48 protein-coding genes and 4 pseudogenes (1 of these 52 cut by a window edge) are annotated in these 57421 nt (G+C 70.7%); 19 read left to right on the top strand and 33 right to left on the bottom strand.

The genetic code is table 11. The features are described 5' to 3' along the window. Positions 1-383: the start of an AfsR/SARP family transcriptional regulator gene (locus EEJ42_RS05305; protein ID WP_246096076.1), read on the bottom strand. Its footprint begins 415 nt before the window's first position; the window shows 383 of its 798 coding nt (coding positions 1-383); the start codon lies at positions 381-383; its stop codon lies off the left edge, out of view. Between the two features lie 645 nt (positions 384-1028). On the opposite strand from EEJ42_RS05305, the gene EEJ42_RS05300 reads away from it, so the two are divergent. After that, the gene (locus tag EEJ42_RS05300) at positions 1029-4055 is read left to right on the top strand and encodes a BTAD domain-containing putative transcriptional regulator (protein WP_246096074.1); all 3027 of its coding nucleotides are present in this window, start codon (positions 1029-1031) and stop codon (positions 4053-4055) included. 70 nt (positions 4056-4125) lie between these two features. On the opposite strand, the gene EEJ42_RS05295 is transcribed toward EEJ42_RS05300, so the two are convergent. Next, positions 4126-4773, bottom strand: a complete 648-nt coding sequence (locus tag EEJ42_RS05295; RefSeq protein ID WP_184502946.1) for a DUF4097 family beta strand repeat-containing protein — start codon at positions 4771-4773, stop codon at positions 4126-4128. 298 nt (positions 4774-5071) lie between these two features. Between EEJ42_RS05295 and EEJ42_RS05285 the strand changes: the two genes are divergently transcribed. Beyond that, on the top strand, positions 5072-5608 hold the full coding sequence (locus EEJ42_RS05285; protein WP_342778245.1) for a GNAT family N-acetyltransferase: 537 nt from the start codon (positions 5072-5074) through the stop codon (positions 5606-5608). 29 nt (positions 5609-5637) lie between these two features. On the opposite strand, the gene EEJ42_RS05280 is transcribed toward EEJ42_RS05285, so the two are convergent. Continuing rightward, a complete protein-coding gene (locus tag EEJ42_RS05280; RefSeq protein ID WP_123098830.1) occupies positions 5638-6465 on the bottom strand; it encodes a class I SAM-dependent methyltransferase in 828 nt (275 codons plus the stop codon). Positions 6466-6520: 55 nt separating this feature from the next. On the opposite strand from EEJ42_RS05280, the gene EEJ42_RS05275 reads away from it, so the two are divergent. Then, positions 6521-7105, top strand: coding sequence for a TetR/AcrR family transcriptional regulator (locus EEJ42_RS05275; protein ID WP_123098829.1), 585 nt, complete (start codon positions 6521-6523; stop codon positions 7103-7105). A gap of 330 nt (positions 7106-7435) precedes the next feature. On the opposite strand, the gene uriT is transcribed toward EEJ42_RS05275, so the two are convergent. The 3 genes from uriT to EEJ42_RS05260 form a co-directional block, all read right to left on the bottom strand. Continuing rightward, complete coding sequence (gene uriT, locus EEJ42_RS05270; RefSeq protein ID WP_123098828.1) at positions 7436-8914, bottom strand: uridine transporter UriT; 1479 nt, start codon at positions 8912-8914, stop codon at positions 7436-7438. Beyond that, positions 8911-9855, bottom strand: a complete 945-nt coding sequence (gene uriH, locus EEJ42_RS05265) for a uridine-preferring nucleoside hydrolase UriH (protein WP_123098827.1) — start codon at positions 9853-9855, stop codon at positions 8911-8913. The genes uriT and uriH overlap by 4 nt, the downstream gene beginning before the upstream one ends. 249 nt (positions 9856-10104) lie before the next feature. After that, a complete protein-coding gene (locus EEJ42_RS05260; RefSeq protein ID WP_123098826.1) occupies positions 10105-10947 on the bottom strand; it encodes an NAD(P)H-binding protein in 843 nt (280 codons plus the stop codon). Positions 10948-11043: 96 nt separating this feature from the next. On the opposite strand from EEJ42_RS05260, the gene EEJ42_RS05255 reads away from it, so the two are divergent. Next, positions 11044-11997: an AraC family transcriptional regulator gene (locus tag EEJ42_RS05255; RefSeq protein WP_123098825.1), complete on the top strand. Its 954-nt coding sequence runs from the start codon at positions 11044-11046 to the stop codon at positions 11995-11997. Between the two features lie 119 nt (positions 11998-12116). Here EEJ42_RS05255 and EEJ42_RS05250 read toward each other — a convergent pair whose 3' ends face one another. Together EEJ42_RS05250 and EEJ42_RS05245 are read right to left on the bottom strand one after the other, a co-directional pair. Next, positions 12117-13040, bottom strand: a complete 924-nt coding sequence (locus EEJ42_RS05250; RefSeq protein ID WP_184502945.1) for a CPBP family glutamic-type intramembrane protease — start codon at positions 13038-13040, stop codon at positions 12117-12119. Positions 13041-13182: 142 nt separating this feature from the next. Beyond that, on the bottom strand, positions 13183-13749 hold the full coding sequence (locus tag EEJ42_RS05245) for a TetR/AcrR family transcriptional regulator (RefSeq protein WP_123098824.1): 567 nt from the start codon (positions 13747-13749) through the stop codon (positions 13183-13185). A 371-nt stretch (positions 13750-14120) separates the two neighbouring features. Between EEJ42_RS05245 and EEJ42_RS05240 the strand changes: the two genes are divergently transcribed. Beyond that, positions 14121-16091, top strand: a complete 1971-nt coding sequence (locus tag EEJ42_RS05240) for an APC family permease (protein WP_123098823.1) — start codon at positions 14121-14123, stop codon at positions 16089-16091. Between the two features lie 24 nt (positions 16092-16115). Here EEJ42_RS05240 and EEJ42_RS05235 read toward each other — a convergent pair whose 3' ends face one another. The 4 genes from EEJ42_RS05235 to EEJ42_RS05220 all read right to left on the bottom strand — a co-directional run bounded on the left by EEJ42_RS05235 (position 16116) and on the right by EEJ42_RS05220 (position 21964). Beyond that, a complete protein-coding gene (locus tag EEJ42_RS05235) occupies positions 16116-16754 on the bottom strand; it encodes a TetR/AcrR family transcriptional regulator (protein ID WP_123098822.1) in 639 nt (212 codons plus the stop codon). Between the two features lie 103 nt (positions 16755-16857). Beyond that, positions 16858-19335: a beta-glucosidase family protein gene (locus EEJ42_RS05230; protein ID WP_123098850.1), complete on the bottom strand. Its 2478-nt coding sequence runs from the start codon at positions 19333-19335 to the stop codon at positions 16858-16860. A gap of 32 nt (positions 19336-19367) precedes the next feature. Next, entirely contained in the window at positions 19368-20645 is a 1278-nt protein-coding gene (locus tag EEJ42_RS05225) for an MFS transporter (RefSeq protein ID WP_123098821.1), read from the bottom strand. A gap of 98 nt (positions 20646-20743) precedes the next feature. Then, positions 20744-21964: an MFS transporter gene (locus EEJ42_RS05220; protein ID WP_184502944.1), complete on the bottom strand. Its 1221-nt coding sequence runs from the start codon at positions 21962-21964 to the stop codon at positions 20744-20746. 98 nt (positions 21965-22062) lie between these two features. Between EEJ42_RS05220 and EEJ42_RS05215 the strand changes: the two genes are divergently transcribed. Beyond that, the gene (locus EEJ42_RS05215; RefSeq protein ID WP_123098820.1) at positions 22063-22515 is read left to right on the top strand and encodes a winged helix-turn-helix transcriptional regulator; all 453 of its coding nucleotides are present in this window, start codon (positions 22063-22065) and stop codon (positions 22513-22515) included. A 28-nt stretch (positions 22516-22543) separates the two neighbouring features. On the opposite strand, the gene EEJ42_RS50645 is transcribed toward EEJ42_RS05215, so the two are convergent. After that, positions 22544-22705, bottom strand: a complete 162-nt coding sequence (locus tag EEJ42_RS50645) for a hypothetical protein (RefSeq protein WP_184502943.1) — start codon at positions 22703-22705, stop codon at positions 22544-22546. 134 nt (positions 22706-22839) lie between these two features. Between EEJ42_RS50645 and EEJ42_RS05210 the strand changes: the two genes are divergently transcribed. Continuing rightward, positions 22840-23457: a LysE family translocator gene (locus tag EEJ42_RS05210; protein ID WP_123098819.1), complete on the top strand. Its 618-nt coding sequence runs from the start codon at positions 22840-22842 to the stop codon at positions 23455-23457. A 10-nt stretch (positions 23458-23467) separates the two neighbouring features. Here EEJ42_RS05210 and dctA read toward each other — a convergent pair whose 3' ends face one another. Both dctA and EEJ42_RS05200 read right to left on the bottom strand, forming a co-directional pair. After that, complete coding sequence (gene dctA / locus EEJ42_RS05205) at positions 23468-24877, bottom strand: C4-dicarboxylate transporter DctA (RefSeq protein ID WP_123098818.1); 1410 nt, start codon at positions 24875-24877, stop codon at positions 23468-23470. Then, positions 24874-25992 (bottom strand): PrpF domain-containing protein, encoded by a 1119-nt coding sequence (locus EEJ42_RS05200; protein WP_123098817.1) that lies wholly within the window; start codon positions 25990-25992, stop codon positions 24874-24876. The genes dctA and EEJ42_RS05200 overlap by 4 nt, the downstream gene beginning before the upstream one ends. Before the next feature lie 133 nt (positions 25993-26125). On the opposite strand from EEJ42_RS05200, the gene EEJ42_RS05195 reads away from it, so the two are divergent. Then, on the top strand, positions 26126-27043 hold the full coding sequence (locus EEJ42_RS05195) for a LysR family transcriptional regulator (protein ID WP_123098848.1): 918 nt from the start codon (positions 26126-26128) through the stop codon (positions 27041-27043). Positions 27044-27077: 34 nt separating this feature from the next. Here EEJ42_RS05195 and EEJ42_RS05190 read toward each other — a convergent pair whose 3' ends face one another. Next, positions 27078-27932: an NAD(P)H-binding protein gene (locus EEJ42_RS05190; protein ID WP_246096072.1), complete on the bottom strand. Its 855-nt coding sequence runs from the start codon at positions 27930-27932 to the stop codon at positions 27078-27080. Positions 27933-28012: 80 nt separating this feature from the next. Here EEJ42_RS05190 and EEJ42_RS05185 point away from each other — a divergent pair, with 80 nt between their 5' ends. Beyond that, positions 28013-28930, top strand: a complete 918-nt coding sequence (locus tag EEJ42_RS05185; RefSeq protein WP_123098815.1) for an AraC family transcriptional regulator — start codon at positions 28013-28015, stop codon at positions 28928-28930. Here EEJ42_RS05185 and EEJ42_RS52525 read toward each other — a convergent pair. From EEJ42_RS52525 to EEJ42_RS05175, 4 genes and pseudogenes are all read right to left on the bottom strand, one after another. Then, positions 28878-29258, bottom strand: a complete 381-nt coding sequence (locus EEJ42_RS52525) for an MFS transporter (protein WP_246096070.1) — start codon at positions 29256-29258, stop codon at positions 28878-28880. The two genes, EEJ42_RS05185 and EEJ42_RS52525, sit on opposite strands and share 53 nt — an antisense overlap. Further along, positions 29255-29836 (bottom strand): efflux MFS transporter permease, encoded by a 582-nt coding sequence (locus tag EEJ42_RS52520; RefSeq protein ID WP_246096068.1) that lies wholly within the window; start codon positions 29834-29836, stop codon positions 29255-29257. Before EEJ42_RS52520 ends, EEJ42_RS52525 begins: the two co-directional genes overlap by 4 nt. Further along, positions 29835-30131: pseudogene (locus EEJ42_RS54510) on the bottom strand (MFS transporter); the annotation flags it as partial. The pseudogene EEJ42_RS54510 and the gene EEJ42_RS52520, both read right to left, overlap by 2 nt. A gap of 75 nt (positions 30132-30206) precedes the next feature. Continuing rightward, on the bottom strand, positions 30207-31142 hold the full coding sequence (locus tag EEJ42_RS05175; RefSeq protein WP_123098813.1) for an oxidoreductase: 936 nt from the start codon (positions 31140-31142) through the stop codon (positions 30207-30209). A gap of 83 nt (positions 31143-31225) precedes the next feature. Here EEJ42_RS05175 and EEJ42_RS05170 point away from each other — a divergent pair, with 83 nt between their 5' ends. From EEJ42_RS05170 to EEJ42_RS53735, 4 genes are all read left to right on the top strand, one after another. Further along, the gene (locus EEJ42_RS05170) at positions 31226-31834 is read left to right on the top strand and encodes an acyl-CoA-like ligand-binding transcription factor (protein ID WP_123098812.1); all 609 of its coding nucleotides are present in this window, start codon (positions 31226-31228) and stop codon (positions 31832-31834) included. 217 nt (positions 31835-32051) lie between these two features. Further along, complete coding sequence (locus EEJ42_RS53740; protein WP_148081854.1) at positions 32052-36674, top strand: hypothetical protein; 4623 nt, start codon at positions 32052-32054, stop codon at positions 36672-36674. 10 nt (positions 36675-36684) lie between these two features. Beyond that, positions 36685-37332 carry a hypothetical protein gene (locus EEJ42_RS05160; RefSeq protein WP_123098810.1) on the top strand — a complete coding sequence of 216 codons (648 nt, stop codon included), beginning with the start codon at positions 36685-36687 and terminating at the stop codon, positions 37330-37332. A 696-nt stretch (positions 37333-38028) separates the two neighbouring features. Further along, positions 38029-38157, top strand: coding sequence for a hypothetical protein (locus EEJ42_RS53735; protein ID WP_281291400.1), 129 nt, complete (start codon positions 38029-38031; stop codon positions 38155-38157). 38 nt (positions 38158-38195) lie between these two features. On the opposite strand, the gene EEJ42_RS05155 is transcribed toward EEJ42_RS53735, so the two are convergent. From EEJ42_RS05155 to EEJ42_RS05130, 6 genes are all read right to left on the bottom strand, one after another. Beyond that, the gene (locus EEJ42_RS05155) at positions 38196-38588 is read right to left on the bottom strand and encodes a hypothetical protein (protein WP_184502942.1); all 393 of its coding nucleotides are present in this window, start codon (positions 38586-38588) and stop codon (positions 38196-38198) included. Positions 38589-38626: 38 nt separating this feature from the next. Next, entirely contained in the window at positions 38627-39094 is a 468-nt protein-coding gene (locus EEJ42_RS05150) for a DUF3592 domain-containing protein (RefSeq protein ID WP_246096066.1), read from the bottom strand. A 186-nt stretch (positions 39095-39280) separates the two neighbouring features. After that, positions 39281-40150, bottom strand: a complete 870-nt coding sequence (locus EEJ42_RS05145) for a carbohydrate ABC transporter permease (protein ID WP_123098809.1) — start codon at positions 40148-40150, stop codon at positions 39281-39283. Between the two features lie 6 nt (positions 40151-40156). Continuing rightward, positions 40157-41146 (bottom strand): carbohydrate ABC transporter permease, encoded by a 990-nt coding sequence (locus EEJ42_RS05140; protein WP_123098808.1) that lies wholly within the window; start codon positions 41144-41146, stop codon positions 40157-40159. Positions 41147-41247: 101 nt separating this feature from the next. After that, complete coding sequence (locus tag EEJ42_RS05135) at positions 41248-42591, bottom strand: ABC transporter substrate-binding protein (RefSeq protein ID WP_123098807.1); 1344 nt, start codon at positions 42589-42591, stop codon at positions 41248-41250. Positions 42592-42694: 103 nt separating this feature from the next. Then, positions 42695-43714, bottom strand: coding sequence for a LacI family DNA-binding transcriptional regulator (locus EEJ42_RS05130; protein WP_123098806.1), 1020 nt, complete (start codon positions 43712-43714; stop codon positions 42695-42697). Positions 43715-43894: 180 nt separating this feature from the next. Between EEJ42_RS05130 and EEJ42_RS05125 the strand changes: the two genes are divergently transcribed. From EEJ42_RS05125 to EEJ42_RS05110, 4 genes are all read left to right on the top strand, one after another. Continuing rightward, positions 43895-45235, top strand: a complete 1341-nt coding sequence (locus tag EEJ42_RS05125) for a glycoside hydrolase family protein (protein WP_123098805.1) — start codon at positions 43895-43897, stop codon at positions 45233-45235. 67 nt (positions 45236-45302) lie between these two features. After that, positions 45303-45875 carry an XRE family transcriptional regulator gene (locus EEJ42_RS05120; RefSeq protein WP_123098804.1) on the top strand — a complete coding sequence of 191 codons (573 nt, stop codon included), beginning with the start codon at positions 45303-45305 and terminating at the stop codon, positions 45873-45875. Positions 45876-45924: 49 nt separating this feature from the next. Then, complete coding sequence (locus EEJ42_RS05115) at positions 45925-47376, top strand: NAD(P)/FAD-dependent oxidoreductase (RefSeq protein WP_123098803.1); 1452 nt, start codon at positions 45925-45927, stop codon at positions 47374-47376. Next, entirely contained in the window at positions 47373-48878 is a 1506-nt protein-coding gene (locus EEJ42_RS05110; RefSeq protein WP_123098802.1) for a peptide MFS transporter, read from the top strand. Before EEJ42_RS05115 ends, EEJ42_RS05110 begins: the two co-directional genes overlap by 4 nt. Positions 48879-48946: 68 nt before the next feature. Here EEJ42_RS05110 and EEJ42_RS05105 read toward each other — a convergent pair. Next, positions 48947-49882: pseudogene (locus EEJ42_RS05105) on the bottom strand (nuclear transport factor 2 family protein); the annotation flags it as partial. A gap of 1 nt (position 49883) precedes the next feature. On the opposite strand from EEJ42_RS05105, the pseudogene EEJ42_RS05100 reads away from it, so the two are divergent. Further along, positions 49884-50453 (top strand): annotated as a pseudogene (locus EEJ42_RS05100) (LysR substrate-binding domain-containing protein); the annotation flags it as partial. 27 nt (positions 50454-50480) lie between these two features. On the opposite strand, the gene EEJ42_RS05095 reads toward EEJ42_RS05100, so the two are convergent. The 6 genes from EEJ42_RS05095 to EEJ42_RS05070 all read right to left on the bottom strand — a co-directional run bounded on the left by EEJ42_RS05095 (position 50481) and on the right by EEJ42_RS05070 (position 56850). Beyond that, positions 50481-51425 carry an NADP-dependent oxidoreductase gene (locus tag EEJ42_RS05095; protein ID WP_123098801.1) on the bottom strand — a complete coding sequence of 315 codons (945 nt, stop codon included), beginning with the start codon at positions 51423-51425 and terminating at the stop codon, positions 50481-50483. 270 nt (positions 51426-51695) lie between these two features. Next, positions 51696-52337, bottom strand: coding sequence for a hypothetical protein (locus EEJ42_RS50175; RefSeq protein ID WP_148081853.1), 642 nt, complete (start codon positions 52335-52337; stop codon positions 51696-51698). 228 nt (positions 52338-52565) lie between these two features. Then, a complete protein-coding gene (locus EEJ42_RS05085) occupies positions 52566-53993 on the bottom strand; it encodes an Nramp family divalent metal transporter (protein ID WP_123098799.1) in 1428 nt (475 codons plus the stop codon). A gap of 84 nt (positions 53994-54077) precedes the next feature. Continuing rightward, positions 54078-55031, bottom strand: a complete 954-nt coding sequence (locus EEJ42_RS05080) for a phosphoglycerate dehydrogenase (protein WP_123098798.1) — start codon at positions 55029-55031, stop codon at positions 54078-54080. Further along, positions 55031-55816 (bottom strand): HpcH/HpaI aldolase family protein, encoded by a 786-nt coding sequence (locus EEJ42_RS05075; protein WP_123098797.1) that lies wholly within the window; start codon positions 55814-55816, stop codon positions 55031-55033. Before EEJ42_RS05075 ends, EEJ42_RS05080 begins: the two co-directional genes overlap by 1 nt. 44 nt (positions 55817-55860) lie before the next feature. Next, on the bottom strand, positions 55861-56850 hold the full coding sequence (locus tag EEJ42_RS05070; RefSeq protein ID WP_123098796.1) for an aldo/keto reductase: 990 nt from the start codon (positions 56848-56850) through the stop codon (positions 55861-55863). A gap of 352 nt (positions 56851-57202) precedes the next feature. Between EEJ42_RS05070 and EEJ42_RS05065 the strand changes: the two are divergent. Beyond that, a pseudogene (locus tag EEJ42_RS05065) lies at positions 57203-57421 on the top strand (four-carbon acid sugar kinase family protein); the annotation flags it as partial.

Below are 57421 nucleotides of genomic sequence, written 5' to 3'. Positions count from 1 at the left end.
AACGCTTTGCGCCCCGAGTCGACAAGCCCTTGATAAATCCGGTAGTCGAGTCGGGCGAACGACTCACTGAACATGTAGCCACCGGCATGCGTCGTGAGGGCTTCCTCGATGATGACCTTGATGGGGAGCCGGGTGGCCTGACTGAGAGCCTTCCGTGCCTGGAGGATGTAGGTCTGGACGACCCTGAGGGCACTGGCCGGAGGGCGATCACCCCATAATTCACGAACGAGCGACGGAAGCGACACAACCTGATCGGGGTGAGCCACCAACATCGCCAGCACGGTGCGAGGCTTGTGGGCCAACGCCAGGCTCTCCACCTCGCCGTCGTCGGCGAAACGCAGCATGCCGAGAACCTGCACACTCTTTCCCTTGGAATTCCCCATCCAGCTCCCCCTGCCGTTGCATATAGTGCAATGCTTTATCAGAGGCCTGCATGGGCAGGCATTCACTTCATATCCCTTGGCAAGGGACGGTACGACCGCCAAGTGCATGTGTCAACTAACGTGGCCGATCATGACCACCGGAACGCATTTTAAGATAAAAAACACGCGAATCGGTTTCCGGCCACACAACCCCTCCCACCAGGCTCAATAGCCGGGGCGAAGCCGCTTAGGGGAGCACGGAATCCATAGATGAACTCTTGGATGCCGCGAGGTGAATCGAGTCAATAGCGAAAATTCAGCCAAGCCCGCTGCCCGATATTACCTCCCGGAGAGCCAGCAAATACAAAGCACATAGCTTACCTCTCCCAGAAGTAGGGGAACACTTAGTTAACCCCCGCGGCACGCCTCGCGGCACGGCCTTCTGAGGGATCTTGCGGACGCCGATAAATCATCCGCGCAGCGTCCGCGAAGAACGCCGGGATACCGATACCGCGACCGGCGCCGCCGGGTCACCGGCCCGGCCGTCTCGAGCACGTGGTGCACCTCACGTTCGCGGGAGCGTGGCGGGCGGCCATGGGAAAATCAGCGGGTGCAGATCGGGATGCTGGGTCCACTCGAGGTGCGTACCACGGTGGCTCGGCCGAGGTGCCGGGGGCGCGGCTGCGCGGACTGCTGGTCGCCCTCGCGCTCAAGCCGGGTCATGTGGTCCCGAAGGCGTCGCTCATCGACTGGATCTGGGGTGAGCACCCGCCCGCCGATGCGACGAACGCCCTCCAGCGCCTGGTGTCCCGGCTGCGGAAGGCGCTGCCGGGCGGAGTGGTCGAGGGGCGGGCGGACGGCTACCGGCTGGCGGTGGAGCCCGACGCGGTCGACGCGGTGCGGTTCGAACGCCTCGTCACCGCGGGCCGGGCCCGCACCGACGAGTGTTCCCGGCGCGCACGGCTGCTGCGCGAGGCCCTCGGGCTGTGGCGCGGTGCGGCCATGCAGGACGTGGGGCTGCGGGACAGCGCCGCGTTCGACGCCGCGATCGCCCGGCTCCAGGAGCTGCGCCTGACGGCCACGGAGGAGCGGGCCGACGCGGAAGTCGCCCTCGGGCGCGGGGCGGAGATGGTCACGGAGCTGACCGACCTGGCGGCCGCGCATCCGCTGCGGGAACGGCTCGTCGCCGCGCTGATGCGCGCCCTGGCCGCGGCCGGTCGCGCCAGCGAGGCGCTGCTGGTGTACCAGCGCGCGAAGGAGGCCCTGGCCGACGCGCTGGGCGTCGATCCCTCGCCGGAGCTGGCGGCGTTGCACATCGCGCTGCTGCGGGGCGAGTTGGCGCAGGAACCGCGGCAGAGGGAAGCGAGCCGCAAGACCAACCTGCGCGCCGAGCTGACCAGCTTCGTCGGCAGGGGCGCCGATGTCGCCGCCGTCCGCGGGCTCATCGCCGAGCACCGGCTCACCACCGTGATCGGGCCGGGCGGCTCGGGCAAGACCCGGCTGGCCACGGAGACCGCGCGCACGCTGCTCGGCGACCTGCCGGACGGGGCGTGGCTGGTGGAACTCGCCGCCGTCGGCGCGGGCGGCGACGTGGCGCAGGCGACGCTCACCGGGCTGGACCTGCGGGACGCCCTGCTGGGCGGGGCCCCGAAGGCGGAGCTGACGGACCGGCTCATCGCCGCGATCCGCGAGCGGGAGGCGCTGCTGATCCTCGACAACTGCGAGCATGTGATCGAGGCCGCGGCGGAGTTCGCCCACCGGGTCCTCGGGGAGTGCCGACGGCTGAGGATCCTGGCCACGAGCCGGGAACCGCTCGGCATCACCGGGGAGGCGCTGTGGCTGATCGAGCCGCTGGCCCTGCCGGAGGAGAACGCGGGCCCGGACGGGATCGAGTCCTCCCCCGCCGTCCAGTTGCTGCGGGACCGGGCCGGGGCGGTGCGCCGGGACCCCGCGCTTGACGACCGTACGACGATGGCGCGCGTCTGCCGGGCGCTGGACGGGATGCCCCTGGCGATCGAACTGGCCGCGGCACGGCTGCGCACGATGTCCCTCGATCAGCTCGCAGGCCGCCTCGACGACCGGTTCCGCCTGCTGACCAGCGGCAGCCGCACCGCGTTGCCGCGGCACAAGACGCTGCGCGCGGTGGTCGACTGGAGCTGGGAGCTGCTCACCGACGCCGAGCGGAGGGTCCTGCGCAGGCTCTCGGTGTTCTCGGGCGGGGCGAGTTTGGAGGCGGCCGAGCGGATCTGCGTCGGCGACGGGGTCGAGCCGGAGCAGGTACCCGAACTGCTCACCGCGCTGACCGAGAAGTTTCTGCTGCTCGCCGAGGGCGGCAGCACCCCGCGCTACCGCCTGATCGGCATGATCCAGGAGTACGCCGGGCACCGGCTCGCGGAGGCGGGGGAAGCGGACCTGGTGCGCCACGCGCATCTCGCCCACTTCACCGAACTGGCCGAGACCGCGGAGCCGCATCTGCGCCGCGCCGAGCAACTGGAGTGGCTGGCCAGGGTCGAGGCCGAGCACGACAACATCGGTGCGGCGATGCGTGGCGCGCTCGCGGCGGGCGAGGCGCAGGCGGCGATGCGGCTCGCGGTGGGCGCGGGCTGGTACTGGTGGCTGGGCGGGCGCAGGACCGAGGGCATCGAGCTGCTCACCGCGGCCGCCAGGACGCCCGGCGAGGTGGCCGACGAGGTCCGGGCCACGGCGTACGCGCTGATCGCGGGTTTCGTGACCTCCGGGCTGAGCGACGAGCGCCGGGCCGCGGAGTGGATCCACGAGGCGCACCGGCTCGGTCGGCGCAGCCGGCGCGGCCACCCGGCGCTGAGGCTCGTCGCCGTGCTGGACGGCATGCTCCGGGCGCCCGGCACGTCGCTGTCCGCGTTCGAACCGCTGCTGGACGACGAGGACCCCTGGGTGCGCGCGCTGGCCCGGTGGCAGCTGGGCAAGATGCGGATCGTGCTCGGCCGGGACGGGCAGGACGGCCAGGAGGCGGGCGCGCACCTGGAGAAGGCGCTCGCCGAGTTCCGGGCGCTCGGCGAGCGGTACGGGATCTCGCTCGCCCTGGGCGAGCTGGCGAACCTGCTCGCCCTGCGCGGCGAGTTCGCCGGTGCGTGCGAGCACTACGAGCGGGCGATCGCGATCGTCACCGAGGTCGGTGCCGCCGAGGACGTCATCCGGATGCGGTCGTGGCAGGTACAGCTCTACTGGCCGATGGGCGACGAGGCCGCGAGCACGGCCGCCATGGTCGAGGCACAGCGGTGCGCGGAGCGGGTCACCTGGCCGGACGCGCTGGCCGAGCTGGCCCTGTCCAAGGCGGGACTCGCCCGGTGGGGTGGCGACGCCGACGAGGTGCACCGGCAACTCGGGATCGTGACAGCCCTGTTGGGCGACGAAGCGCGACAGGCGGACATCCGCGCGGTGACGCATGACCCGCTCGGCTACCTCGCCGACGACCTCGGCGAGGCCCGGGCGCACCGCGCGGCGGCCTGCGAGGCGGCGTCCGAGGCGGGACACGCGCCGCTGATCGCGCACGTGCTCATCGGGGTCGCGGACCTGGCGCTGCGCCGCGACGAACACGAGCAGGCCGCGCGGCTGCTCGCGGCGAGCACGGGCGTACGCGGGCTCCTGACGCGCTCCCACCCGGACGTGACGCGAATCATGCGCAGACCTTCGACGTCCAGCACGACCTTTTGATGGGTTATCACCATATTTCCCTCGTTCGTCTGCGGGTTTCCCCGGGGCGGGCCTGCGGGGGCGATGCGGCTCAGGAACGGTGGATCACGATGTCACCGCTGTAGGTACGGACCTTGACGTGGACGATCTCGTCGGTCTCCCCCGGGCCGTCGACCACCTTGAGCGCGTTGCGGACGCCGCCGGTCAGGGTGGACACATCGAGCTTGGCCGCGGTGCCCTGCCGGATGCCGATCTCGATTTCGGCGCCGGCCGCCGTGACCACGACCGAGCCCCGCACGACCTCGCCGAGCCGGATGCCGCCGTGGGCGGTCTTGGCCACGACGTTGCCGTGCGCCCGCTCCACGTGGAAGTCGCCGTTCATCCCGGTCAGGCGCAGTTCGCCGGTGGCGTCACCGATCCAGGTCTCGCCGTGGTCGTTGCCGACCGGCGCGGACCCGTCGACCTCGTCGACACGTACGCCCCCGGAGCCGTTGGCGATCCTGGCGTGGCCCACCGCGCGCGGCACGGCGATCTCACCCCGGGACGTGGACAGCCGCAGCGGACCGCCCTCGTCGATCCGGAAGTCGCCGTGCGCCGCCTCGAAGCGGCACTCGCCCAGCCGCCCTTCGCCGCGCAGTACGACGGAGGACGAACTGCCGCGCAGATCGGAGCCCTCGGGAAGCTCGATCAGCACGTCGACCGAACCGGTGCGGCGCGACGCGCTGGGCCAGTTCAACATCTGCGGGGAAGCCTTGACCTGGAGCTTGCCCTCCGCGAAGTCGACGCGCGCCGTGGCTGGGCTCGACCGCGAGGACCGTCTGCGGCGGTTCGTACGAGCCGGTGCCCGCGCCGACGTTGATCACGTCTGTGACGTCCCCGAGTGCGGCGTGGATCTGCGCGGCGATCCGGCGATCGGGTTGTCGTGTCCGGGCGTATGCCGCGCCGAGCGTGTCATAGGTCGCCATGCCGGTAAGTCTGCCCAGCGGGCCGCGCCCCTCGCCCGGAAAGGAACGTCGAGCCCGTCGGGGTCGGCTGGGATGATGTGCCGGGTGACCTCCAACCCTGCTGTGCAGGCACCTCCTTGGTGGCCCGCCCGTCTGGAAACCGCGCGCCTGACAATGCGGCCGGTGGCGGCAGACGATCTGCCGTCCATCGAGCGCCTGTGGCGCGACGAGCGGGTTCGCCAGTTCCTCGGTGGCCCGGTGCCCGAGGAGAAGATCGCTCTCCGGCGCCACCATCTGCCCGGGGTGCCCGGGGCGTTCGCCACCGAGGACCACGCCACGGGGGCGTGCATCGGGCTGGTCACCGTCGAGCCGGGCTCGCCCCGGGGCGGCCCTGAGGTCTCGTACACCTTCCTCCCGGAGTGGTGGGGGCGCGGCCTGGCCCGGGAGGCGGTTGCCGCCGCGGTCCAGTGGGCTCGGGAACTGCCGGGCGGAAACCCGGTGGTGGCGGTGACGCAGAGCGCGAACACGAGCTCTCGGCGCCTGCTGGAGGCGATCGGTCTGTCTGCGGACTACGAGATGGTCGAATACGGGGAGCCGCAGACGGTCTATGTGACGGAGCACCGTAGCTGACGGAGCAGCCGCTCGGTACTGGAGCTGGGTCAGGCGGTATCGGTGCGCGTCGCGGCGACTGCCACGGTGGCGTAGTGCATCGTGAAGCCGCCTCCCGCTGCGTCGATGACCGTGGCGACCCCCGCCAGCACCTCGTCCAGCTTGGCCTGCGGGAGCCGGGTGAAGGCGCCCTGGGTGGGGAGTTGGTCCAGCCACTCGTCCCGCGTGTAGGACTGTTCCCAGTCGAACCGCCACTGCTCGGGGTCGGTGAACGCGCCCACCTCCCGTAGCCGGTCGGCCGTCCGGGCGCACAGTGCCGTGTACCCCTCCGCGGCGGGCACCGCCCATTGGCGGACGGCGATCGAGTCGGGGATCACCCGGCGGTAGACATCGGTGAAGGCTTCCGTCAGTTCGGGCGAGGGCTGGCCCGCGTTCCAGAACAGGGCCAGCAAGCCCTGGGGGCGCAGCGCCTGCGCCGCCTTGGCGGGTCCGGCGAGCGGGTCCACCCAGTGCCAGGTCTGTCCGGAGACGACGGCGTCGAAGCTCCGGCCCGCTGGGTCCCAGTCTTCGAACGCCGCCACCTCGACGTCCAGTCCGCGCCGGCGCGCCAGGTCGGCCATCCGGGCGTCGACCTCGACGCCCAGCACCCGGGAACCGGCCGCGGCGAACTGCCGGGCCACGATGCCGGTGCCGCAGCCGACGTCGAGGACCTCCGGGCCGGGGCCGGCGGCGACGATCCGGTCCACCAGGGCCTGGGGGTAGCGGGGCCGAGCCCGGTCGTAGCGTTCGGCGTCCGAGCCGAACGACTCCGCCACCTGCCGGTGTTGATGGGTCGCGTGTTCGGAGCGAGGGGCTCGCTCCGGCGGTAAAGTGGGCATGCGCCCACTATGAGTGGGCGCATGCCCACTCGTCAAGGGAAGAAGGAGTTGCGCGGTGCCCACGGGAGTAGCCATCCGCGATGTGCGCGACCAACTGTTCAATGCCGCCGAGCGCATCCTGCTCCGGGACGGGCCGAGCGCCCTGACCAGTCGGGCGGTCACCACGGAGGCGGGCTGCGCCAAGGGCGTCCTGCACCGGCACTTCGCCGACTTCGACGCCTTCCTCGCCGAACTCGTGCTGGATCGCATCGCCCGGATCGACGACCGGGCCGCCGCCCTGCGTACGTCCGCCGGAACCGGCACCGTCGCCGACAACCTCACCCAGACGCTGATGGACGTGTTCGGGCCGGTCGCGGTGTCCATCGTCAGCCTCGTCACCTCCCGGGACGAGCTGCGCGCCCGGCTGCGCGGGGCCCGGCCCACCGGCATCCCGATCCTGACCGACGCCGCGACCGCGATCGCCTCCTACCTCACCGCCGAACGTGAACGCGGCCGCGTCACCGCGGATGCCGACGTCGACACGCTCGCCCCCACCCTGATCGGGGCCGCGCACATGCTCTTCGCCGACCGCCACGGCACCCCGCCGGAGGCCGGAGCCGTCCGCAAGGTCGTGACCACGGTCATCGCCGGGGTCGAGTAAGAGACGCTGCGACGAATTGACCTGTTCAGGGACGCGGGGCTCTCTCGCCGTGCACGGCGGTGTACTCGACCGCGAACCGCCGCCACCCGACGGCGGGCAGAGGGGCGCGGGCCCACGAATCCTGCCGCCCCTGCCGGACACACTCGCCGCGGTCACCGTGAGACGCCCGACAGCACCATCGCCGCCACCACTACGGTGGGCAGCCCGACGTACGCGGTGGGCGCCGCCGCGGCACGCCGATGACCGGCAGGGCTCCGGCGAGCGGCCTTCACCCGCGCCGTCGGCGTGCCCCGTCCCGCTTCACCACGAGCTGATGGCGCGTCGTGAGGGTCACGGCGTGGCTTCCGCCTCCACCGGCTTGGGGATGAGGAAGGACGTCGCGAAGGCGGCGGCGATGAGTGCGGCTCCCGTGATGATGCCCGCGCCGTAGCCGGTGGTGGACGTCTTGTCCGCGGGCTCGGCGGCGGTCTGTGCCGCGTAGACGAGGGCGAAGCTGAGGCCCGCGCCGAGGTTGAAGGCGCCCGCGTTCAGGCCCGGCAGGAAGCCGGGGTTCTCCTTCGGGGACAGGACGATGCCGAGACCGTTGAGGACGATGTTGCCCACGCCCGCGTAGGTGATGCCGATGAGGATCGACGCCGCCAGGAGCAGCAGGCGGGAGTCGGCGCGCAGGGTGAGGAGCATCAGGGCGAGGGTGGCGGCCGCGCCGATGAGGCCGAGGCGCAGGATGCGGCCGTAGCCATGGGTGGCGGCCAGGCGACCGGCGAGCGGGCCCATGGCCAGGCCCGCGAGCGCGTACGGGATCAGGGTCCACCAGGCGGACTGTTCGGCGGTCATGCCGAAACCTGCCCGGGCGTCCTGGGCGAAGGCGGGGATCAGGCCGTTCATGACGGCGAACACGCCGGTCATGGTGAGCACGGTGGTCAGCAGCAGGGCCCAGGTGGAGCGCTGCCTGAGGTGGCGGGTGGCCACCAGGGGGTGGCTGCTGCGGTCCTCGGTGCGCCAGAAGAGGACGAAGGCGACGGCGGTGACGACGAACAGGGCGACGACCAGCGACCAGTTGGCGTCGGCGAGCTTCCCGGCCTCGTTGAGGGCGATCAGGGCCGCTCCGACCGAGACGACGAGGAGGGCGACACCGGGCCAGTCCATGCGGCTTTCAGCCGCTGCGCCCTCGGTGGCAACCGACTCCGGAGTGAGGGTGGCGACCAGGACGGTGGCGAGCGCGGCGACGGCGGCCATGGCCCAGAAGATGGACGAGAAGCCGTGGTGGTCGGCGAGGTATCCGCCCGCGAGGGAGTCGACACCGGCGACGCCTCCGTTGACGGCGGTGATGACGCCGAGCAGGGTGCCGTACTTCTTCGGCTCGTGGACCTCGTTGCGCAGCATGATCAGGCACAGCGGCACGGTGGGGCCGGATACGCCCTGGATGACGCGGCCCGCGAAGAGCACGGGGACGCTCCCGGCGAGCGCCGCCATCACACAGCCGACGGCCATCAGCGCCAGCATTCCGGCCAGGACCCGGCGGCGGCCGACGAGGTCGCCCAGGCGGGGCAGGAAGAGCGAGAAGAGGGCCGCCGAGGTGAAGAACGCGGTCTGGGTCAGGCCGACTTCGGCCGAGGTCGCCCCGAGGGAGTTCTCGATGCTCTTCAGGGCGGGGCTGAGCATGCTCGCGTTGAGCTGGAAGGCGAAGCAGGCCGTCAGGAGCGCGGTGACCAGCACCCAGATCCGGACGGGGCGGGTGCCACCCGGTGTGTCGGCCGGAGCGCGGACCGGTTCGGTGGAGGAGTGGGAGGAGTGGGAGGAGGAGTTCATGCGCGTACGTCACCGATCCGCTCGAGGGCGTCCACGATCAGGTCCCAGAAGCGCTGGTGGTCGAGGGTGACCGCGACCTGGGTGTGGCAGTCGTCGGGTGCGGGCGCGCGGAGGTCGGTGACGGTCATGCCGAGGGTGAGGGTGCCGGTGAGTTCGATGTCCACCGGGGCCTTGCGCACGGTCATGACGGTGGGGTCGATGACGTACGCGACGGCGCACGGGTCGTGCACCGGGGGGTGCTCGAAACCCTGCTCCATGAGGTACATGGCGCCGAAGAATTCCAGGAGTTCGTTGACGAACGTGGCGGGTGCGGTGCCGACGCGGGCGATGCGGTCGACGACCTCCGGGGTGGCGAGGGCCTGGTGGGTGAGGTCGAGGCCGACCATCGTGACCGGCCAGCTCTCGTTGAAGACGATGTGGGCGGCCTCGGGGTCGATCTTGATGTTGAACTCGGCGACGGGGCTCCAGTTGCCCGTGTGGTAGCCGCCGCCCATCAGGACGACCTCGCGCACGCGCTGGGCGATGCGGGGCTCCTTGCGTACGGCAAGGGCGATGTTGGTCAGGCCCGCGGTGGGGACGAGGGTGATCTCGCCGGGCTCGTGGGCCATCACCGTGTCGATGATGAGGTCGACGGCGTGCCGGGGGTCCAGGGCCAGGGTGGGCTCGGGCATCGCGGGGCCGTCGATGCCGCTCTCGCCGTGGATCCCGTGGGCCGTTTCGACGGTGCGCACCAGGGGGCGGGCGCAGCCCGCGGCGAAGGGGACGCCGGTGATGTTCGCGATGCGGGCGACCGAGAGGGCGTTGCGGGTGACCTTCTCCAGGGTCTGGTTGCCGACGACGGTGGTGACGGCGACCAGTTCGACGTCGGGGTTGCCGTGCGCCAGGAGCATCGCGATCGCGTCGTCGTGCCCGGGGTCGCAGTCGAGGATGATCTTTCTCATCGGGTTCTCTCTGGAATCGTGTCGCACGTCGAGGTCCGCCGCAGACGAACCCTCGACCGCTCGGTGGGTGACATGAGGAGGCCCTCAGCCGTCGCTTTCGGTCCCACACCGTAACGCGATAGGGTCCGCCGCCTTTCACCGCATCACCTGGGACGATGCGCCCCGGTCCGGGGCGCACGATGATGTCGCCACCCGCGGTCCGGCCTGTGACACCCTCCAGGCCTGGGTGGTCGGCGTCGATGCGGGCGATCACCGTCCCCAGGCCCCCGCCGCCGCGGCCCGCACCACGTAGTCCTCGAAGGTCCGGGGCGCCCGTCCCAGCAGGGTGGCGAGGTCGTCCGTCGTCGCGGCGATCAGCCCGCGTTCCATCATCACGAACATCTCGGCGACGTGGTGGGCGTCGTCCTCGCTCAAGCCCTCCCCGACCAGCGTCGCGGCGTACTCGGCGGGCGAGATCTGACGGTACGTGAGCGGCCGCCCGGACGCCCGGGCGATCAGCTCGACGGCCTCACCGAACGTGAGCGCGCGCGGCCCGGTCAGCTCGTAGACCCGCCCGGCATGCCGACCGGGCTCGGTCAGCACCGTGGCCGCGGCGTCCGCGACGTCTTCCACGTCGATGAACGGCTCGGGAACCGCACCGGCCGGGAGCGCCAGTTCCCCGGCGACCAGCGGGGCGTGGAAGACGTCCTCGTCGAAGTTCTGGGCGAAGTTCGACGGCCGCAGGACGGTCCACTCCAGCGCCGAGCCGCGCACGGCGTCCTCGGCCGACCGCATGTCCAGCCCGAACGTGGAGTCGCCCCAGGTGTCGGCGCCGTGCCCGGAGAGCAGCACCAGCCGCCGCACTCCGGCGGCCTCGGCCCGGGCCACGAACTCGTGCACCGGGCCCGGCACGCTCGGGGCCACCACGTAGACGGCGGCGATACCGCGCAGGGCCGCGTCCCAGCTGCGGGGGTCGGACCAGTCGAACCGGGTCCGGCTCGATCGGGAGGCGGCACGCACCGGCGTGCCGCGCAGCCGCAACCGGGCGGCGATCCGCCGACCCGTCTTGCCGGTTGCGCCGAGGATGAGAGTGGTGTCGTTGCCGTTGCTCATGACGCCGATTGAACACGGGTGCCCCGGACGATCCCATGGGCAAGAAGCCGGATCTCCTGCGTATGCGTCCAGAGGTATTCGTCTAAACTCGCCGAGGTGGACGCGTTCAGTGATCTGATCCGCGGGGTGCGAGCCCACGGCTCGTTGTTCGGCAGCTCGACGCTGTCCCCGCCCTGGTCCCTGCACTTCGTGGACGGCGCGCCGCTGACCCTGTGCACCGTCCTCACCGGGGCGGGCTGGATCGTGCCGGAGCAGCGTCCGCCCGAACCGCTTCGCACCCGCGAGACGATCGTCGTACGCGGCCCCGCGACGTTCACCTTCGTCGACGAGGTCGGCACCCCGGCCGAACCGCTCGCATGCGGTGAGCACTGCGCGACGCCCGAGCAGGGCGGGACCCGGCACCGGCTCGGCTGGAACGACTGCGGCGAGGACGACGCCGGTGACGGCCGCGGTGCGACGACCCTGATCGTCGGCGCCTATCCGGTGCGCGGCGAGATCAGCCGCCGGCTGCTGGACGCGCTGCCCGTCGTCCTGCGCGTGGACGCCGGGGGCACGGCCGACGCCGTGCTGGACCACGTCGCCGCCGAGGTCGCCGTCGACACCCCGGGCCAACAGGTCGTCCTCGACCGGCTGCTGGACTGGATGCTGGTCTGCACGCTGCGCGAGTGGTTCGACCGGCCAGGGGGCGAGCCCCCGGCCTGGTGGGCCGCCCAGCGGGACCCGGTGGTCGGCCACGCGCTGCGCCTGCTGCACGCCGAACCGGCGGCACCCTGGACGGTCGCCGCGCTGGCCGATCGCACCGGGGTGTCGCGTTCGACGCTGGCCAAGCGGTTCGCCGACCTGGTCGGCGAACCGCCGCTGACCTACCTCACCCGGTGGCGCATGACGCTGGCGGCCGACCTCCTGGTCGAGCAGCAGGCCGCGACCATCGCGGACGTCGCCCGGACCGTGGGGTATGCCGACCCCTTCGGGTTCAGCGCGGCGTTCAAACGGGTACGAGGCGCCAACCCGAGCGAGTTCCGCCGCACCGCGACCGGCTCGAACGTCTGAAGAACCACGCTTCAGGCAAGGAACTTCCGCGGGTGGGCCAGCAGGACACCGGGGCGTTCCTCGGGGATGAAGTGGCCGCAGTCGACCGAAGTCGGCGAACACGATGTCGTCCGTGCCGATCACCCGGTCCGGCGGGTTCTCCCGGTATGGAGTCGACCGCCAGGCGAGCCACGACGTGCGATGCGGCCATACGCGAGGAACGCGACGGTGGCGACCAGCAGATACGTGGGGACGAGCAGCACCGCGTCCGGTGTCGTCTGGTCCACGGACCAACCCGCATCACGCTCGTTGCCTTCCAGCACGACCCGGTTGACGGTCAGAAAGGTGAGGTGCGCGCCGATCGTGGCCCACAGCGGAGCCCCGGCCACGGCCGTCCTGGCGGCGACGAGCATCAGGCCGAACACGGTCAGCAGGACGAGATAGTCGACCGGATGCTGCCCAGCCGGCGCCGGCCCGATCGGCGGGGGCTCCTCGCCGACCAGCCGCGCCACCCCGGCCTCCACCACCGTCGAGACACCAGGTACCAACAGGAAGGCTGCCGTGGTGCCCAGGGCCGAGACCATCGCCCCGAACCGCTCGCGCAGAGACGTCCAGGCGTAGCCGCGCAGCGTGGTCTCCTCGGGCAGCGCTTCCAGGAGCAGCGCGACAAGTGCGTTGGAGAGGACGAAGCCGACGAGGGCCGCGGGGTCGGGTCGCGCCCAATCCAGCATCCCGGCGGCCGTGCCCGCGCCCAGCACGAGCGCCGCCGCGGCGACCGTCACGCCGACCCCGATGAGGAAAGCGTGCAGACGCAGGCCCGCGTTTCCGAAACCGAGTGAACCGGGGCGCGCGGCACGAAGGATCAGGGGTACGGCCACAGCGCTGACGAGCGCTGCGGGGATCAGCCGGGCCGGTAAGCCGCCCACCCCGCAGGCGTCGGCGAGGGCCGGGCCGAGCCCGGTGCCGACGCCGAGCGCCACGGCCATGACGAGGCCACCGCCCAGGGCCCGGGCCACGGCCCCGCCCCGGTCGGACGCGGATGCTCGGTGGCGAAGTTCGGACATGGTTCTCCCGGCTCTCGGCTCTCGGCTGGGCACCTCAGGCGCTCTCCAGCCTCACCTGCCGCCACGTCATGACCGTCGTCCTCGCGGAGGAAACGCACGTACATCCTTTGACGGAACACGTTCACCGCAAAAAACGTCAGCCTCAGGAGAGCAGGTCCGCGTCCCCTCGGCGCAGGCCGTCGAGGATGACGTTCATCAGGGGCCGTGCCGTGGATTCCCACTCATCCCGGTCCAGTCGGCCGAGGTAGGCGATGAGCAGCAGGACCCCGTGGGCGTCCACGTCCGTGCGGAGGGAACCGGTCTCCTTCCCGGCGTCCAGCAGCTGGGTGAGGGCGCCTTCGATGGGGTTGTGGCTGTGGGCGACGAGGTCCTGCCACGCCACCGGCTCGAGCGCCGCCAGGACGCCGCGCTTGATCTCGGCGTAGTCGATCACGCGGTCGAGCCAGTGGCGCAGGGCTTCCACGGGCTCGTGTTCCGCCAGCAGGGCGGAGGCGGCGGTCACGAGCTCTTCGACGTCACGCCGGTAGACCTCGGCGAGAAGCGCTTCGCGGTTGGGGAAGTTCCGGTAGAGCGTTCCCTGTCCTACCCCGGCGCGCTTGGCGATCTCGTTGAGGTGGACGTGAGGGGACTCGGCGAGGGCTGCACGGGCGGCCTCCACGATGCGGGTCCGGTTCTCCACCGCATCCGTACGGCGTGCTGGCGCGCTCATGGGCCTCTCCTGATGTTCTTCCTGTGACAAGTGGACACGCGGGCCCCGGCTCACTCGGGTGCGCCCCTCACGAGCTACCACCTCCCGGGTGACCGTACCCGAACCGACCTCCCGCACAAACGCACGTACGATCCATGGCGCCTGATCGCCCGGACTATGCGAGGCAACAGAGCGTCCATCCCTCGCACTTGCGGCAGCGCGCTCACCCCGTGCCATGCCCGCCGGACCGGCGAAGTCCGGCGCGGCACCTGTGCCCCGCTGGGGACGTTCCGTAACGCAAGCCCCCGAACCCACCATGCCGGACACGGACGCTTACGCTGGCCGGGGCTGTTCTACAGCAGCTTGTTCTCGTGATGCGACAGGAGTGCACGATGGCCACCTCCACCGATGTGGAGACCCCTCCGGAGAACCGTTCCGGTGGTCGCCTGCGGTCCTGGATGCTGGAGGGGCTGGCCGATATGGCCAAGCGCCAGCCGGGGCCGCACGCTCAGCCGTCCGAGGAGCACCGGGGTCAGCGCTGGTGGCGGGTGATGTGCCTGACCGGCGTGGACTACTTCTCCACCCTCGGCTACCAGCCCGGTATCGCCGCCCTGGCCGCCGGGCTGCTCTCCCCCATCGCCACGCTCGTCCTGGTGGCCGTGACCCTGGCCGGGGCGCTGCCGGTGTACCGGCGGGTGGCCAAGGAGAGCCCGCACGGCGAGGGGTCGATCGCGATGCTGGAGCGGCTGCTGTCGTTCTGGCAGGGCAAGCTCTTCGTGCTGACGCTGCTGGGCTTCGCCGCGACGGACTTCCTGATCACGATCACCCTCTCCGCGGCCGACGCCTCCACCCACCTGGTGGAGAACCCGCACTTCACCAGCCTCCTGCACGGCCATGAGGTCGCCATCACCATGGGCCTGGTCGCCCTGCTGGGAGCGGTCTTCCTCAAGGGGTTCACCGAGGCCATCGGCGTGGCGGTGGCCCTGGTGGGCGCGTATCTCGCGCTCAACGCGGTCGTGGTGATCGTCGGGCTGTGGCATGTGGCCACCGCCTCCCACGTCGTCACCGACTGGTCACAGGCGCTGACCGCCCAGCACAGCAACCCCCTGATCATGGTCGGTCTGGCGCTGGTGGTCTTCCCCAAGCTCGCCCTCGGCCTGTCCGGGTTCGAGACCGGCGTGGCGGTCATGCCCCACGTCCGGGGCGACCCCGGCGACACCGAGGCGCGGCCCACCGGCCGGATCCGGGACACCCGGAAGCTGCTCACCACCGCCGCGGTGATCATGAGCGGCTTCCTGATCTGCACCAGCTTCATCACCACCCTGCTGATACCGCAGGACGCGTTCAAGGCGGGCGGCCCGGCCAACGGCCGCGCCCTGGCCTACCTCGCCCACCAGTACCTGGGCTCGGCCTTCGGCACCGTCTACGACGCCGCCACCATCGGCATCCTGTGGTTCGCGGGCGCCTCCGCCATGGCCGGGCTGCTCAACCTCATGCCGCGCTATCTGCCCCGGTACGGCATGGCACCGCACTGGGCCCGCGCGGTCCGCCCCATGGTGCTCGTCTTCACCCTGATCGGCTTCCTGGTCACCTGGATCTTCGACGCCGACGTGGACGCCCAGGGCGGCGCCTATGCCACCGGGGTGCTGGTCCTGATGACCTCCGCCGCCGTCGCCGTCACCATCGCCGCCCGCCGCTCCCGGCAGCGGGGCTGGACCATCGCGTTCGGGGCCATCTCCGTGGTCTTCCTCTACACCACCGCGGTCAACGTCGTCGAACGCCCCGACGGTGTGAAGATCGGCGCCTGTTTCATCGCGGGCATCATCGCCGTGTCCCTGCTGTCCCGCTTGGCCCGCGCCTTCGAACTGCGGGTCACCGACATGGAGCTGGACGACCTGGCCGAGCGCTTCGTCCGGGACACCGCCACCCGCCGGATACGGTTCATCGCCAACGAGCCCGACAACCGTGACGCCGCCGAGTACCGCGACAAGGTCCAGCAGATACGGGCCGACAACGACACCCCCGGCGAGGAGGACTTCATCTTCGTCGAGGTCACCGTCCGCGACCCCTCCGACTTCGAAACAGCGGTACGGGTACGGGGCGAGGTCCTGCACGGCCGCTACCGCGTCCTGACCCTCGACGGCTCCAGCATCCCCAACTCACTGGCCGCCCTGCTGCTGCACGTGCGGGACGAGACCGGATGCCGACCACACATCTACTTCGAGTGGACCGAGGGCAGCCCCTTCGCCCAGTTCCTGCGGTTCTTCCTGTTCGGCCAGGGAGAGGTCGCCCCCGTCACCCGCGAAGTCCTCCGCGAAGCCGAACCCGACCGCGCCCGCCGCCCTCACGTCCACGTGGGTTGAGCGCGGCCCGCCGCCGACACGGCGTCACTTCACGTCCCATTGCGTCCGCAGCCCGGAGACGAAGGTGGTGAAGTCGGCGACCATGTCCGTGCCGCCGGTGTCGAGCAACCACTGCTGCTGCAAGCCGTCGAGGGTGGCGATCGTGAGGCGCACGAGGACGGCGACGGGCGCGTCGGGGTGGATCTCGCCGCGCTGCTGACCGTCGCGGATGGCGTCGGTGAGCCAGTTGCGGGTGCTGGTGTAGTGGTCGAGCAGCCACGCGTGGGCGGGATGACCGGACTCGGTGGCCTCGGCGGAGAGCCGCACGAACAGCCCGACGAGTTCGGGCCGGGTGGAGTTGCGCGCCACGAGCGAGGTGAGGGCGTCGAAGGCCGCCCAGCCGAGCGGTGGGCGGTCATCGGTACCGGCGAGGAACCGCCCGTCCTCGGCTTCGCGGTGTTCGAGCACCGCGGCGAGCAGCGCCGCCTTGTTGGGGAAGTGATGCAGCAGACCGGACTGGGACAGGTCGGCCTTCTCGGCCACCAGAGCGATGCTGGTACCCCGGTAACCGGCGGTGGAGAAGAGTTCGATGGCGGCCCGGACCGCCTTCGCACGGGATTCGGCGCCTGCGGCCTCCACCCGGGACCTCGCACGGGGGGTGCGGTAGCGGGGTGGGAAGGACATGGGGCGTACTCCTTACGGGTCAGGCGGTCAGGCGGTCCGGGCTCGGGTCGGCGCGCCGGGGTCCGGCGGTCAATGCGCCGGGGTCGGCGCGCCGGGCGCAAGGTCAGTGCGTCGGGTGCAGGGTCAGCGTAATGCGCGTGTCGCCGAGCCCTCGCGCGACCAGCACCTGGCCGCCCGGCAGCGGCCGCCACACCCGTGCGCCTGTGTCCCAACGGCGCTGGGCACGAGGGTCGCAGGGGACCTCGATGGTCGCCGTCTCGCCCGGGCGTACGCGCACACCCGCCCAGCCGATGAGCCGGACCGGCTCTGCGGGGTCGGCCGGTCGAAGGTAGAGCTGGACGACTTCGCGTGAGGGGTGGGCTCCGATGTTGGTGACCTGGACGCGCACCCTGCGCACCATGCCGTCGTCGACGGTCGCGTCGGCGCGCTCGTAGCGCCAGGCGCCGTAGCCCAGCCCGTGGCCGAACCAGAACAGCGGTTGCGGACACCGGGGTGTGGCCCATCCGCGGTAGCCGAACGCGGCGCCCTCGGTGTAGGCGAGCGCGCCGTCGGTCGGGGTGGTGTCCCAGGCGGGACCGTCGCCGTCATGGGCGGGGAAGGTCGTGACCAGCCGCCCGGCCGGTTCGATCTCGCCGAGCAGCGCGGCGGCGACCGCGTCGCCGGCTTCCTGGCCGGGCAGTCCGGCCCACAGCACCGCGTCGACCCGGTCGAGCCAGGGCATGAGCACGGGCGTGGCCGCGTTGATCACGACGATGGTGCGCTGCGCCGCCGCTGCGACCGCGGCCACCAGGGCGTCCTGCTCCCCCGGCAGCGCGAGGGTCGTCTTGTCGAGCCCTTCGGTTTCCTGTTCGTCGGTCAGGCCGACCGCCACGACCGCCACATCGGCGCGGGCGGCGGCACGGGCCGCCGCGCCGATCGCCGTGGCCGGTGAGGGTGAGGCGGGGCGCGCGATCAGGCCGCAGCGGCTGTGTTCCACCAGCCGGGGGCGGGTGGCCGTGAGGATCGCGCCGGGTTCGAGGTCGAGTTGCGTGGTCCACGCCGGTGGATTGAGCACGCCCGCGGAGAACGCCGCGGCGCCGTCCTGGTCGATGGCGTACCGCTGCGCCCCGGCCCGGACGGTCCATTCGCCCAGCCCGGTCACGCCGATCTGCATACGGGCCGGGGCGTCCAGCGCGATCCGGGCCGTCAGTTCGATGGTGTCGGCGCTGTCGAGCCAGCCGCCGCGTCCCGTGACGAGTTCGGTCACTTCGGTGTGACGGGACTCCAGCACCGCGCCGGTGGCGTCCCGAGCGGTGACCCGCATGCCGGGCAGCCCGGTTTCCGGGTCGCGCAGCAGGTCCGGCACCGGCACCGGGCGGTGCCGGACCTCCACCCCGTCGACCACGGCCACCCGGTCCCGGCCGAGCGCGGCGACCAGTCCATCGGCGACGGACACCACATGGGGCGGACGCAGCTTCGCCGAGCCACCGCCCTGAACGATGGTTTCGACGGCATGCCGTCCGATCACCGCCACGGTCCCGGTGTCGGCCGCGAGGGGCAGCACACCGTCCCGGTTGACGAGCACGGTCATGCCACCCGCGGCGAGCCGCCGCACCTGGGCACGGCGGGCGGGGCTGTCCGGCGCGGGCAGGCCGTGGCTGCGGTCGGTCTCGGCATCGGCATCGGCGTCGGCGTCGGGCGAGGCATCGGCAGAGGAGGCGGGGAACCGGCCGACCCTGGCGGCCAGTCGAAGCAGTCGCCTCAGGTGCTCGTCGACGGTGCTCTCCTCGACCTCACCGGCGCGCACGGCCGTCACCAGGCGGTGTCCCCACGGCCCGTCGGGTCCGGGCATCACCAGATCCAGCCCCCCGGCGGCGCTGGCCACGGTGGAGCGGGTGGCGTACCAGTCGGACATCACCACGCCGTCGAAGCCCCACTCGCCCTTGAGCACCCCGTCGATGAGTTCGGTGTGCTCGGTTGCGGGCGTCCCGTTGACCCCGTTGTACGCGGCCATGACCGACCATGCGTGGGCATCGGCCACGACCATCTCGAAGGGCAGCAAATACACTTCGCGCAACGTCCGCTCGTCGATGACCGAGTCGACGGTGGTGCGTTCGGTCTCGGACTCGTTGGCGAGGAAGTGCTTCGGGGTCGCGGCGACCCCGTGCCGCTGGAGCCCGCTGACGAAACCGCCCGCCAGCGCCCCGGTCAGCAGCGGGTCCTCGCTGTACGTCTCGAACAGCCGCCCGCCCAGCGGAGTGCGATGCAGGTTGATCGTCGGGCCGAGCACCACGTGCGCGTCGTGCGCGGCGGCCTCCTCCGCCAGGAGCGCCCCGACCTCCTCCGCCACCCGCACATCCCAGTGTTGGGCCAGCAGGGTGGCGTTGGGCAGCAGACAGGACCTGCGGCCACCCGTGAACTCCGGGCCCCGCACTCCCGTGGGGCCGTCCGACAACCGCACCTCGGCCAGCCCGATCGCGGGCTCGGCGTGCAGCGCGAACATCGCCGCCCCGGTCAGCAGGCGCACCTTCCGCTCGAGATCGAGCGACTCGATCGCCTTCTCGATGCGGCCCGCCAGGTCGTCGGGTGCGTCAGCGGTCATGATGTCCATTTCTCTGCGACGGAGTTCGGGGGTCAACGGACCTTCTTCACCGGGAGGATGGCCAGTGCTCCCACCAGGCAGATGGCGGCCGCGGTGGTCAGCAGCACCGTGTAGTTGTGGCTGCCCCCGACGCCGATCAACACCGCTCCCAGACCTGGCGCGATCGACTGCGGGCCGACGTTGGCGATGTTGAACACGCCGAGGTCCTTCGCCGCGTCGTCGGGGTCGGGCAGCACGTCGATCACCAGCGCCAGATCCACCCCCATGTAGATGCCGTAGCCCAGCCCGCACACCACCTCGGCGAGGTAGAACATCTCGAGGGAACCGGCGCCGATCAGCATGACCAGGCCGAGCCCGAAGACCAGCGTCGCGGAGAACACGAACGCCTTCCGGCGCCGCAGCCGGTCGGAGAGCCATCCGGTGGTCTGCGCGGCGATGACCAGGGCGATCGTGTAGACCAGCACGCCGGTGGCCATCACCCCGGTCGCCCGGGCCACCGACAGCGCGAACTCGTGCTGGAGGTAGAGCAGCCGGAACGTGGTGAACAGATACGAGGCCAGGACGAGCAGGAACCGCGACACCCAGACCAGGGCGAAGTCGGGGTACCGGCGGGGGTTCACCCAGAACGTCTTCAGCACGGTGCGCACCCCACCCTCGCGCGGCGGCCGGTGCGGCAGCGGGCGATCCGGCAGGACGACGGCGAACAGCACCATCAGTCCCAGCCCCACCAGGCCGGGAACGAGGAACAGCACCAGCACGTGCCCGCTGAAGAACTTGCCCGCGTAGGCGGCGCCCAGGATCGCGAGGTTCTGCATCACCCCGAGCAGCCCGGCCACCTTGCCCCGCTGGAACATCGGCACCTGATCCGCGACGGTCGCCACATGGGCGGCCAGCGCCGCGTTCGCCGACACCTGTCCGACGAACCACGCCACCACGACCACGGCCAGACTCTGCGCCGTCGCGATGATCAACAGGCATATGGCCAGGCCCAGCACGCCCGCCACCAGCCACGGCCGACGGCGCCCGAAGCGGCCGGTCGTACGGTCGCTGATCCGCCCGAACACCGGGTTCGCCACGAACGCCGCCACCGCGCCCACCGTGGACGCCAACCCCAGCGCCCCGACCTCGTGCCCCGGCGCCACGGCCTGCACCTTGACCGCCAGCCCGACGAACACGGGGGCCGCCAGCGCCAGGAACAACCCCAGCTGTGCCAGGGCCATCGTGGTCACCAGCCATCTGCCGACCGGCCGCGTCGGCGCGCCCGTCACCGATGACACATCCGCCCCGGGCTCCGATCCCACCACCGTCATCTCAGCCTCCTCGCCGCGACGCGAAGGCGCTCAGGACCTCCGTCGACGTTCTGGCCGGTATCAGACCACGGCGACCGACCGAGTGCACGGTCTGTATATCAGACCGTTATAAACACCCAGAGCGCGAGCCCGAGACAGCTGAACGCGGCGCCCAGTGCGCAGACCGCACCCCAGCCGGCCACCGCGTAGAGGGAGGTCGCGGCGAGGGCGCCGGTGGCGCTGCCGATCGAGTAGAAGACCATGTATCCGCCGATCAGCCGACTGCCCGCCTCCGGGTGCAGTGCGTAGATCAGCGTCTGATTGGTGACGTGGACCGCCTGCACGGCGAGGTCGAGAAGGATCACCCCGACGGCCAGGGCCCAGAGCGAGCTACGGGTGAAGGCCAAGGGCAGCCACGAGGCGGCGAGCAGGGCCAGGGCGATGCCGGTGGTCCGCCGGGAGAGTCCGCGGTCGTTCAGGCGGCCCGCCACGGTCGCGGCCAGGGCACCGGCGACACCGATCAGCCCCAGCGCCCCGATCGCGCTGTGCGGCAGGAGGTACGGGGCCTCGCTGAGCGGCAGCGCGACGCTGCTCCACAGGGTGCTGAAGGCGGCGAAGATCAGCAGACCGAACAGGGCCCGGAGCCGCAGCAGTCGTTCCCGTGCGAACAGGGTGACCGTGGAGCGCAGGAGCTGTCCGTAGCGCAGGGTTGCCGGCGGAGCGCCACCGTGGCGCGGCAGCACTCGGTACAGGACCAGGGCGAGCGCGGCGGAGAGCGAGGCCGACGCGAGGTAGACGGAGCGCCAGCCCGCGAGATCGGCCATGAGGCCGGACGCGGTACGGGCGAGCAGGATGCCGATGACCACGCCGCTGGTGACCAGACCGACGACCCGTCCGCGCTCGGCGGGAGGGGCCAGCGACGCCGCGAAGGCCACCAGCGTCTGCGTGACGACCGCGAGAAGCCCCGTCGCGGCCATGCCCGCGAGCAGGATCGCCGCCGCGTGGGCGGTGGCCACCACGGCCAGCGCCACCACCAGCAGCAGCAATTGGCCCACGATGAGCCGTCTGCGGTCGGCCACGTCACCCAGCGGCACCAGGAAGAAGAGCCCCAGCCCGTATCCGACATGCGTGAGGGTGACCACGCTGCCGACCAATGCCGGGCTCATGGCGAGGTCGTGACCCATCGTCACCAGGAGCGGCTGGGAGAAGTAGACGTTGGCCACCGCCGCTCCGCAGGCGACGGCGAACAGGATGACGACGCCACGGGACAGGACGAACGCGGAACCCTCCCCGCCTCGGGCCTCGGCCCGTCGTGTCACGGCATCACCGTTGCCGGGCATCAGCACTCCCCCACATTCTGGTTTCATCTTGCTACCAGTGGCGGACAATATCCCGCTTGGTAGCATGTTGCAACCATCGTGAGAGTGAGGGACGCGCCATGGTGACCAGGACACGCTTCGACGACAGCGAATGCCCCGTCGCCCGGTCGGTGGACGCGATCGGCGACTGGTGGTCCCTGCTGATCGTGCGGGACGCCTTCGACGGAAGCCGACGCTTCGGGGAGTTCCAGCGCAGCCTCGGCGTGGCGAAGAACATCCTCGCCGCGCGACTGCGCACCCTGGTCGCCGGTGGCGTCCTCGAATCCGTCCCCGCCTCGGACGGCAGCGCCTACCGCGAGTACGCACTGACCCCGAAGGGCGAGGCGCTCTTCCCCGTCATCGTGGCACTGCGGCAGTGGGGCGAACAGAACTTCTTCGACCCCGGCGAACCGCACTCGGAGCTGGTCGACCGCCGAGAGGGACACCCCCTCCGCGCCCTGGAAGTGCTGTCCGCGGACGGGCGACGGCTGAGCCCCGGCGACACCACCGTGCACAAGGTTTCCGCCGAGTGATCCAGCCGGAGCCCGTGCGAGCGATCCGTCAGGTGCGTGCCGCCTCGGAGCCGGACAACTCGGTGTAGCCGCCGGGCAGTACGCGCGCCCGGCTCGGCGTCGAGGCGCTGCGCGCCGAGGCGACCGAGGGCGCGTCCCACTTCGCGGGAGGTGCGGGGCGGCACAGCTCCTTCACCTGAGCGCTCGGCAAGAATCTTCCGGAGCATGGCTTCCATGGAAAAACTTCTCCCTGGGCAGCGGCCATTGCGGGGCAACAACGCAAACATCTTTGGTCCTTTTCGGCCTAGCCTTCCCTCCCAGAGCAAGAATGCGAGGGATCGATCGATGGACATGACGACGCTGGCGGCCTTCCTGGCAGTGGATCTGCTGCTGGTGTTCACCCCGGGCGCCGACTGGGCGTACGCGATCTCGGCCGGGCTGCGGGACCGGTCGGTGGTCCCGGCGGTCGCCGGGCTGATAGCGGGATACGTCGGGTACACGCTGCTCGCCGTCGCGGGTCTGGTGGTGATCGTGGCGAGTTCGGCGACCGTGCTCACCGTGCTGACGGTCGCCGGGGCGGGCTATCTGGTGTGGCTGGGCTGCGGCGTACTGCGGCAGCCCACGACGCTGACGGCGTCCGATGAGGCCATGGGGTCCTCCCGCTTGCAGATCATGCTCAAGGGGGTCGGGATCAGCGGCCTGAACCCCAAGGCGCTGCTGCTGTACTTCTCGCTGTTTCCGCAGTTCATCAACCCCGCGGGCGGTTGGCCGGTGGCCGCGCAGACCGGTCTGCTGGGCACGCTCCACATGACGGCCTGCGCCCTGGTCTACCTCGGCGTCGGCGTTCTCGCCCGCACGGTTCTGAAGACCCGGCCCTCGGCGGCCCGGGCCGTCACCCGGGTCTCCGGTGCCATGATGATCGCCATCGGTGTGTTCCTGCTGGCGGAACGCCTGGTCGGCTGACGAGCCCCCGTCAGCCGACGGCCGCCACGGGGTCGCGGTCCGTTCCGGCCGTTGCCTTCGGGCCGTCGTCCCCGGGCTTCTCACCGGAAGCGGGCCCGGCCTCGGGACCGGAGGGGTACGGGATCTCGCCGCGGAGGACGGCCTTGGCGCGGTCCTCGTCGAGCTGTCCCTCCCATTTGGCCACCGCAAGGGTGGCGACGCCGTTGCCGACCAGGCTGGTCAGGGCGCGGGCCTCGGACATGAAGCGGTCGATGCCGAAGATGAGCGCCAGGGCGGCGACGGGTACGTGCGGCACGGCGCTGAGGGTGGCGGCCAGGGCGATGAAGCCGGAGCCGGTGACTCCGGCGGCGCCCTTGGAGGTGAGCAACATGACGGCGAGCATGGACAGCTGCTGGGTGAGGCTGAGGTCGATGCCGAGGGCCTGGGCGAGGAAGACCGAGCCCATGGTCAGGTAGATCGCGGTGCCGTCGAGGTTGAAGGAGTACCCGGCGGGCAGCGTGATGCCGACCACCGGCTTGGACGCGCCCACGTGTTGGAGCTTGCCCATCATGCGCGGCAGCACCGGCTCGGTGGACGAGGTGCCCAGGACGATCAGCAGCTCTTCCTTGATGTAGCGGAGGAAGGGCAGCAGGCGCAGGCCGTTGACGCGCATGACCGTGCCCAGGACGACCAGGACGAAGAACAGCGCGGTGAGCCAGAAGGAGCCGACCAGCAGGAAGAGGTGGCGCAGGGTGTCCAGGCCGTAGTTGCCGATGGTGAAGGCCATGGAGCCGAAGGCACCGGCCGGGGCGAGCCGCATGATCCAGCGGATGAGCGTGAACAAGACCTTGGACAGCTTCTCGATGCCCTGGGCGATCCCCAATCCCGCCTCGCCACTGGCGTGCAGGCCGAAGCCGAACAGCACCGAGATCACCAGCACCGGCAGGATCTCGTGGCCGGTCAGCGCGCTGAGCAGGGTGTCCGGAATCATGGCGAGGACGAAGGCGGCGAAGCTCTCGTGGCTCGCGGTCGCCTCCGGCGGAAGGCCCTCGGTGGAGAGGGTGGAGGTGTCGACGTGCAGTCCGCTGCCGGGCTGGACGATGTTGACGACGACCAGGCCGATCACCATGGCGACGGTGGTCAGCACCTCGAAGTAGAGCAGCGCCTTGAGGCTGACCCGGCCGACGGCGCGCGCGTTGCCCATGGAGGCGATGCCGTGGACGACGGTACAGAAGATGATCGGCGCGATCATCATGCGCACCAGCGCGATGAAGCCGTCGCCGAGGGGTTTCAGATCGGCTCCGAAGGACGGCCACAGCCAGCCGACGGCAGCCCCGGCGACGACGCCGATCAGGCATTGGACGTAGAGCAGGGACAGCAGCCGGCGAATGCGGCGCGGTGGAGCGGTGGCGGTACCCGGGGCGGCATCGTTGCGGCTCATGCGGGGCGTCCTTCCAGGACGGGAACGAGAAGTTCGGCTCGGGCGATGCGGCGGGCGGCGCGGTGCAGCAGCACCGTGGGGGACGCGCCGTCCGGCGCGGGGACGGCTCGGGTGGTGATGACACCTGCCGGGGTGCCCAGGCGCAGGGTGCCGTCGGCGGTCTGCCGGGCGACGCGGTGGGCGAGGGTGCCGGGGATGGCGGCTGCGGTGGCCAGCGCGACGGCCGAGGTGAGACCGATCGCCGGGTGGGGCGCGTGCATGGAGACCATGCGCACGGCCAGGTCGTACTCGTCCTGACTGATCAGGGTGCCATGAGTAGTGCGGTATGGGGCAGAGCGGGCGACGACGCCGACCTTCGGCACGGCATGGCTGACCGGATCGCTCTGGTCGGCCAGGCCCATGGTCAGGGCGGCCTGACGGCGCAGCGCGGTGAGCGCGGGTACCGCCGCGGCGAACGCGGTGAGGGACTCGGTGCCGTCGAGGCCGAACGCCTTGGCCTCGAACAGCGCGGCCGGGGCTCCGGCGTCGACCAGGGACCCCTCGACCGGGCCCGTCGGCCCGGTCAGGGTGTCCAGGGCGCGGCCGGTCGGCAGGGCGCGGCCCGTGCTCGTACCGGCGGGGTCCTCGAAGCCGAGCAGGACCGGCACACCGAGCGCGGCGGTGCCCGGCACCGCGGCCGCGCCCTCGTCGGGGGCCGTGCTGCCCGGGGTGGGGATGGTGCCGGTGAGGCGGGCGCCGGTGTTGACGTTGAGCATCCGCACCGTGGTGGAGTCGGATGTGATCCGCACCAGGCCGTTGTGGACGGCGTACAGGGCGACGGCGGTGGCGCAGTTGCCGCAGTTGCTGGTCCACTCCACGCGCTCGTCACCGATGCCGACCTGTGCGAAGGCGTACTCGACGTCGACGCCCGGCTCGGCCGACGTCCGGACGATCGCGGCCTTGGAGGTGGTGGAGGAGGCACCGCCGACGCCGTCGATCTGGCGGGGGTCGGCGGCGTTGTAGGCGGCGAGCAACAGGGTGTCGGCGTCCACGCCGGTCGCCACCACCTCGTGGTGGTCGAAGATCCAGCACTTGCTGGTTCCTCCGCGGATCATCTCGCCCTGGAGACGCAGCACAACAGACTCCTCGTGGAAACCCCGACGGCACTTCCGTGCGGGGTGTGATCCACGGTGGGCGCAGAGAGCGTGAAGTACAATCTCGGAAATCTGCACGGGTATTAAGTTGAGGTTAAGACTGGAGGTGGCCGGGGTGCTGGACGTGCGGCGCATCCTGCTCTTCACCGAGGTCGCCCGCCGGGGCTCGGTCACCGCCACCGCGCGGGCGCTCAACTACACGCCGTCAGCGGTGTCCCAGCAGGTCAGCCGACTGGAGGCGGAGGCCGGGCAACCGCTGCTCGAGCGCCACGCGCGGGGCGTCACGCTCACCGACGCGGGACGCGCTCTCGCACTACGCGGGGAGCGGATCGAGCGCGAACTGACGGCCGCGGAGAACGAACTCGCCGACTTCGCCGGACTGCGTACGGGCACCCTCCGCATCGGTACCTTCCCCACCGTCGGCGCCTCCCTCCTCCCCCGAGCCGTGATCGCCTTCCGGGAAGCACACTCCGACGTACGGCTGACCGTGCGCAGCGCCCGCATCGCGGGCCTGTGGGCGATGCTGGAGAACCGGGAAGTCGAGATGTCCCTGATGTGGGACTACGACTGGAACCGCATCGACCGCGAGGACATCGTCGTCACCTCACTCGCCGACGACCCCCCGGCCCTCCTCGTCAGCAAGGACCACCCCCTCGCCGACCGCCCCATGGCCGCCCTCGCCGACTTCGCGAACGACCCCTGGATCACCCGCGCCGACCACCATCCGGTGGCCGAGGCCCTCGCCCGCAGTTGCCACACGGCCGGTTTCGAGCCGCAGATCGCCTACGAGGCCCACGACTACCAGGAGGCCCAGGCGATGGTCGCCGCCGGTATCGGCGTCGCCCTCGCCCCCACCCTGGCCCTGGAAGGCATCCGCGGCGGCGTCAGCGTCCTGCCGCTGCAACCCCCCGCCCCGGTGCGCCGCATCCTCCTCGTCCGCATGGCCGACCACGCCCTCACCCCCGCCGCCCAGGCCTTCGCGGGCTTCCTGCGCGACAGCGCCACGGCCAGCCCGCGCGCAACGCCGCCCTGACGGGGAGGGCATCGCGCACGACGCGGTCGGCCGCCTACGCCCTCTCCCCCACCGCGCCCCACGCCCCGACGGACGCCTTCACGTAGTCGGTGAAGTCACGCGGCCGGCGGCCGAGTGCGCGCCGCACTCCGTCGGACAGGTGGCTGTCCATTCCGCGCCGGATGGGGCTCACCGCCTCCGCGTAGTCCTCCGCCTCGGCGGCGGGCCATCCCTGTCCGGTGAGTTCGGCGACGAACTCACCGGGGGACAGCGGGACGTAGCGGATATCGCGTCCGGTGGCGTTGGAGATTTCCGCGACCGCGTCGGCGATGGTCAGGGCCCGGGGCCCGGAGAGTTCGTAGGTCTGCCCGTCGTGGCCGTCCTCGGTGAGGGCCGCGACCGCGACCGCGGCGATGTCCTCGGCATCGACGAAGGAGGCTGCGCCCTCCCCGGCCGGCAGTCTCAGCTCACCGGCGAGGATCGCGTCCAGGAAGCTGCCCTCGCTGAAGTTCTGGGCGAACCAGGTGGGCCGCAGGATCGTCCACGCGATACCGCTGTCGCGCACCGCGGCCTCGCCGTCCACATGGGTGGCGCCCGCGATGTTGGCCTCGCCGGAGTACCCCGGCACATCCACGCCGCGGCCCGACAACAGCACGACGCGCTCGACACCGAGCTCGACGGCGCGCTCGGTGAAGGGACGGGTGAGGAGTTCCCCGTCGATCGGCACGAGGTACACCGCCTTCACGCCGTCCAGCGCCGCGTCCCAGGTGGCGCGGTCGAGCCAGTCGAATGACGGCTCGCCGGAGCGCGATGCCACCCGGACCGGCTCCCCCTGCGCCCGCAGGCGGGGCACGACCCGGCCGCCGGTCGTGCCCGTGCCGCCCGTTACCAGAATCGGATGCTTGGTCATGAGACCAGCCAAGCCACTTCTCGTGAGACGGTCCATGGCTCAGAGACTCACTTCGATGTCTGCGCGTCTACAGTAGGGGCGTGGATGTGCTCTCCGAACTGCTGGACGGGGTGAGGGCACGCGGCGCCCTGTTCCGACGGACCGTCATGAGCGGGCCGTGGTCCCTGCGGTTCGCCAGCGGCTCACCTCTGACGCTGGCCACGATGCTGCGCGGCCGGGCCTGGATCGTCCCCGCGGACGGCGAAGCGGTGCCGGTCGGCACCGGAGACATCGCGATCCTCCGCGGCCGGACGCCGTATACGGTCGCGGGCGACCCAACCACCCCACCACAGGCCGTGATCACCAGCACTGACTACTGTCGTCGCGACGCGGACGAGACCGGCGAGGGCCCCGACGGCTCGGCCCTCCTGCTCAGCGGCGCCTACGCCGGCCGGGGCGAGATCAGCGGGCGGCTGCTGCACGCGCTGCCCGACGTACTGGTCCTTCCCGACGCCGACTGCCACCGCCCCCTGCGGGATCTGGTCATCGAGGAGATCGCCCGGGACGCACCCGGACAGCAGGCGATGCGCGACCGGCTGCTGGACCTGATGCTCCTCTCCACGTTGCGGACCTGGTTCGACCAGTCCGCGGCGCATGCGCCGCCGTGGTACCGCGCGATGGACGACCCGGCGGTGAGCCACGCCCTGCACCTGCTCCACGACGATCCGGCCCACCCGTGGACCGTGGCGAACCTGGCGGCCGCGTCGGGAGTGTCCCGCGCCGCGCTCGCCCGCCGCTTCACCGCACAGGTCGGCGAACCACCGATGACCTACCTCGCCTCGTGGCGCGTCGACGTGGCGGCCGACCTGCTGCGCGAGACCGACGCCACGGTCGGCTCGATCGCCCGGAAGGTCGGCTACGCCAACGCCTTCGCGCTGAGCGTCGCCTTCAAACGGCTCCGCGGCATCACTCCGACCGAGCACCGCGCCCCGGCACCGGCTCCGAGGCCCGGGCGATGAGGCGCTGCGCCTGCGGTGGCGTTTCCCCCGGTCGGCCTCGGCGCAGCAGGAATACCGACAGGAGACCGATCACCGCCGCGAACAGGGTGGAGCCGATCGTGATGCCTGCGAAGCCCTGACGGGAGGCGTGGTCGGCGTTGCCCACGAAACTGGCGAACAGGGAGCCGAACAGCGACACCGCGATGGCCTCGCGTCCCAGCCGGACGGTATTGATCCATCCGGCCGCCATGCCCGCCTCCTCCGCGGGCACCTGCGCCAATGCCTCACCGTCGATCAGACCGGCCTGGAGCCCGAATCCGGCGCCGACGATCACCATCGGCAACGTCATCCGGCGATCAGCGGGGAGATCAGCACGGGCATGGTCAGGAACATCAAGAACGCGCCGCTCGCACCGGGTGAGGAGCCGTAGGCGCCCTGGAAGAAAACCGGCAGGTAGGCCACCGCGTTGGTGAAGGTGAAGGATGACACCGCGACCACCAACGTCATGCCGGAGAAGCGCTTGTTCCGCAGCGTGCGCAGGCTCAGCAGGGGGCTCGGCGCGGTGGATTCCCGCCACGCGAACAGCCCGTAGGCGACGAGCCCGGCAGCCGTGCACAGCAGGAAGGGCAGCGACAGCCACCCCGTCGCCGAACCGAGCGCCAGACCACCGAGCGTCAGAGTGGTCGCCACGCAGAAGAGCACGGCTCCGGCCACATCGATCCGGGCCGCATGCCGCTTCTCGTGGGCGGCCGCCCGGCGGATCAGCGGCATGCCGAGGCACGCGATGACCAGGCAGCCCAGTTGGAATCCGTAGACGAACCGCCAGCCGACGACCTGGGTGAACAGACCGCACAGGGACGGGCCGAAGGCCAGGGGACAGACCGGCGACCGATCCCAGGAGGGCGAAGGCACGGGTGCGGCGCTCACCCTCGAAATTCGATGACACCACCGCCGTGCCCACCGAGAAGACGGCACCCGCGCCGGCCCCCGCGACCAGCCGGGCCACGTCCAGCACCAGGTAGTTCGGGGCGACCAGGCTCATGGCGGAGCCGACACCGAAGATCACCATCCCGGTCATCAGTGCGCGCCATCGCCCGATGATGTCCGCGATGGAGCCCCAGATGAGAGTCGAGCAGGCGAAGGTGAGCGTGTATCCGTTGAGAGCCCACTGCTCGCCTGTTGACGAGGACCCCAGGTCATCCGCGATGTCGCCCAGGGACACGGCTGTTCCGGATATCGACAGGGGGGCCGAAATCTGTGAGAGAAGCCCTCCACACCAGGAGCGTCGAGTCCGGGCTCAGGCAGCGGCCGAGAACGCGAACCGCACGGCGGTCAGCTCTTCCGACAGCTCCCACAGGCGGCGGCAGGTCTCGGCGTCGGAGGCCCTCTCGGCCAGCGCCACCCGCTTCGGTGCGCCGCGCAGCTCGGCCATGCCGTCAGGGCCGATGAACTGCCCGCCCTCCACGTTCGGGGCGGTCGCCGCGTAGAGCTGGGAGAGCGCACCCTGGTCCGGGGTCTGGGCGAGCGGCAGGAGGAGGCGACCGAAGAGGAACTTCACCATGCCGACCGGCGAACTCGTCTGGAGGTTGGTCGAGGTGTAGCCGGGGTGGGCGAGCACGCTGCGCACCGGGCTACCGGCCGCGGTGAGCCGCTTGTGGAGCTCCCAGCCGAAGACGGCGTTGGCCAGCTTCGACTGGTTGTAGTACCCCATGGGCGAGTACGTGCGCTCACCGGAGAGGTCGTCGAAGAAGATGGTGCCCTGCCGGTGGTTGGGCGAACTCACCGTGACCACGCGGGAGTTGTCCCCCGACTCCAGCAGGTCGAGCAGCAGACCGGTGAGCGCGAAGTGGCCGAGGTGGTTGGCCGCGAACTGCACTTCGTAACCCTGCGGGCTGAGCGTCCGGGGCGGCGCCATCAGACCGGCGTTGTTGATGAGCACGTCCAGGTGCGCGCGGTCGGCGTGCAGCCGCTCGGAGAAGGCGCGGACCGAGTCCAGGTCGGCCAGGTCGAGTTGGCGCACCTCGAGCTGGGCGGCCGGATGCTCCGCGGTGATCTCCGCGACCGCCCGGCGCCCCTTGACCTCGTCCCGTACGGCGAGGATCACCTGCGCGCCCTTGCGGGCGAGTGCCCGGGTGGTCGCCAGGCCGAGGCCGCTGTTGGCTCCGGTGACGAGGACCACGCGCTTGCTCTGGTCGGGGATCTGCTCGGCGGTCCAGCGCTGCTGATTGCCCATACGGCACAAGCTGCCCCATGTGGCATTCGGTGTCAAGACCGATCCTTGATGCCACCGATGGCATCGGCCTATACGATGGAGGGGTGACTACTCGCCCTGAAGTGAGCCTGGCCCAACGCAAGCGTCAGCTCGTCTCGGACGAGCTGACCGAGGCCGCGCTGAAGCTGCTGGCCCGGAAGGGGTTCGACGCGGTCACGGTCGACGAGATCGTGATCGCCGCCGGCGTGTCCAAGCGGACCTTCTTCCGGTACTTCGCGTCCAAGGAGGACGTGGTCATCCAGTTCCTGGCCGACATGGGCACCGGCATGCGCACGGAGCTGGCGAGCCGCCCCGCTCAGGAGTCACCGTCGGTGGCGCTGCGCCACACCGTCTGGGTCTCCATCGACGCCTGCGCGGGCCATGCCGACCAGGCGCTCCTCGTGGTGCAGCTGATCCTGCGCACACCCGCCCTCCGCGCCCGCTTCCTGGAGCGTCAGGCACAGTGGCGCGACGGACTCGCGACCGAGGTTGCCGACCGGCTGGACCTGGACCCCGCGACGGACCTGTACCCGCAACTGGCCGCCGGAATTGCCTTGACCGCGTTCGACGCCGTGCTGCAACGGTGGAGCGACAGCGACGGCGCCGAGGACCCCGCCGCACTGACCGACCGGGCCTTCGCCGTCATCGCCCCGGCGCTGGACGCCGTCGCGTAGCAGAGGCGGGGACTTCCGGCGACGCACCCGTGACGCCGCGAAGGCACGGCTGCGACGGGGCGGGTGCGAACCTGCGGCCACCATGCCTGTGCACATAAAGGTCCGCACTCCGCGCCCGACGACACCGGCGGTGTCCCCGGTGCGCGATCCACGCATGCGGAGCGGGGCGGAGGGATCGGACCTGCGAGGGCCGACCGCGCGTGCGTCGGGTTCGACCGTGGGCCCCGGCCCGTCGGCCGGGAACGCGGCGGTGGCGGCGGCGATGGGCGGGGCGCCACCGGGTGCCGGGCCGGGCCAGTCCTGGTGGGCCGGGCAGATGACGCCGGGCGGGCAGGACCTGATCGGCAACCAGGCCGTCGCGGCTCAGGCAGGTGCGCTGCCCGCCACTCGGCAATCCCCCTCGGAACGGCAACGGCTCCCGGAACAGCAGCAGTCGGCGCGGAAACCGGACGCGAAGAAACCGGAGCCGAAGCCCGTCCAGAAGACGAAGGCCCCGCCCGCACCCCGCCCGGACCAGAAAGACACGAAGGACACGAAGGACGCGAAGGACGCCGAGGGCCGCCCCGACAAGGGTGCGAAGAAACAGGAAGCGGCGGGCCCGCGGTCGCCGGGTGCGGACCCGAAGTTCCAGGCGTTGAAGAAGGACGTCGCGGTCAAGAAGCAGCGGGTGGCGTCGAGCCACCCGCCTCCGGCCGCGGAGGCCGGTGCCGCGCAGGGAGCCGCGGTGCCCCCGGCCGACGACCAGGAGGCCCGCGGCAAGGCGGCGCACGCGGAGGACATGGACGCCGCTCAGCCGAAGGAGTTCGACAAGCAGTCGTTCATCGCCGCGGTGGAGAAGGCCATCAAGGACCGGGCCCCGAAGAACCTGGACGAGGCCGACAAGTTCGGGGAGTCGGGCAAGGCGGAGGAGGTCAAGACCGAGGTCCAGGGCAAGGTCGGTGAGGGCAAGGACGCCGCGGGCCAGGAGATCGCCGACACCACCGCCGCCACGCCGGAGCCCGCTCCGGACGCCAAGGAGGTCGTGCCGCTGGCGGCGGACTCGGTGCCGGGCAAACCGGGGGTCCCGAACCCGAACCAGGCCACCCCGGACGCGTTGCCGAAGTCGGCGACGGACATGTCGGCCGGGCCGGACCAGGTCAACCAGCAGATGGCGTCGGCGCAGGTCACCGAGCAGCAGCTGTCGATGAAGAACTCGCGCGAGCCCGCGTTCGACAAGGCGGTGCGGGACAAGAAGACGATGGAGGCCCACTCGGCGGCAGCCCCGAAGGAGCTGCGTGCCGGCGAGGCCGCCGAGCTGACGAAGGTCAAGGCGACCGCCGCCACGAGCGGCGCTGCCGCGATGGGTGCCCTCCACGCCGCGCGGGTCGCCACCGGGCAGCAGGTCGCCACCGGCAAGCAGGGCACGAAGGGCCGCGACGAGGACAAGCGCACGAAGGTCACCGCCCTGCTCCAGAAGGTGTTCGACGTGACCAAGGGCGACGTCGAGGAGATCCTGTCCGGCCTGGACAAGAAGGTCGACACCCAGTTCAGCAGCGGCGAGAAGCGGGCGAGGGACCGGTTCACCGACGAGCACACCCGGGGCATGGACGAGTACAAGTCCCGCCGCTACTCCGGGTTGCGGGGCAAGGCCCGCTGGGTCAAGGACCTGTTCGCCGACCTCCCGGAAGAGGCCAATCGGATCTACGAACGCGCACGGGACAACTACCTGACCGCGATGCGCCAGGTCATCTCCGACGTCGCCGACACGGTCGAGGGCGAACTGCGCCATGCCAAGGACCGTATCGCCAAGGGCCGCAAAGAGCTCCAGCACACGGTCGACACCCTGCCCAAGGACCTCCGCGCCATCGGCAGGGAAGCGGCCGCGGACTTCCAGGGCAAGTTCGACGAGCTGTCGGACACGGTCAACGACAAGGGCACCGAACTGGTCGACACCCTGGCCACCAAGTACACCGAAGCGGTCAAGGCGGTCGACGCCGAGATCGCGGCGGAGAAGGAGAAGAACAAGGGCCTGGTCTCCAAGGCCGCCGACGCCATCGGCGGCGTCATCGACACGATCAAGGAACTCGGCCGCCTGCTGATGGGCGTCCTGCGCAAGGCCGCCTCGGCGGTCGGTCTGATCCTGAAGGACCCGGTCGGCTTCCTCGGCCGGCTCATCACCGGTGTCGGCGGCGGGCTGAAGCTGTTCATGAAGAACGCGGGCCGCCACCTCCAACAGGGCGTGTTGGCCTGGCTGCTGGGCTCCGGCGTCACGGCGGGCCTGATCCTGCCGACGAGCTTCGACGTCCTCGGCATCCTGGTGATGATCGCCGGTCTGCTCGGGCTGTCGTGGCCGAACATCCGCGCCCGCCTGGCCCGCAAGGTCGACCCGAAGACGATGGCGGCGGCGGAAACCGGCAAGGACGCGATCCCGATCGTCGTGGAGGCCAAGAGACGCGGCGTCGCGGGCCTGTGGTCGGACCTGAAGTCGCGGGTCGGCGACCTGAAGAAGGACCTGATCAGCAAGCTGGTGTCCTACCTGCTGCCGACGATCATCATCGCGGGCGTGACGTGGATCGTGTCGCTGTTCAACCCGGCGTCGGCGTTCATCCGCGCCTGCAAGATGATCATCGATATCGTCCGGTTCATCGTGACCCAGGGCCGACAGATCATCGAGTTCGTCAACACGGTCCTGGACGCCGTGATCGCCATCGCCCGCGGCGGCACCGGCGGCGTTCCGGCACTGGTGGAACGCGCGTTGGCGCGGTCGATCCCGGTCCTCATCGGCGCCCTGGCCGCGATCCTCGGCATCGGGGGGATCGCGGGCAAGGTCAAGCAGATATTCCAGGCCCTGTCCCGCCCGGTGAACCGCGCCATCGACTGGGTCATCGACAAGATCACCGGCCTGCTCAAGAAGCTGGCGGCCAAGCTCAAGCCCAGGCGGAAGAAGCCCAAGCGCCCGCAAGACCGCCACAAGCCCACGAGACCGAGAAGGCCGCGCAGACCGGCGAAACCGAAGCGACCGCGCAAGGCGAAGAAGCCCGACCGCCCGAAGAACCGCAAACGCAAGGACCGCCGCACGGACCAGGACAAGCGGCGCGCCCTGGACGCCGCCATCCGCGACGCGAACCGGCTCATCGGCGCCGAGGACGCCACGGTCACGTCGGTTCGCAAGGGCCTCCCGGGCATCAAGCGCCGACACCGCCTGAAGTCGATACGTCTGGTGAAGACCGGGGAGCTTTACGTCATCGAGCTGTCCATCAACCCGAAGGGCACGTCCGACGAGGCGAACCTGACCTTCCCTTACGAGCTCGGCCAAGCACGGGATTCGATCGATCTCGTGGACGTCGACCAAGCACACAGCACCCTGCGCGCGGTCCAGAACGTCACCGAAGAACCGCACCGGGCGGCCTTCATCGTCAACATGATCGCGATCCCCAAGGAAATAACGAACAACCCCAGGGTCGCCGCTCGATATCTCACCGACGCCTGGGCATCGTCGAAGACGGAGAAGCCGGTGGCGGCGATCAGAACCGCCGTCATCATCGGCGTCAACGCCGCGGAAGGGCTGGATACGAACGACAAGGAGCGCGGCAAGCAGCCGGTCGTCGCCGCCATCAACGCGGTCGATCGCCCACGTGACCTGCTCATGGCCGTGTTCGGGTTCACGTGGACCCCCAGATGGATGGACACCTCCGGAAAGCGCAAGAGGGCAGTGTCGATCGACACGGTGCGCGCGAGGTTCCGGAGCCTGAACGGGGCGGACAAGGAAGCCGCTCTCGCCAAGGAGAGAGCGCAGATGCGCGGCAAGAAAGTGCCCTTTGGTCTCCTCCGGGGCAAGGTGTTCAATTCCCCCTACACCCGCGACGCAAAGGGCTATCTCAGCGAAGTCAACAAGAGGGTCTACGTTCTGCTCCAGGATCCGGACAGTACTGTCTCAGCGCCCGGCGGCCCCGGTGTGCTCGCCGCGTACGACAACATCCTCAAAGATGTCAAGGGCGACCCGATGATGATCATCGGTGGCTACGACTTCGAACGGTTCGACTGGAAGAGGGCGAAAACCGAGTCGCTCACCGTTCAGCTGACGATACTGTCGAACAGGATCGACCGTGCGATCCGGTTCGCGATCGGCAAGCGCCATCCCGACGTGCTGTATCCCTCGGAGCCCAGCACGCTGGTGAAGGTGTGGGAGGCGGAGGTACTCGATGTCTTCCGCAGGTTGGACGAGCAGGCCAGTGACACGGGCCGAAAAGTGCTTCCCTTCGGGATCGGCCCGTCCGAGGGGCACAACTTCCGGAAGTGGCTAAAAGCGCTGTTCCGCGGCGACTTCTCGGTGATCCACGATCCGCGGGCTTCCGTCAGCACCGATCCGAAGCCGGGGAGTCCCGCGCGCCGCCTCATCCGAAGTGCGCAGAACGTCATCAACGCCGTCAACCGGAGAGGCAAACCGGCGTACGCGATCTTCCTACAGTCCCAGACGACGGCGAGCGCGCAAAACCTCGCGGAATCTCTGTTCATGAAGAATCCCAAGATCACGAAGACAGGGAAGGGACTCATACAGACCGAGATATTCCGTCATGTCGAAAGAGTCATCATACTGATGACGGAGAACCCGGGAATGACCGCACGGGATTCCGAGATCCGGAATATTCTCCACGACCTGACCAATGTGGTCAACGAGTTGAGCGGGTCGACCCTGGCCCAGCGGAACAAGGATTTCGAGAAGTCCGTGGCGTTGGCACACGAGCTCGCGCGTGACATCATCTTCGCGCTGACGTCGAGGAAGCTCAGGTCGACCTGGCGCAAACTGGGCCGCGCGCTGCGGCAGGCCGAGCGTCAGGGACAACGGCGGGGCACCGAATAGGGAGTGACGGTTGGTCGATGGCGAGGAGCTCGAACGACTGCGAGCCGAGGCGGCGAGCCGCGAGTACGCCCCGATGGCCCGCCTCGCACGAGCGCTGTATGAGAACGGCCTGCCCGCGGAGCACGTCCTGCACAAATGCTACGGAGTCGGTTTTCCTCGGGAGTTCTTCGTGATCGCGGACGCCGACCCGTACGGAACCGACCTGCTCGCGATGTGGACCAACCAGCCATGGCAAATGGCCGTGCCACTCGACCGAGGTGGACCCGCCGCCCGATCCGACACCCTCGAGCCGATGGAGCGGCGGTTCCATGACATGGATTCCGATCTGCTGCCGCTGCTGTACCTCGTCCGCCCCGGCATCGACACCGAGGACCACGGCGTGGTGCTGTGCTACCGCCTGACCGAACTGGCGGCGGGCCGACCGACGATCTTCGGCGCACGCCGGGAAACCACCAGCCTCGACGAAGTGGCGCGACGTGGCGATTCTCTTCTTGCCGTGCTGCGTGCGCACCACGCAGGCTATCTGCATGAGCTCGACGAGGAACTCGAGAACTGGGAGGGCAAGGGAGAATACGACACCGTCGACGAGGACGAGGTGGAAGAGGTCAGAGCCCTGGTGGACCGGATAGAGACCTTTCAACGCGAAGCAGGGGCCTGACCAGTTCCCGCTGCGGGGACGGTCGCTGTGAAGCGTGGCGCGCCGGTCCTGAAATACTTGTGATTCGGACGCGGCGGAGGAGAAAGCAACGGTCGAGCGACCGGGGCGGTCAGGCACACGGGAGACCGGCACCCCCGCAGGCGACCGCGCGCCGGAAGCGGGGAGTCCCCCGTTGAGCACACGACGACGAGAGCCGCGAGATCTACTGAGCCCCCCCTGCGTAAACACCGTCGGGACGCCAGGATGTGAACCTGCGCCCCGTTGCCCCCAGTGAACGAAACACCGCCCATAGCCTTCGCGCGGCGTCACGACGGTCAGCCGCTCGGGGTGCCGGGAGATCCACCGCCCCAGACCGCTCTCCGGCGCAGTGTCCGCCCCAGGTCTTCGTTTGCCACGCTGGCACGGTTCCGCAGCTCACGACGCCTGCCGCAGTTGCAGAGGCACCACCGCCGAGGACGACGTCCGCAGAGACGGTTACGACGGGTCGCTCGCCAGAGCCCTCGGAGATAGTGGTTTAGCCGGTCCTGAAGGGCGTCAAGCGCCGTCCGCACTGGTGCCTCACTCCGGTGCGGCTCCAACCACTCCAGCACGCTTGTGGCCAACTCCCGGTCTTCCAGGCGGGCTATATGAGCGCGAAGGTGCAAGGCCGATTCCGTGGCCGCCGCCCCGCGCGACGGCCTACGCCGGCTCGACACCATGCCGGACCTCCCCGTGGGCAGCACCGTGCAGTCGATCGCTGCCATCAACGACCACCACCAGCTGCTGCTACCCATCAGTGACACCGCCGCCCACCGCACGACGACCCTGGTCGTCCAGCTCGTCTGAACAACACCCGCTGCAGCCTCTTCGGCCCGACCGCTGCCTCAACCTCGGGCGGCGGCCGCCGCCTCCAGCAGGGGCCAGCCGTCGACCTCCACGGCCCGCCGTTCTTCCCCCGGCTGCCACCCGCGGGCCGACGCCGCGTCGAGCAGGGCCCGCACGGCGCCGGGTTCGTGCAGGTTCAGGGAGCCGCCCCGGACGTATCCAACGTCCCCGGAGCCCAGAGGGAACCCGCCCGGGACGTACCGGCCCGGCCCTCCCGCGAAGACGATGCGCAGCGGGCCGCCGGTGCCGGCCGGCTGCGGGTACAGCGTGAGGGTCTCGCGGCAGTCCGCGGACCGGCCGCTGTCCAGCATGCGGTGGCTGTGGCGGAGCGTCCACAGGTACGCGCGTCCGTCGGCGACCAAACGGCGGGGCTTCCTCGGATGGCGGGGCACGGAGCCGAGGGTACGCGGCCTAGGGGATGTCTTGCCCCCTAGGAACGCCCTCGCGTCGCCACCGCAACGCCCGTCCCGATCCCTGCGATCACGAGCCCGATCCCACCGAAGATCAGCGGCAGCAGCCACAGCGAAATGAACCCGTTGATCCGCGCGTCCTCGGGGGAACCCGCGTCGTAGAGCACCTCGACCCGCTCACCCACCTCGTACGACGGTGGATTGGATCCCGTGGAGTCCTCGAACTTCCTCGGCGCGCCATCCGCCGACGTGAACTCGACCACCGGGTACGCCGCGGGCTTGTCGTCCGCCTGCGTCCTGCGAGATGCGTCGTCGTCTTTCCGCCACTCCAGGGACACCACCGTCCCCCGGGCACGCTTCGCATCCGCCAGGAACGACGCCGACACCCCCGCGAGGATCAGCCCGATGGCCAAGAACAACGCCCCGAACGCGATCACCACGAACGTGATCCACCGGCGGCCACCCCGCCCACGCACCTGAAACCTCACGACGTCCCCCTCACTTGTCCGGTGTGAGAGGGACGCTATCCCTGGCATCCCAGTCGCCATGCTCCCGCCCCCGCTCTTCGGAACGGTCCCACTGTCGTCGGACACCCCTCATGGAGATCGTGCGACGAGTGGCGGGCGAGGACCGAGACGAAGGACGGCAGCAATCGCCGGGGCAGACGCGGGGAGTCAGCCCTTGACGGCGGAGCTGGCCACGCCCTGGACGAACCAGCGCTGGAAGAAGGCGAAGACGATCAGGACGGGCAGGACGAGGAGGACGCCGAAGGCGAGGATCTGGCCCCAGTCCGGGGGTTGCTGGCCCTGGAAGACGCTCATTTCCAGGGGCAGGGGGCGGACGGAGGGGTCGGAGACCATCAGGACCGGCCACAGGAAGGAGCCCCACTGGGTGAGGAAGGTGAGGATCGCGACCGAGGCGAACACCGGCTTCGACATCGGCACGATGATCGCGAAGAACGTGCGCCAGGGGCCCGCGCCGTCCAGCCGGGCCGCCTCCTCGATGCTCGGCGGGATCGAGCGGAAGAACGTGTGGAACTGGTAGATCGAGAAGGCGTTGGCGATGAACGGGACCGCCTGGATGAAGACGGTGTTGCGCTGGTCGTTGAACATGTAGAAGAGCGGCACGGCCACCGACTCGAACGGGACCAGCATCAGCAGCAGCACGAGCGTGAAGACGGCCTCCCGGCCGCGCCACTTCAGCCGTGACATGCCATACGCGGCCATCGAGTTGACGAAGAGGCCGCCGGTCACGACCACGAACGCAACGAGCAGTGAGATGCCCATGAAGCGCCAGAAGTAGCCGGTGCTGTCGGAGTTGAGGGCGTCCAGGACGGTCGCGTAGTTGTCGAAGGACAGGTGGGTGGGGAGGAAGCCGGTCAGGCCGTTCAGCACCTCGTCCGAGGGCTTGAGGCTGCCCAGGAGCAGGTACAGGACGGGCAGCAGGAAGATGAACGCCAGGACACCGAGGACGGCGTAGTCGGCGAAACGGCGCAGGGGCGCGCGGGTCGCGCGGGGCGCGCGGGGCGCGCGGGGCGTGGCCATCGTGGGTCAGTCCTCGTTGTCGGGCCGGACGACGCGGCGCTGGATGAGGGTCAGGGCGACGACGATCAGGAAGAAGACGACCGTGATCGCGGACGCCTGGCCGATGTTGTTCTGGTCGAAGGCGGTGGTGACGGCCTGGTACATGACCGTGCGGGTGGCGTCCTCGTCGAGACCTCCGCCGTGGATGAGGACGTAGACCTGGTCGAAGACCCGGAAGGACAGCACGGAGGTCAGCATGGCGACGAAGACGAGGGTGCCGCGGATGCCGGGCAGGGTGACGTGGCGGAACTGCTGCCAGCGGCTGGCCCGGTCGAGTTCGGCGGCCTCGTAGAGCTCGCCGGGGATCTGCTGGAGCCCGGCGAGCAGGATGACCATCTGGAAGCCGACGCCCTGCCACACCGACAGCACGATGATCGAGGCCATCGCCGTGCCGGTGTCGCCGAGCCAGTCGAAGGCGCCCCAGTTACCGAAGCTCACCGCGTGCAGCGCGGAGTTGAGCAGGCCCTGGTCGCTGCGGGCGAGGATGAGCCGCCAGATCACGGCGACCAGGGTCATGGGGAAGACGACCGGCATGAAGAACAGCGATCGGAACAGACCGATCGCCTTCAGCTTGCGGTTGAGCAGGATGGCCAGGGCCAGCGCCAGGCCCGTCTGGAGCGGTACGACGACCGCGGCGAAGGTGAGGTTGTTGAGCAGGGCCCGCAGGAACGGGCCGGACAGGTCCGGGTCGGTGAACAGGCGCCGGTACTGCTCGATCCCGAAGAAGGTGGGCTCCAGCGGGGAGCCGAGGCGCACGTTGTAGAAGGAGAGGACGACGGCGTAGCCGAACGGGATGCCGACGAAGGCGATGAGTCCGGCGACGGCGGGCGTGGACATGAGCAGTCCGTGCGCCCAGTCCCGGTTCGTGCGCACCGGCCGCGCGCGCTTCACGGCGTTCACGGGCGGGCCCTGCTCCCTCCTCGGGGGCGCGGCGGGCGCGGGTTCCACGGTCTTCACGGGGGTGTCCTGTTCCCGGCCGGGACGGGTGTGCCGCCGTACGCGTCCTGCGCGTGGTGAGCGGTCGCGTCCCGGCCGAAGCGGCCTACGGGATGACGGGATTACGGGATCTTGTAACCGGCGTTGTCGGAGAAGTCCCGGTCGATGGCGCGGGCGGCCTTCTCCAGGGCGCTCTTGGGGTCGGCGCCGCCGTATATCGCGTTCAGGGCGTCGCTGAACTTGGCGGTGACCGTGGGGTATCCGGCGGAGACCGGGCGGGTCACGGCGACGCAGGACGTGGTGACGTCGCTGTCGCCGCAGGGCTTGGCGAGCTGGTCGGCGAAGAGCTGGAGCGGGCCGCCCCGCTGGTACAGCTCGCTCTTGGCCAGCGCGGACTTGGTGGCGGGCGGGGCGCCGTTGGCCGTCGTCATGGCGGTGACGTTGGTGTCGTTCAGCAGGGTGTCGAGGAAGGTCCCGGCCGCCTTGGCGTTCTTGGAGTTCGCGCCGATGCCCCAGGCCCACGAGCCCTGGCCGGTCTTGGGGCCGTTGCCGAAGTCGGGCAGCGGCAGCACGACGAGGTCGTCGCCGAGGGCCTTGCTGTAGGCGGGGTACATCCAGTGGCCGACCCAGCTCAGCGCGACGCGGCCCTTGGCGAAGGCGTTGCCGTCGGTGTTGGGGTCGGTGTACGGCTTCCAGGACTGGAGGGTCTTCATCGCCGACACCGCGGCGGACGTGTCCAGGGCGCCCTCCGCCTTGCCGTCCTTCAGCAGGGAGCCGCCCGCCGACCAGAGGATCGGCGCGAAGCCGAAGGTGCCCCACTCGTTGGCGTAGCCGCTGTTCTCCTGGAGGTCGACGACCTTGCCGTCGGAATCCTTGGCCTTGAGTGCCCTGAGCGCGGCCGTGAACTCGGCGGCGGTCCAGTCGTCGGACAGGCGCGTCGGGTACTTGACCCCGGCCGCGTCCAACAGCTTCTTGTTGCCGTAGACGCCGAGCCCGGAGTCGTACATGCCCAGGCCGTAGAGCTTGCCGCCGATCTCGCCCTGTGCCTTGCCGGCGTCGGTGGCGTTGGACATCGTCTTCGCGGAGACGTAGGAGTCGATGGGGGCGAGCTTCTTGTTGTAGACGAAGTTCGCCATGGTCGGGCCGTCGAACTCCATCACGTCCGGCAGCTTGGAGGCGTCGGTGGCGGTGATGGTCTTGGTGTAGTCGTTGCCGGGGATGAGCTTCAGCTCGACCTTGATCTTGCGCTGGGAGGAGTTGAAGGACTTCACCGCCTTCCGCAGGGCGGTGTCCTCGTTCTTCTGCCCCTGGTGGGCCCAGACACTGATGGTGCCCTTGCCGCTGCCCGCCTCCGCGGATATGTCGGCGCCGCTGCCGCCGCCGCAGGCGGCCAGTGCCGCGAGGGGCAGGACGAGGACCAGGCCCGTACAGGCGGTGCGGCGGTACCTTCTGTGGGTCGAGCTCATGGTTCATGCCTCCGTGCGGTGCGAGGGTCCGTGGTGCTCGGGTGCTTTCCGGCGTGGGGTCGTGGGACGTCGGGGGCGGGCCCGGCGGCGTAGCCGGGGAGGGTTACTGGGGTCCGCGCGGGCGCGGCGGGGCGGTGGTCTCGCGCAGGACGAGACGGATGGGCATCTGCACATGCCCGGGCTGCCCGGCGTCCGGCTCGTCGAGCTGCCGCAGCAGCAGCCGGGCGGCCTCGGCGCCCTGCCCGGCGACCGGCTGGGCGACGGTCGTCAGCCCGACCACGTCGGCGAGTTCGTGGTCGTCGAAGCCGACGACGGACACGTCGTCCGGCACCGTCAGCCGGTGCCGCCGCAGGGCGCGCAGGGCGCCCATCGCCATCTCGTCGGACTGCGCGAACACGGCGGTCGGCGGCCGGGAGGCGGCGAGCAGTTCGGTCATGGCCCGCTCGCCGCCCTCGACGGTGTAGTCGCCGTCCGCCTCCAGCGCCGGGTCGTGCGCGATCCCGGCGTCGGCCAGCACGTCCAGGTACGCCTGACGGCGCGTGATGGGCGTGGTCCAGTGCTGCGGTCCGCTCGAGCCGCTGATCATGCCGATCCGGCGGTGGCCGAGGTTCACCAGATGCCGGACGGCGCTCTCCGTCCCGGCCCGGTCGTCGATGCCGACCACGGTGAACCCGGGCCGGGCGCCGCCGACCGTGGTGGCCAGCGGCACCCCGAGCGACCGCAGCGCCGCCGACTCCTCCTCGTCGGGGATGAGCAGCGACAGCACGGCGTCCACCCGCTTGCGGACCGGCATCTTGGTGAAGAAGCGCTTGCGTGTCTCCGGCGAGCCCAGGTTGTACAGCAGAACGTCGTACCCGGCGGCGCTGAACACGTGCTCGGCGGCGTCCAGCACGGTGCCGAAGAACCAGCGGCCCACGTACGGCACCACCACCCCGATGGTGAAGGTGCGCCCGCTGGCCAGGCTGGACGCCGAACGGGACGCCGTATAGCCGAGCTGGGCGGCGACGGCCGTGATCTGCGCCGCGACTTCGCCGGAGACGCCCGGCTGGCCGCGCAGCGCGCGGGACACGGTGGACGCCGAGACTCCGGCGGCGCGGGCGACATCGGTGATGCTGACGCTCACAGCGCGTTTCTCCCGTCTGTTTCACATCGGTGTGATCTGGGGGTGACGTGACCGTAAGCCCGACCTCGCTGTTGCGCAAGCGTTTGCGTTGAGTTTTACTTGGGCCGATTCTGAAGCGAGACCTTTGAGACCCATGGTCAGCGCACGCGTTTGAGCGCTGCGAGCCGACAGGAACTGCGCATGCGATACGCCCCGCCCGGCCTCTGCGTGAACGACTTCGCCCTGCTCCGCGACGACGACGGCACCTACGCGGTGCTGCACCTCCAGGGCCCGTGGACGAGCGAGTTCGACCACCTGAGGATGGAGACCTCGTACGGCCGGGCCACCTCCACCGACCTGGTCGGCTGGCGGCCCGAGAGCACCGCCTTCGGCAATGGGCTGCCCGGACGCTTCGACCAGCAGGCGGTGTGGACCATGCATCCCGTCCCGTACGGCGGCGGAATGGCGATGTTCTACACGGGCGTGAGCGGGCTGACGGACGGCGGCTGGCCGCTCCAGTCCGTCGGGTTGGCATACTCCGACCGCACCGACGGCACCGGCTGGCGCCGCCACGGCACCGGTCCGGTCGTCGAGGCGGACGCCCGCTGGTACCGCACCGGTGAACGCATGGGATGGCGCGACCCGTTCGTCGTGCGCGACGACGCGTCGGACGGCTGGGTCATGGTCGTCTGCGCCGCCGACGCGTCCCTGCCCGTCGAGGTCAGCGGCTGTGTCGCCTGGGCGACGTCGGACGACCTGGAGCACTGGACGGTCCACCCGCCGCTCATCTCACCCGGCGACGTGGACGAGTTGGAGTGCCCGGTCCTCGAACGTCTCGACGACGGAAGCTGGCTGCTGATCGGCTCGATCGGCGCGACCCGCGGCTTCGAGGCGTGGACCGCGCCCCGGCTGCGGGGACCGTGGACCCGCCGTGGTCCGCTCGGCCCGACGGGCTCCTACGCCCCGCGCGTCATCGCCGCCCCCGACGGCTCCCGCGTCGTCCTGCACACGACCCCCCGCCGGGTCGGCCTCACCGACTCCGGCGAACGCTGCCGCGGCATGCTGGCCCAGCCCAAATCCCTTGTCGTGCCGGACGGTTCGGCACCCCGCCTGGAGTGGTGGACCGGCCTGGACGCCTGGCTGCTGGAGGAGACGACGGAGCCGGTGCTGCACGCCGTCGGTGATGTGGATGTCTCCGGGCGCGTGGAGATCACCCTGCGCACCGGCGAGGACGGCCCCGCCCTGGTCGTCGGCTGCGACGGCAAGAACCTCTGGGTCACCGGTCCCGCCGGCGTACCGCTGGGCGAGACCGTCCTGACCGAACCCGCCGCGACCCTGCGGATCCTCACCGTCGGCGAGTACGTCGAGGTCTACGCCGACGGCGTCTTCGTCCTGACCACCCTGTGCTACGCGGGCCACCCCGCCCCCTGGACGGCGGTGACGGAAGGACGCACCCGCACCCTCCCCGTCCGCCCCGTCCGCCTGCCGGATCCCGACCGGGACGACGCCTCCGCGGTGTGGCCCGGACCGGCGGCGCCCTGATCTAAGAAAACTTTGATGCGGACAATATCCCTTGTGATCAGGCCGCAGCCTTGTTACGTTCCCGCCCATGACGAACAGGCAACCGGACTCCCCGGCCGGCGTCGGTAACCGTCTGCGGCGCCGCAGGCGGGCCCTCCGGTTAACGCTCAAGGACGTGGCCGACCGGACCGGTCTCACCGAGGGGCATCTCTCGCAGGTCGAGCGCGACCAGGTCAACGCGAGCGTGCGCACCCTTCAGCGGCTGTGCGAGGTGCTCAAGCTCAGCGTCGGGGACCTCTTCGACCAGGGTGGGTCCGTGGCCAGCCCGGTCCTGCGGTTCCGCGACACCCACGGCATGTCCTTCGGCGAGGGCGCCACGAAGATCAAGCTCACCCCGGGGACCTTCGACCATCTGGAAGTGCTCCTCGGCCACTTCGCGCCGGGGGGCTCGACCGGTGTGGAGCCCTACACCCACGGCAGCTCCGAAGAGCTGCTTCTGGTGTTGTCCGGCGAGGTGGAGGTGTGGGTCCGCGAGCAGTCCCACCGGCTCTCCGCCTTCGACTCGATCCACTACCTCAGCAGCGAGCCCCATCGGGTCGTCGAGGTCACGGGCGCGGAGGAAGCCCGGGTGCTGTGGGCGATCGCGCCGCCCACGTACTGAATCCCCGCCCCACCGGAACACCGCTGGGCAGCCACCGTTGGAGACACTCATGACCGCGTATCGGAACGGCGAGATATCGCACTGGATGGCGGCCTCCCGTACCGCGGACGGGCCGGCCGCCGACCTGTCGCAGCGACAGCGCGGGGCCGCGGGTCTGCCCGACGAGGAACAGGACCTCGTCATCGTCGGCGGTGGCCTGACCGGGCTCTGGGCCGCCTACCTCGCCGCCGTGGACTCCCCCGGTGCGAAGATCACCGTCCTGGAGGCCGAAGAGGTCGGCTACGGCGCCTCTGGGCGCAACGGCGGCTGGCTCTCGCCGCTCATCCCGGGCAACCGGGCGGTGTACGCCAAGGCCGCGCGCAGGCGGGGCGAGGACGGGGCCGCCGCCGTCGCCTCCTTCCAGCGGGAGATGAACGGGGCCATCGACGACACCCTCCGCATCCTGGAGGAGGAGGGGATCCAGGCGGACCAGCACCGGGGCGGGCACCTGCGGGTGGCCACCACTCCGGCCGCGATGAAGCGCCTCGAGCTCACCCACGCCGCGGATCTCGCAGCCGGCTACCGCGCGGAGGACATCGAACTCCTCGACGCCGAGGCCGTCAGGAAGCGGATCGCCATCCGCCCCGCGCTGGGCGGCATGCTCACCCGCACCACCGCGCGGGTCGACCCCGCCAAGCTCGTCCACGGCCTCGCGGCGGTGGCGGAGGCCAAGGACGTACGCATCCTCGAAGGCACCCGCGCCACGCGCATCGCGCCCGGCGCCGTGACCACCGAGCGCGGAACCGTACGGGCCAGGACCATCCTGACCTGCCTGGAGGCGTACTCCGGACAGGTCGAAAGTGACGCCCGCGGCCTCGGCAGCCGTGACATCATCCCCGTCAACTCCTCGATGGTCGTGACCAATCAGCTCCCCGCACGTGTCTGGGAGCGGATCGGGTGGCAGGACCGGGAGTGCCTGGGCGACGCCGCGCACACCTTCGTCTACGCCCAGCGCACCGCCGACGACCGCATCGCCATCGGTGGCCGCGGCACGCCGTACGCCTTCAACTCCGGCACGCCGGGCCGGGGCGGCGTGGACGCCCGTACGGTGCGCACCCTGCGGGAACGCCTCCACCTGTTCTTCCCCGACGTGCGGTTCACCATCGAGCACGCCTGGCGGGGCGCCATCGGCGTGACCCGCGACTGGTGCGCGGGCATCACCTTCGATCCCGCCACCGGGATCGGGGTCGCGCGCGGTTTCGCCGGACACGGGGTGACCGCCACCCAGCTCGCCGCACGGACCCTGCTGGACCGGGCGGCCGGGCGGGACACCGCGCTGACCCGCCTGCCCTGGAACGACCACGACTCCGGTCGCTGGGAGCCCGAACCGCTGCGCTGGATCGGCGTCCACGCCATGTACCGGCTCTTCGGCTTCGCCGACCGGTGGGAGGAGAGCCGCCACTCCCAGGACACCTCCCTCATCGCCCGTTTCGGCTCGCGACTGGCAGGACTCAGCGAATGAAGAACACACCGCACCGGACCACCACCGTCGACCGTGAGACCGGCGGGCCACCGGCCGAGGTGTCCGAACCCTCCTTCCGGCGCTCCCTGGTGAGCATGGCCTTCACCGAACTGTGGGAGCGCTACTCCTTCTACGGCCTCCAGGGCATCCTCTCGTTCTACCTGCTCTACGCGCTCCATGACGGCGGCCTGGCCCTGGCCCCGGCCGTCGCGACGGGCATCGTCGGCGCCTACGGCGGCGCCGTCTACCTCTCCCAGATCCTCGGCGCCTGGCTGGGCGACCGGCTGATCAGCCCGCAGAACATGGTGCTGTACGGCGCCGTCGTCATCACCGTCGGACACCTGGTGCTCGCCTTCGCACCCGGCCTGACCGGGCTCGGCGTCGGCCTGGTGTGCATCGTCCTCGGCACCGGGGCTTTGAAGACGAACATCACCTCGATCGTCGGCTTCGTCCTGGACCAGCACCAGGACGAGCGCTACCGCGACGCCGGGTTCTCGTACTTCTACATGGCCATCAACATCGGTGCCGTGGTCGGCCCGCTCACCACCGGTCTCGCCCAGAACGAGATCGGGTTCCACTTCGGCTTCGGTCTGGCGGCGACCGGCATGGGCGCGGCGCTCGTCCAGTACATCGTCTCGATGAAGAAGCTCCCCGAGCGCGCCCGGACCGTCAACAACCCCCTCCCCGCGGGCCGCCGTCCGCTCGTCGCCCTGGCGGCCCTCGCCGCCCTCGCGGCCATCGGTGGCGCCGTCGCCTTCGGCCTGCTCCGGGCGGAGAACCTGTCCACCGTGGTGACGATCGCCGCGCTGGTGGCGGCCGCCGTCTACTTCCTCACCATGACCACGTCGTCGGCGGTCAGCCGCGACGAGCGCCGGCGCATCCTCGGCTACCTTCCCCTCTTCCTCGTCTCCGGGGTGTACTTCGGCTTCCTGTTCCAGAAGTTCACGGCGATCTCGGTCCTCATCACCGAACGCATCGACCTGCACATCGGCGACTGGACCTTTCCGGTCGCCTGGGTCACGACCGTCAGCCCGCTGGCGGCCGTCCTCATCACCCCGCTCATCGCCAGGATGTGGAAGACCCTGGGGGACCGCCAGCCCGGCCCGGTGGTCAAGGTCGCCATCGGGCTGATCCAGATCGGCTGCGCGTATCTGTTCCTGCTCATCATCTCCGAGGCCACCGGGAAGGCCGACATCCCCTTGGCCCTCGTCCTGTTGTTCATGATGATGGCGGGCTCCTCGGAGGTCTTCGTCGGCCCGATCGGGCTGTCCCTGGCCACGCGCATCGGCCCCGAGACGTTCCGGTCCCAGATGGTCGGGCTCAACTTCCTCACGCTCGCCCTGGGTTCGTCCCTCGCGGGCCTGCTGGGGCAGCTCTTCACCGCGATCGACAACGCCTCGTACTTCACCGTCACCGCCGTGTGCGGCATCGGCATCGGCCTGGCCCTGCTCGCCACGCGCCGCCCGGTGGGACGTCTGCTGCGGTCCGGGCTGGAGCACTGAGCCGGGTTTCAGGCGGTCACAGGGAAACGCCGTAGCGAGGTTCGTACCGTTCGGCCACCTGCCCGGATTCACGGCTGCCAGCTGCTTGCTGAGCCGTGTCGGTGGTAGGCCTTGTTGGCGATGCGCCAGGTGTCGTCGACACGGACCAGCAGGAAGACGTCGGTGAACGTGTCCGCACCGTGCATGAGCGTCATGGTTGCGGTCGCGACCGCGACGTGGACGTCGATGGTGTCGATGCGGCGGGACCGGGTCCGTTCGTCCGGGGCCGACCGGCCGTGGAAGAGAGCGCAGTACTCGGCCAGCGGCCACGAGACGAATACGCCGTCCCGAACACCCTCGATGTGGGCGGTGGGCAGGAACGCGTCGCGGAAGTGGGTGGGATCACCGGTGGCGTGTCCGCGGATGTAGGCGCGGAGCGGTTCGAGCACGGCGTCCGCCACGGCGGGGACCGTGGCGGCGACAGCGATGTCGGCCTCAGGGGCGGCAGGGGTGTCGGCCAAACCGGCTGCGCTGCGCAGGGGGGTGTTCGACGCGGCGGCCAACAGAGCCATGTCCTTGGCCAGCGCACCGATCGTGAATTCGGCCGTGGCGGTGGCCGACTGGTCGGCGAGGTAGGGACGCTTGCGGGCCACGAGCCCGCCGAGCTGGCCGAGTTCGAGGACGTCCAGCACCTGGGCACGGGGCAGGCCGAGAGCGTCGGCCTGCCGCAGTGAGTCGCGCAGCGCGAGGACGGCGCCGGTGAGGCTGTTGTTGGCGATCAGCTTGAGCGCGGCGGCGGTGGAGGCGTCGCCCACGTGCCGCACGGTGCCCAGCGTTTCCAGGACCGGCCGGACCCGTTCGAGCGCGTCTTGGTCGGCGGGATCGGCGGCGGCAAGAACGTGCAGGCTGCCGCCGGTGGCAGCCTGCACGGAGCCGAGCACGGGCGCGTGGACGTAGGACGGACCGAGTTGCCGGGCCAGCTCCGCTGCTTCGGCGGGGGCGATGGTGCTGGTGTTCAGCACGATCGCCATCCGAGGTCTGCTGGAGCACACCGGATCCCTCCGGTGGAGCCTGCGGCCGGGCCTGAGCGCATCACTGCACCACCGCCTGATCACCGGCGATCTCGACATCGCCGTCGTCACCGACGCACCGCCCGGACTGCCCCACGACCAGCGGGTCGAACGGCGGTTCCTCGGGCTGGACGACATGGTCGTCGCGCTGCCCGTCGGTCATGCACAAGCCGGGCGCGGCCCGGTGCACCTGGAGACGTTGGCCGACCAGACCTGGGTCGAGGACAACGACGGTTCGGCGGCGCTCCTGCGCCAGCACGCCGCCCGCGCCGGGGTCGGCGCCCGCATCGACCTCACGGCGGCCGATCTGCCCGGCAAGCTGGCCCTGGTCGCGACCGGCCACGCGATCGCGCTGATACCCGGGGTGCTGTCGTGCGCACTGCGGGCCGACGTCACCACGGTGGCCCTCGTCGATCCCCCGACCCGCGGCATCTACACGATCACACCACGCCGCGACCGCCACCCCTCCGCAGCGCCCCTGCTCGACCAACTCGCCACGGCCTTCGCCTCGGTCCGGGTTGGTTGATCGGCTTCGGGCATCAACGTGCGGTGCTCAGGAGAAGTCCAGCACCAACCGACCGCGCAGGCCGCCGGCCTCCAGCATGCGGTGGGCCGTGGCCGCCTCGTCGGCGGGCAGCACCTCCGCGACGCGCAGCGTCAACGTGCCGTCCTCTGCCTGGCGGCGCAGCGTGTCCAGCCCCTCGGTGTCGGTGATGCCGTCCGGCACCATCACCGGGCACACCCGGATACCGCGCCCGGCCGGACCGGACCAGCCCCGCAGCTCGGCCAGGGCCCCGCCGTCGGCGATGGCGGGCACGGTCTCGGTGGTCTGCATCGAGCCGTCCACGAGGCCGGGAACACCGTCGGGGGCCAGCGCACGAATACGCGCGGCCACATCGGGGCCGCGCTCGACGACATGGTCGGCGCCGAAGCCGCCTACCAGCTCGGTGTCGTACCGGGCGGCGTCCGCGATCACGGTCAGCCCGTCGGCCTTGGCCAACTCGACCGCGTACCCACCGACGGCTCCGGCCGCACCGGTCACGGCGACGGTCCCGCCGTGCGGCACGGCCAGCGCGTCCAGGGCGAGGCGTGCTGTCATGGCGTTCATGAGCAGAGTGGACGCGGCGGGGAAGTCCGCCCCCTCGGGTGTCGGCACCACCGACGCGGCGGGCACCACGACCTGCTCGGCGTAGGCCCCGCCGTGCGAGCTGGTGAACAGCACCATGGCGATTACTCGTTGGCCCACGGCAAGCCGCTCGTCGGTCCCGGGCCCGAGCTGGTCGATCACGCCTGCGGCGTCCATGCCGGGCACGAACGGGGGTCGACGGTCGGGCATGCGGACGGCGTGGCCGCCGGTACGCAGCATGACGTCGGTGGGACTGACGGCGGCCGCATGCACGCGAATGCGAACCTCACCCGGACCCGCCTGCGGTTCGGGCAGGTCCACGACCTGTAGTGCTTCCGGGCCGCCGAAGTGGCAAACACCAATCGCCTTCATGACGCCTGCAACCTGCCGCGGTGGCACGGAATTCCGAACGAAGGCGGTCACTCCACCAGCCGCACGACCCGACCACGCCAACCCACAGCGGGCAGCCGCCACCCACGGTAGCGGCGGACGCAGGGAGGCTCGCCAGCGCTGCGTGCCGCGCGCGGCACGCAGCAATTTCACAACGCTCATCGGCCGCATCAGGGCATCGCGAACGCCTATCTTCTGTAACCGTTACCCGCGCCACCACCGATCCGGACCAGGTCTCCAGCCAGCGCAGCGTCATGTCTGGAGAACGGGCCCTATAAGCCAGTAGTCGACGCTCACCTCGGTTCCGAAGGCGACGCCACCCTGCAACGACCCTGTTCGAATGGGGCCAAGCTCCTGAAATATGGTGCAGGCCGTGCGGCCGGCAAGAGCCCGAAGCCCCTCAGCCGTGTAGCTGCGGACAGACCGTGAGATGTCTGCGTAGTATTTGATCACGCCGGGCAGGTCAACCAGAGTTCCCATCGGATGCGTGAGGAGCATCAGTGCGTAGGCTGCCACCGGTCGGCCCTGGGCAGCGAGCCGCGCTTTGGCCAGGTCGTCCGAGACCCGTTGCGTATAGGCTGCCGCAGCCTGGCGATGCTCTCCTGCGAAGTCGAAGGTGTACGCCGCCTTGGCCTCAAGCAGCGCCAGTGGGTGGCGTCCTGGGCCATCGAGTACGGCGAGATCTGTTCGAGCGCGGCCGGGCAGGCCAGCGGCCTTCCACTCGCGTGCTACGACGCAGTGGGGCAGTTCTGTGTGTAGCGCCCACGCCAGTCTGTCCCGGATTGGTAGCTCCGGTTTTGATGTGAGCGCAAGATAGGCAAGTTCGCCCGGCGCGAATGATGCACCGACCTTGTCCAGTGCACTGACGAGTAAGTCCGCAGTGATCTCAGCCATGCTGGACAGGCTCTCATCCCCGCCACCGGACCCAAGCTGGTAAATGGGCCCTGTCGGCAGTGAGGGGCAAACAACCTGCGTCCGCGCGGGCCGCCGCGAGTTCGGCGAGCACCGGCGCCAGTCCGGGGCCGTCGATTGCCGCGAGATCGAAGGGTGCGGGGCCCGTGGCGACGACCTGGGCGCTGCCAGGTCCTCGCCGGTGCTGGTGAGCGGCACGAGCCGCCGGAATCAGCTGTCGGGCGTGAGCTCGAGCGCGTCGAGCACTCCGTACACCCCGAGGAAGAAGGTCGCCACGCTGCTCAGGACGAGGGCGGCGGTCAGCCAGGGGCTGCCGCGGAAGCGGGGCGGGACGCCGGTGTAGCGCAGGCGCCAGACGGCGACCACGACCGCGAGCAGGAAGATGCCGCCGCCGATGCCGCCGATCTGCACCATCAGGACCGGGGACTGGACCCACAGGAAGATGCCCATCCAGACCGGGGGCAGGCAGCAGGTGAGGATGCGGATGGTGCGGGTGCGGATGCGCATGTCGTGCCAGTCGATGACGCCGAGCAGACCGAGGGTGTTGGTCCACAGGCGGGGGACGCTGGCCGACGAGGCGACGGTGACCGAGAAGAGGACGGCGATCGCGCCGGCCAGGAACAGGTACTCGGCCCAGGGGCCGAGCGTGTCGGTGTAGATGTGCGACAGCGTGGTGATCATGTCGTTGCCCTCGGGCACCAGGCCCTGCGGGTGGAGCACCGAGGCGCCGATCACGTAGAAGGACAGGGTGCAGACGGTGCACACGAGCCAGGAGACGCCCACGTCGAGCCGCATGACCTTGAGCCAGCCCTCGGCCCGCCGGGCGCGCTGCTCGGTGCCGTCGTCGGGGCCGGTCCAGCGGGCGTAGCCCTTCTCCAGGCACCAGTACGTGTACGTCGTCATCTCGTCGGCGCCGACACCGGTGATGCCGAACATGGCGAGCGCGATGCCGACCGTGCCCGCGGGGATCTGGAAGCTCAGTCCGCTCGCGAGCTGCTCGGTGCCGTATCCGAAGGCAGTGAAGGGCAGGGCGAGGGCCAGGCCCAGGGTGATGATCGTCTTGAGCGTGATGCCGACGACCTCCACCCGCTCGATGACGGGGTACTTGCCCGTCTGGAGGATGAGGATCGCGGCGCCGGTGACGATGACGGCCCAGATGGTCAGGGACGACGTGCTCAGCGCCGCCCCCTGGATCGGCAGCAGGATCGAGCAGGCCGCCGCGGTGCCGCCGATGATGCCGCCGCGCTGGAACATCTTGGCGAAGTCCATGCCGATCCAGAGCCAGTTGATCCAGCTCAGCCGGCCGATCCGGGGGCCGACGTCACGGAAGCCGTCGAGCGCGGGGCGGCCGTTGAGGATGGTCCAGCGGGCCAGCTCCATCTGCACCCACACCTTGACCGCGGTGGAGATGATCACCAGCCACAACAGCGCGAACCCCGCCTTCGCGCCGAGCGAGGTGGTGGTGATCAGTTCACCGGAGCCGACGACGGCGGCGGACAGCACGAGCCCGGGGCCGAGCTGGCGCAGTCGGCCGCGGAAGCTCTCGGGGGCCGGGCGGGCGTCTTCGGCGCGCAGCGCGTACGGGTCGGGCTGCGCGGGGGGCGGCGCCGCCGTGGCGCCGTCGGTCGTGGTGGCCATGTCTGGTCCTTAGAAGGATCTTCCGGCGTCGTCGCCGGCGTCCGGAACGGGGAGGGGGACGGGGGTGGTGTGTGCGGTGGCGTTTCAACGCGCCTGGTGGCGCGGCTCCTGGCCCGCCAGTACGCGGACGACGTCCTCGGCCACCATCGCGCCCATGGCCTGGTTGGCCTCGGGCGTGCAGGCGGCCATGTGGGAGGTGAGGAGCGTGCGCGGGGCCTCGCGCAGCGGGTGGTCGGCGGGCAGCGGCTCGGTGCTGAACGCGTCGAGGGCCGCGGCGCCGAGGTGCCCGGAGCCGAGCAGGTCGGCGAGCGCGTGTTCGTCGACGAGGCCGCCGCGCGCGGCGTTGACCAGGACAGCGCCCGGCTTCATCGCCGCCAGTCGGGCACGGTCGAGCAGCGGGGTGCCGGACGGATCGGGCGGGGTGTGCAGACTGACGGCGTCGGCGCGCTCCAACAGGGCGTCGAGCGCGGCCGGTTCGGCACCGTGCGCGCGGACGTCGGCCTCGGACACGTACGGGTCGTGGGCGAGCAGCTCCATCCCGAAGGCGCGGGCGTAGCCGGCCAGCAGGCGGCCGATGCGGCCGAAGCCGACGACGCCGAGGGTCTTGCCGTGCAGTTCGGGGCCGAACAGCTTCGGCCAGCCGCCCGCCGCCACCGCGGTGTGCGAGGCGGCGAGGGAGCGGGTCGCGGACAGCAGCAGGCCGAAGGTGTACTCCGCCACCGCGCGCGAGTTGCTGCCCGGCGCGCACACCACCGGTATCGCGCGCGCGTGGGCGGCGGCCACGTCGATGGTGTCGACGCCGACGCCGTGCTTGGCGATCACCTTGAGGCGGGGTGCGGCGTCCATCACCTCGGCGGTGATCGGGTCCATGCCGACGATCAGCGCATCCGCTCCGGCCGCGTACGAGAGCAGTTCGGCGGTGGGGAGCGCCACGTCCTCGTAGGGGCGCAGGGGACCTGCTCCGGCCTCGTCCAGGATCTTCCAGGGGCGCGCCGAATGCCGGGCGAAGGTCGGCGTCGTGATGAGCGTGGTCGGCATCAGCGCGCCCCGCCGCGCGCCGCCTCCAGGTGGGACGTCGCGATCTGCTGAAGGTGCACGACATCGGCCGCGACGGACGCGAACGTGAAGCCCTCGGCGAGGCGACGGGCGGCGCTCGCGCCGTCGGCGTTGTGGATGCCGGCCGCGATGCCCGCCGCCTCGGCCGCCTTGCGGACGCGGGTGAGGGCCTGCTCGAACTCATCCTGTACGGACGGGTCGGTGGAGGTCGCGCCGCCGATGGCCAGGCGCAGGTCGGACGGGCCGACGTAGACACCGTCCAGGCCGGGGGTCGCGCAGATCTCCTCGACGTTGGCCAGGCCGTCGGCCGTCTCGATCATCGCGAGGACCGCGGTCTCGTCGTGGGTGTCGGCCGGGTTGGGCCCGATGCGCAGCTGAGCGCGCATCGGGCCGTACGAACGGCGTCCCACCGGCGGGTAGCGGACGGCGGCGACGGCATCGGCGGCGTCCCGGGCGCTGTCGATCAGCGGGACGATCACGGCGCTCGCGCCCGCGTCGAGCGCCTTGCCGATGTAGGTGAGGTCGTTGGCCTCCACGCGCACCATGCCGACGGCGGTGCTGCCCTTGGTGTCGGTGGCGAGGAGGTTGTTCAGCATGCCCTGGTAGCCGAAGAGGCCGTGCTGGGCGTCGAACGCCAGGTAGTCGTAGCCGACGCGGGCGAGGCGCTCGGCGGCGATCGGCGCGTCGAGCAGCGACCAGTAGCCGATGAGCTCCTCGCGATTGCGCAGCGCGGCGATGAACTGGGCTGAAGTGCGGCCGGTGGCCATGGGTGTCTGTCTCCCTTACGAGGTGGGCGGCGAGGTCGGCGAGGTCAGCGGTTGTAGGCGGGCATCGGGCCGCGCAGCCGGGCGCCGACCTCGTCGCAGGCGGCCAGGACGTCCGCGGGCAGGGGGCCCGCGGACGCGGCGGCGATGTTGGCCTTCAGGTGCTCGACCTTGGAGCCGCCGAGCAGCAGCGCGTCGGTGGAGGGCCGTGCCAGTAGCCAGCGCAGGGCCAGGTCGGTCAGCGGCAGGCCCGCGTCGGAGGCGATGCGGGTGAGGTCGGTGACGGCGCGGAACAAGTCCTCGTTCCAGTACCGCTCGCGGTACTTCGCGGCCAGCTGGGAGTCACCGAAGCGCCCGCCCGCCGGGGCCTGCGCGAAGCTGTGTCGGCCGGTGAGCAGGCCGCCGCCGAGCGGGTTGTAGACCATCGTGCGCAGTCCGGTGACCGCGGCGTATTGGGCGTACTCCACGTATTCCTCTTCGATGCGGCGCGCGAGGAGATTGTGGAGCTGCTGGGCGAGGACGGGGCGCGGGGCGCCGACCTCGTCGGCCACGCGGTTCAGCTCGGCGATCTGCCAGGCGGCGAAGTTGGAGACGCCGAGGGCGAGTACTTTGCCCGCCCGGACGAACTCGGCGATGGTCGCCAAGGTCTCGGTGAGCGGCGTCCCGCGGTCCGGCTGGTGCAGGTAGAAGACGTCGACGTGGTCGGTGCCCAGGCGTTTGAGGCTCCCGTCGAGCGCGGCGCGCAGGCCCTCGGGGGACAGCGGCGCGTGCGCGCCCTGGTCGGGGTGCGGGATGCCGGCCTTGGTGGCGAGAACCACCCGGTCGCGGCGGCCGGGCAGCAGCTCGGCGAGAATGCGCTCGCTCTCGCCGCCCGCGTAGCCGTTGGCGGTGTCCACGCCGGTGATGCCCGCGTCGAGTGCGGCGTCCAGCATCGCGGCGGCCGTCGCGCGGTCGGCGGTGTCGCCGAAGGTCATCGTGCCGAGGACGAGACGCGACAACGGGACGGGCACGTGCGGGAGTTCGAGACCGACGGTCACGGCGGTTCCTTCCGAGGCGGGCGGTGCGGGTGGTGCGGTTTCGTGCTCGTGCGCGACCTCATGCGTGATGTGCGCACCTGGAGGTGTCGTGCGGCTACGCGGCCTCGACCGGTTGCTGCGGTGGTTCCCGGCGGTGTACTGAGCTGCGGAGAGCGCGGCGTAACGTGCTGTGTAGGCCCGTACGCAACGCGTCCGCACGGCGACGCGGTCCGTGGGTGACGGCCGTCGGCGCCACGGGAACGCTCGCACGGTTGCGTAAATCACGCAAGAGTTCTCGCGCACTTCACGCAACTTGTGCCATGATCCTCACCGGGCCGCCCGCCGCCGGGCACGCCCGAGGAGGTTCCGTTCCGTGACTCCCCCGCTCCCGCCCCCACGTCCATCCGCCTCGCCGCCCGTATCGCCGTACGCCGTCGCGCTCGCGGACCCGTCCGGCACGGACGCCGCCGATGTGACCGAGGTCACTGCCGCGCACGACCTCATCGTGGACCTGGACATCTTTCGCCCGCCACCCGCCGACGCGGCACGCGCCGCACGGACAGCGCCGCGCGCGGCGCGGCGCACCGCGCCC

This window comes from Streptomyces botrytidirepellens (assembly GCF_003721215.1).
GTDB lineage: Bacteria > Actinomycetota > Actinomycetes > Streptomycetales > Streptomycetaceae > Streptomyces > Streptomyces himastatinicus.
Note: the sequence above shows the minus strand (reverse complement) of the source record. Positions and strands in the feature narration are given on the sequence as shown.

Bases quoted from the DNA above. Each gene is read 5' to 3' on its own strand.
- EEJ42_RS05295 (WP_184502946.1), bottom strand. From the start codon at position 4,773: ATGTTGAACTGGCCCAGCGCGTCGCGCCGCACCGGTTCGGTCGACGTG.
- EEJ42_RS05285 (WP_342778245.1), top strand. From the start codon at position 5,072: ATGATGTGCCGGGTGACCTCCAACCCTGCTGTGCAGGCACCTCCTTGG.
- EEJ42_RS05280 (WP_123098830.1), bottom strand. From the start codon at position 6,465: ATGCCCACTTTACCGCCGGAGCGAGCCCCTCGCTCCGAACACGCGACC.
- uriT (WP_123098828.1), bottom strand. From the start codon at position 8,914: ATGAACTCCTCCTCCCACTCCTCCCACTCCTCCACCGAACCGGTCCGC.
- uriH (WP_123098827.1), bottom strand. From the start codon at position 9,855: ATGAGAAAGATCATCCTCGACTGCGACCCCGGGCACGACGACGCGATC.
- EEJ42_RS05260 (WP_123098826.1), bottom strand. From the start codon at position 10,947: ATGAGCAACGGCAACGACACCACTCTCATCCTCGGCGCAACCGGCAAG.
- EEJ42_RS05250 (WP_184502945.1), bottom strand. From the start codon at position 13,040: ATGTCCGAACTTCGCCACCGAGCATCCGCGTCCGACCGGGGCGGGGCC.
- EEJ42_RS05245 (WP_123098824.1), bottom strand. From the start codon at position 13,749: ATGAGCGCGCCAGCACGCCGTACGGATGCGGTGGAGAACCGGACCCGC.
- EEJ42_RS05240 (WP_123098823.1), top strand. From the start codon at position 14,121: ATGGCCACCTCCACCGATGTGGAGACCCCTCCGGAGAACCGTTCCGGT.
- EEJ42_RS05235 (WP_123098822.1), bottom strand. From the start codon at position 16,754: ATGTCCTTCCCACCCCGCTACCGCACCCCCCGTGCGAGGTCCCGGGTG.
- EEJ42_RS05230 (WP_123098850.1), bottom strand. From the start codon at position 19,335: ATGACCGCTGACGCACCCGACGACCTGGCGGGCCGCATCGAGAAGGCG.
- EEJ42_RS05225 (WP_123098821.1), bottom strand. From the start codon at position 20,645: ATGACGGTGGTGGGATCGGAGCCCGGGGCGGATGTGTCATCGGTGACG.
- EEJ42_RS05220 (WP_184502944.1), bottom strand. From the start codon at position 21,964: ATGCCCGGCAACGGTGATGCCGTGACACGACGGGCCGAGGCCCGAGGC.
- EEJ42_RS05215 (WP_123098820.1), top strand. From the start codon at position 22,063: ATGGTGACCAGGACACGCTTCGACGACAGCGAATGCCCCGTCGCCCGG.
- EEJ42_RS05210 (WP_123098819.1), top strand. From the start codon at position 22,840: ATGGACATGACGACGCTGGCGGCCTTCCTGGCAGTGGATCTGCTGCTG.
- dctA (WP_123098818.1), bottom strand. From the start codon at position 24,877: ATGAGCCGCAACGATGCCGCCCCGGGTACCGCCACCGCTCCACCGCGC.
- EEJ42_RS05190 (WP_246096072.1), bottom strand. From the start codon at position 27,932: ATGACCAAGCATCCGATTCTGGTAACGGGCGGCACGGGCACGACCGGC.
- EEJ42_RS52525 (WP_246096070.1), bottom strand. From the start codon at position 29,258: ATGACGTTGCCGATGGTGATCGTCGGCGCCGGATTCGGGCTCCAGGCC.
- EEJ42_RS05175 (WP_123098813.1), bottom strand. From the start codon at position 31,142: ATGGGCAATCAGCAGCGCTGGACCGCCGAGCAGATCCCCGACCAGAGC.
- EEJ42_RS53735 (WP_281291400.1), top strand. From the start codon at position 38,029: ATGCCGGACCTCCCCGTGGGCAGCACCGTGCAGTCGATCGCTGCCATC.
- EEJ42_RS05145 (WP_123098809.1), bottom strand. From the start codon at position 40,150: ATGGCCACGCCCCGCGCGCCCCGCGCGCCCCGCGCGACCCGCGCGCCC.
- EEJ42_RS05135 (WP_123098807.1), bottom strand. From the start codon at position 42,591: ATGAGCTCGACCCACAGAAGGTACCGCCGCACCGCCTGTACGGGCCTG.
- EEJ42_RS05125 (WP_123098805.1), top strand. From the start codon at position 43,895: ATGCGATACGCCCCGCCCGGCCTCTGCGTGAACGACTTCGCCCTGCTC.
- EEJ42_RS05120 (WP_123098804.1), top strand. From the start codon at position 45,303: ATGACGAACAGGCAACCGGACTCCCCGGCCGGCGTCGGTAACCGTCTG.
- EEJ42_RS05115 (WP_123098803.1), top strand. From the start codon at position 45,925: ATGACCGCGTATCGGAACGGCGAGATATCGCACTGGATGGCGGCCTCC.
- EEJ42_RS05110 (WP_123098802.1), top strand. From the start codon at position 47,373: ATGAAGAACACACCGCACCGGACCACCACCGTCGACCGTGAGACCGGC.
- EEJ42_RS05095 (WP_123098801.1), bottom strand. From the start codon at position 51,425: ATGAAGGCGATTGGTGTTTGCCACTTCGGCGGCCCGGAAGCACTACAG.
- EEJ42_RS50175 (WP_148081853.1), bottom strand. From the start codon at position 52,337: ATGGCTGAGATCACTGCGGACTTACTCGTCAGTGCACTGGACAAGGTC.
- EEJ42_RS05085 (WP_123098799.1), bottom strand. From the start codon at position 53,993: ATGGCCACCACGACCGACGGCGCCACGGCGGCGCCGCCCCCCGCGCAG.
- EEJ42_RS05080 (WP_123098798.1), bottom strand. From the start codon at position 55,031: ATGCCGACCACGCTCATCACGACGCCGACCTTCGCCCGGCATTCGGCG.
- EEJ42_RS05075 (WP_123098797.1), bottom strand. From the start codon at position 55,816: ATGGCCACCGGCCGCACTTCAGCCCAGTTCATCGCCGCGCTGCGCAAT.